This is a genomic window from Ruegeria sp. CF1, assembly GCF_056537445.1.
In genome coordinates this window covers 1-57,109 of record NZ_JBQFRN010000012.1, presented here as the reverse complement: position 1 = coordinate 57,109, position 57,109 = coordinate 1, and the positions used below count along the sequence as shown (strand labels likewise).

General features: G+C 56.5%; 52 protein-coding genes, 1 pseudogene and 2 riboswitches (1 of these 55 cut by a window edge). Of the genes and pseudogenes, 28 read left to right on the top strand and 25 right to left on the bottom strand.

Translation table 11 applies throughout. The features are described 5' to 3' along the window. A protein-coding gene (locus ACRZ96_RS17820; RefSeq protein ID WP_304621969.1) for an amino acid ABC transporter ATP-binding protein crosses the window boundary here: on the bottom strand, positions 1–676 show its 5' portion. It extends 71 nt beyond the left edge of the window; the window shows 676 of its 747 coding nt (coding positions 1–676); its start codon is at positions 674–676; its stop codon lies off the left edge, out of view. A gap of 269 nt (positions 677–945) precedes the next feature. On the opposite strand from ACRZ96_RS17820, the gene ACRZ96_RS17815 reads away from it, so the two are divergent. From ACRZ96_RS17815 to ACRZ96_RS17805, 3 genes are read left to right on the top strand one after another with little or no spacing between them, the layout of a single operon-like run. Continuing rightward, positions 946–1,524 carry a carboxymuconolactone decarboxylase family protein gene (locus ACRZ96_RS17815; protein ID WP_170393839.1) on the top strand — a complete coding sequence of 193 codons (579 nt, stop codon included), beginning with the start codon at positions 946–948 and terminating at the stop codon, positions 1,522–1,524. Between the two features lie 11 nt (positions 1,525–1,535). After that, positions 1,536–2,123, top strand: a complete 588-nt coding sequence (locus tag ACRZ96_RS17810; RefSeq protein ID WP_480814893.1) for a helix-turn-helix domain-containing protein — start codon at positions 1,536–1,538, stop codon at positions 2,121–2,123. A gap of 12 nt (positions 2,124–2,135) precedes the next feature. Then, positions 2,136–3,524, top strand: coding sequence for an MATE family efflux transporter (locus ACRZ96_RS17805; RefSeq protein WP_170663373.1), 1,389 nt, complete (start codon positions 2,136–2,138; stop codon positions 3,522–3,524). Here the strand turns inward: ACRZ96_RS17805 and ACRZ96_RS17800 are convergent. The 4 genes from ACRZ96_RS17800 to ACRZ96_RS17785 are packed head-to-tail and all read right to left on the bottom strand — an operon-like array spanning position 3,499 to position 9,818. Next, positions 3,499–4,743, bottom strand: a complete 1,245-nt coding sequence (locus tag ACRZ96_RS17800) for an NAD(P)/FAD-dependent oxidoreductase (RefSeq protein ID WP_480705994.1) — start codon at positions 4,741–4,743, stop codon at positions 3,499–3,501. The two genes, ACRZ96_RS17805 and ACRZ96_RS17800, sit on opposite strands and share 26 nt — an antisense overlap. Before the next feature lie 11 nt (positions 4,744–4,754). Further along, positions 4,755–5,768 carry an Ldh family oxidoreductase gene (locus tag ACRZ96_RS17795; protein WP_170596667.1) on the bottom strand — a complete coding sequence of 338 codons (1,014 nt, stop codon included), beginning with the start codon at positions 5,766–5,768 and terminating at the stop codon, positions 4,755–4,757. Between the two features lie 60 nt (positions 5,769–5,828). Further along, a complete protein-coding gene (locus tag ACRZ96_RS17790) occupies positions 5,829–7,349 on the bottom strand; it encodes a trimethylamine methyltransferase family protein (RefSeq protein WP_480814892.1) in 1,521 nt (506 codons plus the stop codon). 15 nt (positions 7,350–7,364) lie between these two features. Beyond that, a complete protein-coding gene (locus ACRZ96_RS17785; RefSeq protein ID WP_480771741.1) occupies positions 7,365–9,818 on the bottom strand; it encodes a GcvT family protein in 2,454 nt (817 codons plus the stop codon). Between the two features lie 255 nt (positions 9,819–10,073). On the opposite strand from ACRZ96_RS17785, the gene ACRZ96_RS17780 reads away from it, so the two are divergent. Next, a complete protein-coding gene (locus ACRZ96_RS17780) occupies positions 10,074–10,967 on the top strand; it encodes a LysR substrate-binding domain-containing protein (RefSeq protein WP_480705989.1) in 894 nt (297 codons plus the stop codon). Between the two features lie 54 nt (positions 10,968–11,021). Here the strand turns inward: ACRZ96_RS17780 and ACRZ96_RS17775 are convergent, their stop codons facing one another. The 5 genes from ACRZ96_RS17775 to ACRZ96_RS17755 form a co-directional block, all read right to left on the bottom strand. Next, positions 11,022–12,035 carry an iron ABC transporter permease gene (locus tag ACRZ96_RS17775; RefSeq protein ID WP_170509083.1) on the bottom strand — a complete coding sequence of 338 codons (1,014 nt, stop codon included), beginning with the start codon at positions 12,033–12,035 and terminating at the stop codon, positions 11,022–11,024. A 1-nt stretch (position 12,036) separates the two neighbouring features. Further along, entirely contained in the window at positions 12,037–12,984 is a 948-nt protein-coding gene (locus tag ACRZ96_RS17770; RefSeq protein WP_480771740.1) for an ABC transporter substrate-binding protein, read from the bottom strand. 18 nt (positions 12,985–13,002) lie between these two features. After that, positions 13,003–13,788, bottom strand: coding sequence for an ABC transporter ATP-binding protein (locus tag ACRZ96_RS17765; RefSeq protein WP_170562123.1), 786 nt, complete (start codon positions 13,786–13,788; stop codon positions 13,003–13,005). Then, positions 13,785–14,141 carry a DUF1636 domain-containing protein gene (locus ACRZ96_RS17760; RefSeq protein WP_170562126.1) on the bottom strand — a complete coding sequence of 119 codons (357 nt, stop codon included), beginning with the start codon at positions 14,139–14,141 and terminating at the stop codon, positions 13,785–13,787. The genes ACRZ96_RS17765 and ACRZ96_RS17760 overlap by 4 nt, the downstream gene beginning before the upstream one ends. 102 nt (positions 14,142–14,243) lie before the next feature. Then, a riboswitch (cobalamin riboswitch) is annotated at positions 14,244–14,451 on the bottom strand. Continuing rightward, positions 14,435–14,590, bottom strand: a complete 156-nt coding sequence (locus ACRZ96_RS17755) for a hypothetical protein (protein WP_480814891.1) — start codon at positions 14,588–14,590, stop codon at positions 14,435–14,437. Its footprint overlaps the riboswitch before it by 17 nt. Before the next feature lie 119 nt (positions 14,591–14,709). On the opposite strand from ACRZ96_RS17755, the gene ACRZ96_RS17750 reads away from it, so the two are divergent. Both ACRZ96_RS17750 and ACRZ96_RS17745 read left to right on the top strand, forming a co-directional pair. Beyond that, positions 14,710–15,777 (top strand): catalase family protein, encoded by a 1,068-nt coding sequence (locus ACRZ96_RS17750; RefSeq protein WP_480735131.1) that lies wholly within the window; start codon positions 14,710–14,712, stop codon positions 15,775–15,777. A gap of 18 nt (positions 15,778–15,795) precedes the next feature. Continuing rightward, positions 15,796–17,457: a peroxidase family protein gene (locus ACRZ96_RS17745; RefSeq protein ID WP_480814890.1), complete on the top strand. Its 1,662-nt coding sequence runs from the start codon at positions 15,796–15,798 to the stop codon at positions 17,455–17,457. On the opposite strand, the gene ACRZ96_RS17740 is transcribed toward ACRZ96_RS17745, so the two are convergent. Continuing rightward, positions 17,454–20,456, bottom strand: coding sequence for an ATP-binding protein (locus ACRZ96_RS17740; protein WP_480705980.1), 3,003 nt, complete (start codon positions 20,454–20,456; stop codon positions 17,454–17,456). The genes ACRZ96_RS17745 and ACRZ96_RS17740 overlap by 4 nt on opposite strands. Before the next feature lie 581 nt (positions 20,457–21,037). Here ACRZ96_RS17740 and ACRZ96_RS17735 point away from each other — a divergent pair. Next, positions 21,038–22,354, top strand: coding sequence for a UDP-glucose dehydrogenase family protein (locus ACRZ96_RS17735; RefSeq protein ID WP_170801565.1), 1,317 nt, complete (start codon positions 21,038–21,040; stop codon positions 22,352–22,354). Positions 22,355–22,384: 30 nt separating this feature from the next. On the opposite strand, the gene ACRZ96_RS17730 is transcribed toward ACRZ96_RS17735, so the two are convergent. The 6 genes from ACRZ96_RS17730 to ACRZ96_RS17705 all read right to left on the bottom strand — a co-directional run bounded on the left by ACRZ96_RS17730 (position 22,385) and on the right by ACRZ96_RS17705 (position 28,653). Then, the gene (locus ACRZ96_RS17730; protein WP_480791142.1) at positions 22,385–23,197 is read right to left on the bottom strand and encodes a hypothetical protein; all 813 of its coding nucleotides are present in this window, start codon (positions 23,195–23,197) and stop codon (positions 22,385–22,387) included. Between the two features lie 126 nt (positions 23,198–23,323). After that, complete coding sequence (locus ACRZ96_RS17725) at positions 23,324–24,637, bottom strand: TRAP transporter large permease subunit (protein WP_170393803.1); 1,314 nt, start codon at positions 24,635–24,637, stop codon at positions 23,324–23,326. A gap of 4 nt (positions 24,638–24,641) precedes the next feature. Further along, complete coding sequence (locus ACRZ96_RS17720; protein ID WP_170736192.1) at positions 24,642–25,175, bottom strand: TRAP transporter small permease subunit; 534 nt, start codon at positions 25,173–25,175, stop codon at positions 24,642–24,644. Between the two features lie 70 nt (positions 25,176–25,245). Next, entirely contained in the window at positions 25,246–26,220 is a 975-nt protein-coding gene (locus tag ACRZ96_RS17715; RefSeq protein ID WP_010441591.1) for a TRAP transporter substrate-binding protein, read from the bottom strand. 52 nt (positions 26,221–26,272) lie between these two features. After that, positions 26,273–27,523, bottom strand: a complete 1,251-nt coding sequence (locus ACRZ96_RS17710) for an NAD(P)/FAD-dependent oxidoreductase (protein ID WP_480705975.1) — start codon at positions 27,521–27,523, stop codon at positions 26,273–26,275. After that, complete coding sequence (locus tag ACRZ96_RS17705) at positions 27,520–28,653, bottom strand: enolase C-terminal domain-like protein (RefSeq protein ID WP_480771735.1); 1,134 nt, start codon at positions 28,651–28,653, stop codon at positions 27,520–27,522. The genes ACRZ96_RS17710 and ACRZ96_RS17705 overlap by 4 nt, the downstream gene beginning before the upstream one ends. Positions 28,654–28,749: 96 nt before the next feature. Between ACRZ96_RS17705 and ACRZ96_RS17700 the strand changes: the two genes are divergently transcribed. Then, on the top strand, positions 28,750–29,670 hold the full coding sequence (locus tag ACRZ96_RS17700) for a LysR family transcriptional regulator (protein WP_480705971.1): 921 nt from the start codon (positions 28,750–28,752) through the stop codon (positions 29,668–29,670). Here ACRZ96_RS17700 and ACRZ96_RS17695 read toward each other — a convergent pair. Further along, positions 29,631–31,325 (bottom strand): thiamine pyrophosphate-binding protein, encoded by a 1,695-nt coding sequence (locus tag ACRZ96_RS17695; protein ID WP_480771734.1) that lies wholly within the window; start codon positions 31,323–31,325, stop codon positions 29,631–29,633. The genes ACRZ96_RS17700 and ACRZ96_RS17695 overlap by 40 nt on opposite strands. 111 nt (positions 31,326–31,436) lie before the next feature. Here ACRZ96_RS17695 and ACRZ96_RS17690 point away from each other — a divergent pair, with 111 nt between their 5' ends. The 7 genes from ACRZ96_RS17690 to ACRZ96_RS17660 all read left to right on the top strand — a co-directional run bounded on the left by ACRZ96_RS17690 (position 31,437) and on the right by ACRZ96_RS17660 (position 38,258). Then, positions 31,437–32,141 (top strand): GntR family transcriptional regulator, encoded by a 705-nt coding sequence (locus ACRZ96_RS17690; protein ID WP_480814889.1) that lies wholly within the window; start codon positions 31,437–31,439, stop codon positions 32,139–32,141. After that, on the top strand, positions 32,138–32,848 hold the full coding sequence (locus tag ACRZ96_RS17685; protein ID WP_170393787.1) for an aspartate/glutamate racemase family protein: 711 nt from the start codon (positions 32,138–32,140) through the stop codon (positions 32,846–32,848). The genes ACRZ96_RS17690 and ACRZ96_RS17685 overlap by 4 nt, the downstream gene beginning before the upstream one ends. Positions 32,849–33,042: 194 nt before the next feature. Beyond that, positions 33,043–34,050 carry a phosphate acetyltransferase gene (pta, locus tag ACRZ96_RS17680; protein WP_170393785.1) on the top strand — a complete coding sequence of 336 codons (1,008 nt, stop codon included), beginning with the start codon at positions 33,043–33,045 and terminating at the stop codon, positions 34,048–34,050. Between the two features lie 69 nt (positions 34,051–34,119). Next, positions 34,120–35,151, top strand: a complete 1,032-nt coding sequence (locus ACRZ96_RS17675; protein ID WP_170625725.1) for a putative sulfate exporter family transporter — start codon at positions 34,120–34,122, stop codon at positions 35,149–35,151. Positions 35,152–35,311: 160 nt separating this feature from the next. Then, a complete protein-coding gene (locus ACRZ96_RS17670) occupies positions 35,312–36,550 on the top strand; it encodes an AGE family epimerase/isomerase (protein WP_480791141.1) in 1,239 nt (412 codons plus the stop codon). 144 nt (positions 36,551–36,694) lie between these two features. Further along, the gene (locus ACRZ96_RS17665) at positions 36,695–36,937 is read left to right on the top strand and encodes a hypothetical protein (RefSeq protein ID WP_170509048.1); all 243 of its coding nucleotides are present in this window, start codon (positions 36,695–36,697) and stop codon (positions 36,935–36,937) included. Between the two features lie 46 nt (positions 36,938–36,983). After that, complete coding sequence (locus tag ACRZ96_RS17660) at positions 36,984–38,258, top strand: hypothetical protein (RefSeq protein ID WP_480791140.1); 1,275 nt, start codon at positions 36,984–36,986, stop codon at positions 38,256–38,258. Between the two features lie 310 nt (positions 38,259–38,568). Here the strand turns inward: ACRZ96_RS17660 and ACRZ96_RS17655 are convergent, their stop codons facing one another. After that, on the bottom strand, positions 38,569–40,050 hold the full coding sequence (locus tag ACRZ96_RS17655; RefSeq protein WP_170562173.1) for an aminotransferase-like domain-containing protein: 1,482 nt from the start codon (positions 40,048–40,050) through the stop codon (positions 38,569–38,571). Positions 40,051–40,666: 616 nt separating this feature from the next. Here ACRZ96_RS17655 and ACRZ96_RS17650 point away from each other — a divergent pair. The 4 genes from ACRZ96_RS17650 to ACRZ96_RS17635 all read left to right on the top strand — a co-directional run bounded on the left by ACRZ96_RS17650 (position 40,667) and on the right by ACRZ96_RS17635 (position 44,177). Continuing rightward, positions 40,667–41,167: a TRAP transporter small permease subunit gene (locus ACRZ96_RS17650; RefSeq protein ID WP_170393772.1), complete on the top strand. Its 501-nt coding sequence runs from the start codon at positions 40,667–40,669 to the stop codon at positions 41,165–41,167. A 119-nt stretch (positions 41,168–41,286) separates the two neighbouring features. After that, on the top strand, positions 41,287–42,285 hold the full coding sequence (locus tag ACRZ96_RS17645; RefSeq protein ID WP_170625728.1) for a TRAP transporter substrate-binding protein DctP: 999 nt from the start codon (positions 41,287–41,289) through the stop codon (positions 42,283–42,285). 160 nt (positions 42,286–42,445) lie between these two features. Beyond that, on the top strand, positions 42,446–43,753 hold the full coding sequence (locus ACRZ96_RS17640; RefSeq protein ID WP_170393768.1) for a TRAP transporter large permease: 1,308 nt from the start codon (positions 42,446–42,448) through the stop codon (positions 43,751–43,753). Between the two features lie 13 nt (positions 43,754–43,766). After that, a complete protein-coding gene (locus ACRZ96_RS17635; RefSeq protein WP_170422517.1) occupies positions 43,767–44,177 on the top strand; it encodes a universal stress protein in 411 nt (136 codons plus the stop codon). A 70-nt stretch (positions 44,178–44,247) separates the two neighbouring features. Here ACRZ96_RS17635 and ACRZ96_RS17630 read toward each other — a convergent pair whose 3' ends face one another. Together ACRZ96_RS17630 and ACRZ96_RS17625 are read right to left on the bottom strand one after the other, a co-directional pair. Beyond that, entirely contained in the window at positions 44,248–44,547 is a 300-nt protein-coding gene (locus ACRZ96_RS17630; protein WP_170422515.1) for a CcdB family protein, read from the bottom strand. Further along, on the bottom strand, positions 44,547–44,777 hold the full coding sequence (locus ACRZ96_RS17625; RefSeq protein WP_170422513.1) for a type II toxin-antitoxin system CcdA family antitoxin: 231 nt from the start codon (positions 44,775–44,777) through the stop codon (positions 44,547–44,549). Before ACRZ96_RS17625 ends, ACRZ96_RS17630 begins: the two co-directional genes overlap by 1 nt. A 179-nt stretch (positions 44,778–44,956) precedes the next feature. Next, positions 44,957–45,062: riboswitch (TPP riboswitch) on the top strand. 32 nt (positions 45,063–45,094) lie between these two features. Between ACRZ96_RS17625 and thiB the strand changes: the two genes are divergently transcribed. The 3 genes from thiB to ACRZ96_RS17610 are packed head-to-tail and all read left to right on the top strand — an operon-like array spanning position 45,095 to position 48,277. After that, positions 45,095–46,075, top strand: a complete 981-nt coding sequence (thiB, locus tag ACRZ96_RS17620; protein WP_223118453.1) for a thiamine ABC transporter substrate binding subunit — start codon at positions 45,095–45,097, stop codon at positions 46,073–46,075. Then, entirely contained in the window at positions 46,051–47,598 is a 1,548-nt protein-coding gene (locus ACRZ96_RS17615; protein WP_480814888.1) for a thiamine/thiamine pyrophosphate ABC transporter permease ThiP, read from the top strand. The genes thiB and ACRZ96_RS17615 overlap by 25 nt, the downstream gene beginning before the upstream one ends. Further along, positions 47,585–48,277: a thiamine ABC transporter ATP-binding protein gene (locus ACRZ96_RS17610; RefSeq protein WP_170393755.1), complete on the top strand. Its 693-nt coding sequence runs from the start codon at positions 47,585–47,587 to the stop codon at positions 48,275–48,277. Before ACRZ96_RS17615 ends, ACRZ96_RS17610 begins: the two co-directional genes overlap by 14 nt. Here the strand turns inward: ACRZ96_RS17610 and ACRZ96_RS17605 are convergent. The 4 genes from ACRZ96_RS17605 to ACRZ96_RS17590 all read right to left on the bottom strand — a co-directional run bounded on the left by ACRZ96_RS17605 (position 48,265) and on the right by ACRZ96_RS17590 (position 51,327). Then, positions 48,265–48,783: a putative molybdenum carrier protein gene (locus ACRZ96_RS17605; protein WP_170422505.1), complete on the bottom strand. Its 519-nt coding sequence runs from the start codon at positions 48,781–48,783 to the stop codon at positions 48,265–48,267. The genes ACRZ96_RS17610 and ACRZ96_RS17605 overlap by 13 nt on opposite strands. Next, entirely contained in the window at positions 48,780–49,712 is a 933-nt protein-coding gene (locus tag ACRZ96_RS17600; RefSeq protein WP_480771726.1) for a 4-hydroxyproline epimerase, read from the bottom strand. The genes ACRZ96_RS17605 and ACRZ96_RS17600 overlap by 4 nt, the downstream gene beginning before the upstream one ends. Then, entirely contained in the window at positions 49,703–50,662 is a 960-nt protein-coding gene (locus tag ACRZ96_RS17595) for a dihydrodipicolinate synthase family protein (protein WP_480771725.1), read from the bottom strand. Before ACRZ96_RS17595 ends, ACRZ96_RS17600 begins: the two co-directional genes overlap by 10 nt. 62 nt (positions 50,663–50,724) lie before the next feature. Next, positions 50,725–51,327 carry a helix-turn-helix domain-containing protein gene (locus ACRZ96_RS17590; RefSeq protein ID WP_170393747.1) on the bottom strand — a complete coding sequence of 201 codons (603 nt, stop codon included), beginning with the start codon at positions 51,325–51,327 and terminating at the stop codon, positions 50,725–50,727. Positions 51,328–51,474: 147 nt separating this feature from the next. Here ACRZ96_RS17590 and glyA point away from each other — a divergent pair, with 147 nt between their 5' ends. The 6 genes and pseudogenes from glyA to gcvT form a co-directional block, all read left to right on the top strand. Continuing rightward, a complete protein-coding gene (glyA, locus tag ACRZ96_RS17585) occupies positions 51,475–52,728 on the top strand; it encodes a serine hydroxymethyltransferase (protein WP_480705948.1) in 1,254 nt (417 codons plus the stop codon). An 11-nt stretch (positions 52,729–52,739) separates the two neighbouring features. After that, the gene (lpdA, locus tag ACRZ96_RS17580) at positions 52,740–54,119 is read left to right on the top strand and encodes a dihydrolipoyl dehydrogenase (protein WP_480705946.1); all 1,380 of its coding nucleotides are present in this window, start codon (positions 52,740–52,742) and stop codon (positions 54,117–54,119) included. 14 nt (positions 54,120–54,133) lie between these two features. Beyond that, a complete protein-coding gene (lipA, locus tag ACRZ96_RS17575) occupies positions 54,134–55,078 on the top strand; it encodes a lipoyl synthase (protein ID WP_480705944.1) in 945 nt (314 codons plus the stop codon). A 25-nt stretch (positions 55,079–55,103) separates the two neighbouring features. After that, positions 55,104–56,477, top strand: a complete 1,374-nt coding sequence (locus ACRZ96_RS17570; protein ID WP_480705942.1) for an alanine/glycine:cation symporter family protein — start codon at positions 55,104–55,106, stop codon at positions 56,475–56,477. A gap of 75 nt (positions 56,478–56,552) precedes the next feature. After that, positions 56,553–56,975 (top strand): universal stress protein, encoded by a 423-nt coding sequence (locus ACRZ96_RS17565; protein ID WP_170393736.1) that lies wholly within the window; start codon positions 56,553–56,555, stop codon positions 56,973–56,975. Between the two features lie 16 nt (positions 56,976–56,991). Further along, positions 56,992–57,109: pseudogene (gene gcvT, locus ACRZ96_RS17560) on the top strand (glycine cleavage system aminomethyltransferase GcvT); the annotation flags it as partial.

The following is a 57,109-nucleotide window of genomic DNA, read 5'->3' as shown; positions in this document are numbered from 1 at the left end:
GCGGCGAGATTTCAACGATCTGCCCCGCCTCCATAAAGACCATCGTGTCGGCGACCTTGCGCGCAAACCCCATCTCATGCGTGACAACCACCATGGTCATGCCCGTATCGGCCAGTTCAACCATCACATCCAGCACTTCATTGATCATTTCGGGATCAAGCGCGGATGTAGGTTCATCAAACAGCATGATCCGTGTTTCCATGCACAAGGACCGCGCGATAGCGACGCGCTGTTGCTGCCCCCCCGACAATTGCGCCGGGTACTTATCGGCCTGCTCAGGAATATGAACGCGGTCGAGATAATTGCGCGCGGTTTCCTCGGCCTGCGCCTTGGATAGCTTGCGCACCTTCATCGGTCCGATCATCAGGTTTTCAAGCACAGTCAGGTGCGGAAACAAGTTGAACTGCTGGAAGACCATGCCGACTTCCTGTCGCAGTTCACGGATTTCCTTGGCACCTTCATAGACTTCGATCCCATCGATCACGAGACGCCCGGAATTATGCCACTCTAAACCGTTGAAACAGCGGATCAGGGTGGACTTTCCCGATCCGGACGGGCCGCAGATTACCACCTTCTCGCCCTGATGAACGGTCAGATCGATGTTCTTGAGCGCATGGAAAGTCCCATAGAACTTATCCAGATTGGTCACTTCGATCATGGGGGAGAGCTGTGTCATGCCGAACCTGTCAAGATGCGGATCAGCTGGCGTCGCTGATCTATGACGCTGTGGTGGTGCGATCGCAACATGAGGTCATGCACGCATGGGCACGAGGTCATTCGAGGGGATTCAGGCAGTGTGGAGAGATCTGGCAAAGCTTCAGAATCCTCAAATTCGTTGCGCGCTGTTCAATATGGTTGCTTAATGTGCAATATTCGTCAATAAAAAACTCAGCCGAACGGCACACGCCGCGAAAATAGAAACAGAAAACACGAGAGGAAACGTGAATGTCCGCCTGGATTCGGATGATATCTGACGAAGATGCCGACGAGCACCTGAGAGCGACTCTGGATCTGGCGCGCACACCACACGGGACCGTGGACAACGTGATGCGCGTGCATTCACTGCGTCCCAACACCATGAAAGGTCACGTCATTCTGTATCGCGCGTGCCTGCATGATGAAGCCAATTCCATACCCATGTGGTTTCAGGAAGTCATCAGCTCTTACGTATCGACGTTGAACACCTGCCCCTATTCTTATGCCAACCATTGGGCAAACGCCCGACATCTGATCGGTGACGACGCACGCGCCGACGCAATCGAGGCCGCGTTAAAGGCCCATCGTCCGCAGGACGCATTTGAAGGTGCGCAGTTGGCCGCGCTGATCTATGCGCAAAAGCTGACCCTGTCGCCGGGTGCAATGGAGGAATCCGAAGTTCGCGCATTGAAAGATGCCGGCTGGGAAGACGGAGAGATTCTCGAGATCAACCAGATCGTCGGATATTTCAATTATGCCAACCGATTGCTGAATGGTCTGGGTGTCACAACGGAAGGGGACGTGGTGGGCTACTACGCCGAGGATTGACGGATTGAATCATGCACGATGACACGCCGGGAAGACAGATTGATCGCGCTATTGGTGCCTCGCTCAGGGAGCTGCGCCAAAGCCGCAAGCAATCCGCCCGTCGGTTGGCAGAACAGTCTAGTATCTCGGCTGCAATGGTCAGCCGTATCGAAAACGGGTTGGTCTCTCCGTCAATCGATACGCTGGCTGCACTTGCCGAGGCGTTGGAAGTACCAATCGTATCGCTGTTTCGCGAAGCGCGGACAGATCACACCGACTATACGCTGGTTCGCCATGGCGAAGGGCTAAAGTCTACGCGACTGGCGGGCGGCCATTCGCACGAATACGTCAACCTTGCGCTGCATTCCCGGAAGGACCTGCGCTTTCAGGCCCGTCGTGTCACGTTGTTGCGCGACGAGGGGCAGCCGCCCACTTATGTCGGCCATGGCGTCGTGTTTGTGCAGGTTCTCGAAGGGCAGGCCATCTATCGCTACGGCGAGGCCCGATTTACTCTTTCAGCAGGAGACAGCATCAGCGTCGATGCAGAGCTGAATCACGGCTTCGAAGAGGTACTGACCCCCGAGTTCGTCTTCCTGACCGTTCAGGCCGAACGTCCGTAGTGGCCAGTTGATATGGCCATCCCAACTGAAATTGATCTGACGCGCGGGCCAATCTCGACCCATTTCCGAACCCTGGCGATCCCGGGCGCAATCGGGATGTTGTTCAACACTCTCTACAACGTTGTCGACATGTTCTTCGCCGGCCTTCTCTCGACCAGCGCGCAGGCTGGATTGGCACTAGGGTTTCAGGCCTTTTTCATTGCCATTTCGGTCGGGGTCGGGTTGGGTGCCGCGATGAGCGCGCTGGTCGGCAACGCATTAGGCGCTGGAGACACTCGAGCAGCGCGGCGGTTTGCGGCACAGGGAATGATCTATGGCTTCATTGCAGCCTGTGTTCTGGCGGCGGCTGGTCTCTGGTACGGCCCTGCGCTGATAACTCTGGTTTCGGAACCGGGACCTTATCGCGATGCAGGTTTACGTTATTTCCACTGGCTCCTATTGGCCTTGCCCGGATTTCTACTGGCCTTCGGTTGCAATGGCATTCTCCAGGCACATGGTGACGCGGTATCGATGCAACGCGCCCTCATGGTGGCGTTTTTTGCCAATATCGGTCTGAACCCCCTCTTGATCTACGGCATTCCGGGCATGATCCCGGGCATCGGATTTGATGGCCTCGCTGTATCGACGGTGATCAGCCAGACCGGTGTGATGGTGTTTCTGATCCGTCAGGTCCTCAGACGCCGCAGGATGAGGCGCATGCGCCCCCGAAACTTCATTCCGCGCCTACAGAAGTTCAAGGAGATCTCGGTTCAGGTACTTCCCACAGCGACATCTTTCTTCGTGATGCTGCTGTCAGGTTTCGTCATGCAGTTCGCCCTGAAAATCTTTGGAGAGCACGCAATCGCTGGCTTTGGCATTGCCATTCGGCTTGAGCAGATTTTGCTTTTGCCGGTGCTGGGGGTCACGGGGGCACTGCTGCCCATCGCGTCCCAGAATTTCGGTGCCCGCGACTATGAAAGGGTACGCGAGGCACTGTTTTATTGCTGGAAAGTCGGGTTCATCATGACCGCCATCGCAGCCCCCATATTGTGGATATTTGGCCGCCTTATGATGGGCTTTTTCACCGACGATCCCGAAGTGATCCGCGTCGGACTTAGCTATCTACGTGTCGATAGTCTGATCCTCCCGATCTACATGATGCTATTTTCCATCAACTCGCTATTGCAAGCCTTGAAGCGACCGATCTGGACCGTGTGGATCAGCCTATATCGTCAGGGATTTGGCGTCGCCTTTTTTGTCTGGATTTTCGTCGGCCTGCTCGGCTTTAACGAAATTGGTGTCTGGTTCGGCACCGCAGGTGCCGTGGTGACTGGCTGGATGATCGCGTTGCTGATGACGTCCCATGTGGCTCAAAAAGAGCTGGGCGGGCTTTGGCTCAGGACGAGAACCGATCTGGGCTGAAGGCTTCTATATCGATGTCCGGTGATCTGCCAGCAATTACATCTGCGATTATACGCGCCGTCGTCGCGCCTAGTGTCAGGCCAAGCTGTCCGTGACCCGTCGCAAAGGCGACGTTAGCCAGTCGCCTGCTGCGGCCAATGATCGGACGTGTGTCCGGTGTAAACGGGCGGCGACCCATCCGGCGTTCCGCATTATCGGTCTTCAAACCCGGTAATACGCGGCATGCACGCCTGACCAGCACATCGGCTCGGTTCCAATTCGGCTGCGCGTTCAGGTCGGCAAATTCTGCGGTACCGGCCACTGCCAGCGCCTGCTGATACGGTGTAATGCCAAACCCGCCTTTGGCATAAAACACCGTATGGCGGAGCTCGACCCCGCTATCTTTCAACGCAGTCGAATATCCGATCACCCCTTCCATCCTCAATTGAACACCCAGCGTCTTGGCCAAATTCCTAGACGGCGTTCCCGCAGCGATGACGAAATCATCTGCGCTGATCGATCGCCCATCGCTCAGCTTCACGCTTTTCACATGTTGTCCGTCCTGCGTAAAACCGATTGCTCTTCCTGCCACGACTGCCCCGCCGCGGCTGCTAAAACTCTGCGTCAGCGTTTCAACCAATACCTTAGGGTCCGTCACAAAACTCCAGTCTCTAAGCAAAGCTGCATGTTTGAAATCAGATGCTATTGCAGGATCGATTTCATGCGCTTCCTGACCTGTAACTTGATCAATCGTGCAGCCCAACTCACGCGCCAACTCAAAAGCTGGGCGCATGGTCGCAAGGTCATTGTCGTCGTCAAACAACTTGATTACCGGCCGTTCGACCAAAAGCTCAGGATGGCCTACATCTAAAAGCTGAGCCTTGAAATCCGCTGTTGCAGCAAACGTAAGTCTTGCCAGATCGGAGGCGATTGCGCGCATTTTCGAGCGACGCGCATTGGCCGTAAACCGTGCAAACCACGGCAGCAATTTCACCGCTGAGGCCGGGCGCAATGTCAACGGGGCCTCGGCATCCAGCAACCAGCCCGGTACTTTCATCAGCATCCCCGGCTGCGACAACGGCACGATCTCACCCACTGCGATACACCCGCAGGAAGCCCAACTCGCGCCCTCACCAACCGGACCCGGTTCTACGACGGTGACCTCGTGGCCCTGCGACTGCAATGTCAGCGCACAGGATATTCCAACGATGCCGCCGCCAATTACAACCACCCGTGCCATTACTGGGACCCCTACAGAAGTTCGCGAAGTTGCTTCATCAAGTCCGCCGTGACGCGAACACCATCCGCTTCGGCGGCAGCACGGTTCTTCAAGCGGCCATCTCCGGGAACGCGGGCATCCCCGTTACCTTCAATCTCAGCGCAGATGCGTTGGACATAGCCTTCAAATGCGGCATTCCCGAAACGCGCCGGATCAATCGCGATCAACGTTGAACCGCCCTTGATATTCAAGGCACCGTGCGCTTCGCGGTTGGCATTGTCCACGGACAATGTTCCACCGGCCAGTGCCGCGCCAAGAACTTCGATCAGGAAGGCGATCGCCGCGCCTTTGTGCTCGCCAAACGGCAACAGACTGCGGGTCTCCAAAATCGCGTTGGGATCGCTGGTTGGCTGACCGTTCGGGTCAAGCCCCGCAGGGCGCGGCAATTCGTGCCCTTCGGCCGCGGCCATCCGGATGTCCATCAGCGCAACCATTGACGAGGCCTGATCCCAAACAACCGGCGCACGACCCGGTCGCGGGCAAGCAAAGGACATCGGATTGGTGCCGAAAACAGGGCGGATGCCGCCTTGCGGCACCACCATCGAGAGCGAGTTCACAACACCTAGCGCGACCAGCCCAGCGTCCGCCAGCGGACCTGTATCGAAACGTAGTGCCCCCAGATGGTGGCAATTGGCACAAGTAAACGCGGCAATACCATTCGCGCGCGCCATTTCAATAAGCTCGTCTCGCGCTTTGGCGGCCACGATCTGGTAATAGCCATTGTCACCATCTCCGCGCAGAACCCCCGGTGCGATCCGTTCGACACTCGGGTCGGCCTCGGGGTTGGCATATCCCGAAGAAAAGCTCTGCGCATAAACAGGTAACATCCTTAACCCATGGCTACGCGGGCCGTCGCGCTCGCTCATCCGCACAAGCCCGGCCAGAACCGTGCTGCCATGTTCATCCATGCCTGCTGCCACAAGGACAGATTTTGCCAATTCCTCTACTTCGTCGAGTGAGAGAGCGATCGTCGAGTTATCGGCCATGTGCCTAATCCTGTCGTTGGTTGAGGAAACGGGTACATAAGTACCCGCTTGCAGATCTGTTTAGGCGCTGTATTTCACCCGCTTCTTAGCGACGAATTCATCCAACGCCCCGCGCTGATCGTCCGGCATTGGTGGCTGGACGTAGGTGTTCAGCATACGCTGCGCCTCTTCCGTGCCAACGGTTTCTGCGGTTTTAGCACCTTCTGCTTCCCACTGTTCAAAACTGTCATTGTTTTGCAAGTGGTTCATATGCATTGGGTTTTCGCGCGTATGGTCAGTACCAAGGAAGTGCCCACCCGGTCCGATTTTGTCAATGTCGCCCAGCAACGTGTCCAGATTTTCCTCTTGCAGGCCGCTGAAGAAACGGTGGAAGTTCTCCAACTGCAACGCGTCCTGCACCCATTTTGAGTAGCTGACCCCAAGCGCGCCTTCTAGGAAGCCTGCTGAGTGTACGATGTAGTTTGCGCCACCCAGCAGCACCGGCCACATGGTGTTTGCGGTGTCGAACGCAGCCTGCATATCCGGGGATTTCGATCCGGTCCACATGGTACAGGTCCGCCATGGCAAACCATAAAACCGTGCCATCTGCCCCACCAGAAGGTTCATTAGCCCGGGTTCCGGAGAGCCCATCATCGGTGCACCTGTCTTCATCGAAACGCCCATGATTGCCACCCCCAGCACCATCGGGGCTCCGCGCCGGATGATCTGGCTGTAGGCCATACCGGCCAGAGATTCTGCAATCAGCAGCGCGACACCACCCTGCGGGCTTGCAGGTGTGCTCGCCCCGGCAAGAACAAAGGGCGACAGCAGGCAGGGCTGGTTGGCGGCGGCATAGACGCGTAGGCTCTGCAACATGGTCTCATCCCAGACCAACGGTGTGTTGCAGTTCAGCAGGGCTGCCATCACCACATTGTTGTCAACAAACTCCTCACCAAACACGATGCGAGTCATCTCTACCGAGTCCAACGCTGCCTGTTCGGATAGAACTGAACCCTTGATAGGTTTGTCGGTCAGCGTCAGTGCGGCATGAACCAGCTCCAGGTGGCGTTGCGGGACGGGTACGTCCTGCGGCTCGACCGGCAAAATACCCGGCACCATCATCGACTGACTCATCTGACTGAGTTTGAAGAAGTTATGCGCATCCTCCAGCATCGAAGGGCGGCGCACACCATCCAGACCATAGACAAATGGCGCGCCATACGCATTGGCAAAGACCGAATGCCGATTGCCCACCCGCAGCGAGCGTTCCGGGTTGCGCGCGGCATAGCCCCATTCCGAGGGAACGGCCGAGATCAGGTCCATCAGCATCTCGCGCCCGATGCGCACTCGCTCACCCTGCACATCCGCACCGTACTTCTTCCAATCAGCTAAGGCCACCGGATCGCGGAACTCAATCCCTGTGGTTTCAAGTATAGTCATGGCCGCGTTGTGGATTTTCTCAACGCCTTCGGGACCAAGCAGATCAATCGGACCAACTTTGCGGTTCAGCGTCGACAAGTAGACAGGGGGCGGGTTGGTGCGAGCCTTGACCCGCGCGGCACGTCCACCGCCACGGCCCGAGCGTGCTTTGACTTCTGCCATCTCAAATCCTCCTGATCAGGCGCGCGCGCGGGCGCTGGCGGGATCAACGGCGCAGGTATCGATCACTTCTGCCTCGCGCATTTCATTGTGGATGAGCACCTGCATTTTGGTGCCGGGTACCGTCATCTCGTATGGAACCAGCGCCATCGCAAGGTCGTGGTTGCAGTAATACGAGAACCCGCCCGAAGTGACGCGTCCGATCAGCTTGCCATCGGCATAGACACCTTCGTCAAACATCACCGAGGTGTCGCAGAACGGCAGCTTCAGTGTGACCAGTGTGTTGTATCCACCCTGCAGCTGCTGCTTTTGCAGCGCGGCTTTGCCGACGAAATCACGTTCCGCCACCTGCCCGCCGATCTTCTCGGTCATTGCAACGAAACGGCCCAAATCGGCCTCATATGGGGTCAGGTCCTTGCAGATTTCGCGGTTGATCGCGCGATAGGATTTCTCAAGCCGCATCGACTCCAACGCTTCAAGCCCGAAGGGTTTCACACCCGATTTCAGCAGCAAATCAACGAGGTGGCGATTGTACCCGACCGGGTGGTGCAATTCCCATCCCAACTCACCGGTGTAGGAGACGCGCAACAAGTGCACGCCTTTGGCATAGCCCACCTCGCCCATCTGTGCCGACAGCCATGGGAATGCTTCGTTCGACAAATCATTATCGGTCAATGGTTGCAGGATGTCCCGTGCCTTGGGCCCGGCCAGTGCGATCACGCCCAGCTGTTCTGAGATATCCTCGATCACCACCGAGCCATCACCTGGCAGCACGCGCTGTAACTGATCCCAATTGTAGGCTCGCCAGTTCGGCGTCGATATCAGGTAGAAATCGTCGTCGGCATAGCGCACGATTGTGTACTCCGCATCCATGCCGCCCTTATCGTTCAACATCAGCGACAAGGTCATGCGGCCCACCTTGGGCAGCTTGTTGGCCATCAGGCTATCCAGCCATTTGGCTGCACCCGGTCCACGCACTGTGAACTTGGTCATCGGCGACATTTCGATGAAGCCAGCCTCTTCACGGGTGGTGCGCACCTCTTCCTGAACACGCTCCATATGGTTGGTGCGGCGGAAACTGTGTTCGGGGATCGCCTCTTCGGGCGATTTGGCAAACCAGCGAGGAAATTCGTAGCCGTTAAAGCTGGTCCAAACCGCGCCCTGAGCAGTCAAAAGATCATATGACCCCATGGTCTTCATCGGGCGCGCATCCGGGAAGTCCTCACCCGGAACATGCGCATCCATATGGGTGCCCCATGTCTCGCGCACCTTATCCATGGTCCAACGTTTTGAGGCGTAGTCCGAGAATCGACGCGGGTCGAGCTCCGACATATCCATGCCCGGATCGCCATCGACGATCCATTTGGCCAAACGGTTACCAACGGTGCCGCCCCAGAGGATGCCACCAGGCATGCCTTCGGCCAGCCAAAGGTTCTCATGCCCCGGTGCGGGTCCGGCCAGAGGCAGCTCGTCCGGGGTCATCTGGAACGGGCCACGGGTGTTGGCCTTGATCCCAACTTCACCCAAGGTCGGCACACGTTCGATGGCGCGTTCCCATTGGGTTTCCACGGCATCAAAATCCTCGGGCAACAGATCGGCCCCGAACTCGGGCGGGACACGATCCTCGGCGAATAGTTTGAGGTCTTTGGTGAATTCATACGGCCCGAACTGGATCCCGCCCACATCTTCGCGCAGATAAGCGCCGTAGTCCTCATCCCGCAGGATTGGGAATTCGGGCAAGCCTTGCGCCCGGCGCTCTTTCAACAGCGGCACCGTCTCGGTCGTCCAATACTGGTGAACGATCGGGATACATGGCAGGTCCAGCCCCACGCGGCGCGCATTTTCGCGGGCGTAGTTGCCGGTGGCAAAGATCAGATGCTCGCAGGTGATCTCACCCTGATTGGTGGTCACTTTCCAGTGGCCATTGTCCAGCTTCTCATAAGCCTGCGCTTCGGTGTTCTGGTATACCTTGGCGCCGGCATCCCGCGCGAGCTTGGCCAATGCCATAGTAATGTCGGCGGGATTCACATAGCCGTCTTCCGTGTGCAGGATACCACCCCGAATATCCGGGCTTTGGTTCAGCAAGGGATGAACCTCGGCAATCTCCTCTGGCGTCAGCAGCTTACAAGGCACGCCGGCGGCTTCGGCGATCGAGATATAGGACTGGAACTCATCCCAGCGCTTTTCGGTATTAGCCACCCGCAGCTGTCCTACCTTACGCAGTCCGACCGAACTGCCCATCTTCTCTTCCACCTCGGTGTAGATGCGGATGGTTTCCATCGTCATCTTCGACACGTTGTGCGACCGCACAAAGGTCACTAGCAAACCAGCCGCATGCCACGTCGAACCCGAGGTCAGTGTGGTGCGCTCCAGCATAACGGCATCAGAGCATCCATGTTCGGTCAGCCCATATAGAATTGACGCCCCGACGCATCCGCCACCGACAACCACGACTTTTGCATGTGACTGCATACTGCAACTCCTTCAAATTGTGCACGACCAACCGGGGATCGAATTGCATGAGGAAAGATCGATATGATGTCCAAGGGGCTTGAGGACCCTTGGCACATCCCTTGATCATGTCTCAAACGGTTGTGGCGAATTTTCACATTGAACTGCTGGCGGGCAATTGCAAAAAGATTCACTCTGCATAAGATGAACTAAGCCAAATCGCTGCTGATTGCGTTCTTATTATCGGGTTTTCAACTTGTCACAGGTCAAAACATCTTGCCCAACCGCCCATATGATCTTCCGCCCCTAAGCTCTCTGATCAGCTTTGAAACCGCAGCGCGGCATGTGAGTTTCAAAACTGCTGCTGAAGAGCTGAATGTTACGCCCGCAGCGATCAGCCATCAGGTCAAAGCGCTTGAGAACGAGCTGCAATGCGCGCTGTTTCTGCGCCATCATCGCGGCGTCGAACTTACCGAAAGCGGAGCCTATTTGCTGGTCGCCCTTCAACGTGGCCTTGAAGGGATCAGCGAGGCCCTTGGGCAGTTGCGCCGACAGTATGACCACAAAGGCGTGACGATCCGTTCCTCTACGGCGGTCAGCTCGCTTTGGCTTACACCACGGCTTGCCCAGTTTTGGAAAACGCATGGCCATGTTTCTGTGACACAAGTTGTGACCGATCTCGGGGTCGATACCTCAAAATGTGATCTAAGCATTCACTACGGTGATACACGCCGCGATTCAGGGATTATCAAGACCTTGTTTCACGACAACATCATGGCCTTATGCAGCCCTCGGTTTGCGAAACAGAACCCAATCGAGCATGTCGGCGAGATCGCCAAAGTGCCGCTCATCCATCTTGATGCACCAGATACCGGTTGGACCGATTGGCGGGCCTGGACCCGTAAACTGGGCTATGAAGGCCCGCTGAATTCCGCGCATCGGGTCAACAATTACACGATTGCGCTTCAGGCCGCTCAGGACGATATGGGCGCAGTGCTGGGATGGGAGGGACTGACCTCGGAGCTGACCGCATCCGGAAAACTGGTCAGACTGTTGCCGCAAACCATCTCATCGCAACTGGATTTCTACGTGAAACTACACAACACCTCATCCGACCGAGCCAAGCTTGTGTTCAAGTGGCTCGGCCAAGCGGTTGACGGAAAGGTTTAAACTCGGCTCAGACCTGATCAGGACGAAATATCTTGGGAGCGAAGATCGAGGGCCTTACCGTTGATTTCTCGCTGTCCTGAATAAAAGCAAGAACACAAACACCGATCCGATTGAAGTTGTGACGATCCCCACCGGCAATTCCTGCGGAGCCAGCAGAAGCCTGCTGAGAATGTCAGAGCCGGTCAACAAGGCAGCACCAACCATAGCGGCGGTAGGTAGAAGGTTTTTGTGCAGGGGACCTGCGATCCCGCGTGCAATATGCGGCACCATCAGACCGACAAAACCAATCACACCGGCTACGGAAACAAACACGGCCGTTGCCAAAGCTGCGGTGAAAAACATGCTGAACCGCAGACCCCGAACCGGCACACCCAGAGTAGCGGCAGTCAAATCCCCGGTCAGCAGCGCATCCAACCAGCGGCTGCGATAAAGCGAATAGCTCAGGATCAGCAGCAGACCGATGCACACCAGCGGGAACGTCTCCCAACGGGCCAGGCCCAGCCCCCCCAGCATCCAGAAGATGACAGAATGGGCGGCGCGGCTATCACCGGCGAAGATCAGATAGTTGGTGATGGCCGAAAACAAAAACGACACAGCCAGACCCGCAAGGATCAGCTTCTCCGGTGCGCTGGTGCGAAGCCCATGAACCAGCGCCAGCACGATGCCCGACGCCACAAGACCGCCGCAAAAGGCAGCCAGAGGCAGAGTCCAGAAACCCAGAATATCTCCGGTCACGGTAATTACAAACACCGCCCCCGCTGCCGCGCCCGAGGACAGGCCGAACAGAAATGGATCGGCAAGGTCATTACGTGTGGTCGTTTGCAGCACCACGCCAACGATGCCCAGCCCGGCACCGATCACGGCTGCAAACAACGCGCGGGGCAATCGCAGGTCGAATACGATCCTATGCAGCGGCGACATCTCTCCGTCCTGCAACCCCGTACCGCGCAATATCGCGGTGAAGGTGTCGGACAAAGGAATCGAGGTTGTGCCGTAGATCGTGGAAATCAGCAAAAGGGCGGTCAGAACGACCGCCCCCAGCAACAACGTCAGGCCCAATCGGCCCATATCAGCTCTGACCCGGATGCATCGCGCGCGCCATCTTCGAGATCGCTTCGATATTTGCCGGTCCCGGCGTTAGCTCTTCGTAGCGCAATCCGATCCAGCGTTCGTTCTTGACGGCATCAGTCTGCGACATGACGGGATGTTCCTGCAGGAACTTGAAGGTGTCCTCGGCGCCATTGCCGGTCTGATAATCCAACAAAACCAGTAATTCCGGGTTCGATGCGGCAACGGCTTCCCACGAGGTGCGGCCCCAGCTCGTGTCCATGTCATGAGTGACGTTTTCACCACCGGCGGCTGTGATCATCGCATCGGGAATCGCGAATTTACCGGCGGTAAACGGAGCATCTGCAGGACCATCCAGAAGAAAGACGCGGGGCTTGGGCAGTTCAGCAGTCTTGGCTTCGATCGCTGCCAGCTGCTCTTTCCAGCCCGAGACCAGAGCCTCGGCCTTGTCTTCGACTTGCATCACCTTGCCCAAGCGCAACACATCGCCAAACAGAAGATCCATGCTGGCTTCGGGGCGATCCTTGTCCAGATGGACACAGCTTTCCGTTAGAACCAAGGTCTTGATTCCGAACGGTTCCAATGTATCTGGGGTCACATCACCACCCGGCTTCATGCCATAGTACCAACCTGCAAAGAACAGGTCGGGTTCAACCGCCACCAGGTTTTCGACGGTCGGATATTTCGGCGCAAGCTCGGGGATGTCGCCGCGCAGGGCATCAAAATCAGGGCTGGTCTTGTACCAGCCGGTGATGCCGGTCAGGCCGACGATCTTGTCCTGCAGACCCAATGCAAAGGCCATATCGGTCATGTTCATGTCATGCACAACCAGGCGCTCGGGCGCGGTATCAAAAACCAGCGGTTCGCCGCAGTTGTCTACGGTGACTTCTTGCGCAGCAGCACCGCTTGCCATGGCGGTGGCCAACGCCACGGGCCAGATGTATTTCATCTCAGTGTGTTCCTTCGACTAAGTTGAGACTGTGGTTCTTCGAATATCAAGCGCCGGGATCACGCGGCCTTCGTGGAGAAAGCAGAGGAAATCAACGCCAAAAGTTTCGCGGACTCTTTCGGGTGTCAGCACCTTGTCCACCGACCCAAACTCGATCATGCGGGTCGATTTCATCAGCGCCACGTGTGTGGCGAATTCGGGGATCATGACCAGATCGTGTACGATCATGACCACGGTGATCCCAAGCTCGGCGACCAAAGACAGCATCCGCCCTTTTGCATCAGGATCCAGATGGTTGGTCGGTTCGTCCAGAAACAGCAACGAAGGGTTCTGCGCCAAAGCACGCGCGATATGGGCACGCTGACGTTCGCCTCCGGACAGTTGGGCCATGCGCTTGTCCGCGAGATTGGCGAGACCGGTCAGGTCTAAAATCCGGTCCAGCTCTTGCGCGTGGCCTTCGGCAGAGCGGTCCGCACGGATGGGTATTTGCCCCAGCGCAACATAATCGCGCAACGCCAAGCGTCCATCGGGCAGTTCCTGCTGACCTACCACTGCAATCATGCGCGCACGCTCTTTGGCGGAGAGCTGTTTCAGACTGCGTCCTTTGATCCGAACATCGCCAAGTGCCAGCGGCTCAGCGCCGCACAACAGATTGAGAAGCGTCGTTTTCCCCGCCCCGTTCGGGCCGGCGATGGCTAGAATGGAACCCTCGTCCAACTCGAACGAGACGCCCTGCAACAGGACATCTCCGTTAAGGGCATAATACTCAAGGTTTTCGGCAATCAGAAAGGGTGGCAACGTCATTGCGATGCCCCCTGTTCGATCCGCGGCATGCGCGAGAGGGTTTTATTGAACAACGCCTGCGGGCGATCAGTGGCATTTGTCCAGCCATCCGGGCTTTCACGATACTGCGCTGCAAACTCAGCCAGCGCCTGCACCTCATCCGCGGTCTGAATGCCACCAAAAAGGTATTGCGCCTTTCCTACGGCCTGGAACCCAACCGTTCTGGGACTATCGCAGCCTGCCATGCAAGATGACGCGCGGATCGCAAAGCCGCGAGGTAATTTCCCAGTCAACGCATCGCAAATTTCATCAAGGCGCAGCCCTTCAGTGCAGCTTTCGCAGACTAGAATGAAATGATCAGGCGTATCTGGCATGGTCCACTCCACTTGTTTCCAAGCGCACGCGGAAGCTGCCGACAATGTAAACACGCGATTGACGCGCCATCAAAGCCTCCTTCCAGGACGCCCCGCCCCGGGTTGGTTAAACATCTGATGGCAGGTCTCCTGACTTGCGGGTCCGCGCTCGGCCAACCTTCCCGATCCTGTGGACCAGTGGCTGTTTGGCCTTGCTCACCGCTTACAGTTGCGGGGGCAGTTACGGAATTGGCACCTTTTGGCAAGCCTCACCGTATTCCCTTTTCATCCCGCGGCAACACCACCGGGAACCATCAATCGATTGAGTGCCCGAGAACACCGGACACGTCAATGATAAAGTCGAAGGCACCCAACTCTGGTCGAGGATCGAGCTCCGCCAACCACGTGTCCGAAGCACCAACCGAATAGCTTGGGCTGCGCGCCGAATTTGTCTGGCCACGGCTGTCCATAGTTGGTGTGTTTGGAAATTAGACAATCTGAGGTAAGCTGAACAAATTTAGAGGTTTAGCTTTGTCAGCACCTTACCCCTGTTTGATCATTGCCTGGGTTTATCCAAGGAGACGGTTCTTTGACACATGTTTCGCAAAACGCATTGCCGCCGGATATTGTTGATGATGTCATTGACCACAATCTCGAGGCCGTTGCACGGTGGAAAGGCCATCGCTTAAGGGCTCAGCATGGGCGCAGTCACGGGTGCGTGGCTGCAATATTCACCGTCAGAAACGATCTACCAGAACAGTTCCGTCACGGCCTGTTTGAACAGCCCGCAGCCTATTCAGCCGCACTTCGCTTTTCCAACGGCGCGCATCTGGATGACCGGAAATCGGATGCCCACGGGATGGCGATCAAGCTTTTTGACGTGCCAGGCCCCAAGCTGATCGACGCCGAGGCACTTGCGCATCTGGGGACCACACAACTCAGCGACGAGTTCGATTTCGTATTGGTCGATCAGGATGTGTTTCCCAGCTACGTCCCCGATGAATATGAGCGATTGGGCAGGCTTGTCGCCACATTACAAGCGGTCCAGCACGCGATCAAAGGGCGACGAAAATGGAGCCTTAGGTTGATCACCAAAGGGCTGCGCGCAGGATTTCGCGCCTTCCTCACTCGTGAAGGCAAGCGTCAGTTTCGCGTCGCGAGTGATTTTGCCTCGAACTATATGCACTCGCCTTTTGAGGTCCATTTCTGGTCGACAACACCGTATCGGCTGGGCCCCGATCTAACAGTCCGATACCTGGCCCGCAGCGCTAAACCAAAAATTCCGGCACATCCGGTAGACGACCCAGATGGGATCGGGCAGTGTTTGCGGCAAGACGTGGCCGATGGAGATAATCACTTCGAGCTGTGTGTGATTGAGCCCCCGCGCCCGGCCGACGAATTCGATGTGCTAGACAATCGCATCCGGTGGGCATGCGATCCGCAACCAGATGCACCTCTTGATCCGTACCATCATACCGTCACGCCCGTGGCGGATATCACGATTCCCAAAGGTGCAGAATTTGATCCGCAGAATGGCGACGCGATGAGCTTCTCGCCCTGGCGTGTCACGGCAGATCACGAACCTTTAGGACCGATTAATGCGATCCGGCTCAGAACCTATCTGAGCCTGGCCCGCGCCCGGTTCCCGAATCGATGACCAAACGGAGATGTATTGATGCTGGACGTTGATGATCTGATCAAACTCGGATTCAAGATCTCCCCACCCGTTACGAGTTATTTGGCCGCGATCAGGCTTGCAAACGCCGCGAAGATCCACCGACCGCGGCCCTATACGATGGGCGCAGACTACACGACATGGCCCGGCGTGTTTTCCCATCGCTGGATCGGTCGGCATACAACGCCAGAAGACCTCTCACCCGTCCTGCCGTCGGAAAGCGAAGTTGCTGATCTCTTTCACCGACGGACACAAGTGGATGGCAGCCCGCTTACCTTGATGTGCCCGCAAGGATCGACACTATTGTTTATCTCGGCCGCACAATGGTTTACCGACAGTTTCCTTCGCACCTTTGGGGCGAAAGGACCGGTTGATCAGACGGATTCGAACCACGAAGTCGATCTGTGCCAAATCTACGGGCTGAACGATTTTCAGACCGACATGCTGCGCGAACGCGATCCCGATACCAATGAACTAACCCACCGGCTGGCCTTTCGTCTGGATACACAGGGCGAGATGTGGGCTCCGAAGCTGTTTCAAAAAAACCAATCCGGTGGTGTTAAGCTAGCACCCCCTTTTGATGGCAGTCTCGCCACTGGCGAGAATTGCGGAAAGCCGTTGCACGATCCCTGCAAGCTGTGGAATGCGGTGAAACGGGCGCATCCGGGTCTCAGCGATCACGCAATCGACCAGCTACTGCTCGATTTTCATGCAACCGGGCTCGATAATGGCAATGGTACGATAGGCTATATCACGATCAATACACTGATGTTGCGCGCCCATAACACCTTTGCCGATCTGTTGTGGCGCGAAAAGCGCGGCATATCAGGCTGGGATAAAGAGCGTGTGTTCCAGACTACACGCTGCACCTTGATCGCATTGCTGATCAAGCTTGTGCTTGAGGACTACATCGCCCACATCGCCAATATGCCTTTCAAACTACCCGTTGGCGTCAATCGCTGGCAACCGTGGCATCATTCCAACCAGATCGCGATTGAGTTCAATTTGCTCTACCGCTGGCATTCGATGATCCCCGAGCGATTCATAATCGACGGCGCACAGGTTGGCCCGGAGGGGTTCAGATTCAATCCACGACTGGTCGAACAAACAGGCTTGGCGGAAATGATCCGATCATTGTCGCGCCAACCTGCGGCCCGCATGTCGCTGCGCAACACGCCCGATTTCCTGTTCCAAAGGCCTGCGCCCGGTGCTCCTGCCCCTGTCGAAGCTACAATTGCCCTGACGCGTAAGGCGCGTCTTCCGTCGCTGAACACTTATCGTCATCATTTCTGCCGCAAACCGCATTCAAGCTTTACTGAGATGATTGGTGATCAGCCGTTTGCGGAAGAATTGATTGCCGACCTGAGCCGGCTCTATTGCGACGTCAATAGGGTCGAGTTGTTCCCTGGTCTCTTTGCGGAACAGCACAAGGGCGATGTGATCATGGGCGATCTGATGACATCGATGGTGGCGTATGACGCGATCACGCAGCTTATGAACAACCCGATGGTATCCAAAAATTTGTACTCGGCTGAGACTTTTTCAGAGAAAGGTTTTCAGTTGCTGAAGAAAACTTCGTCATTCTCGCAGGTGGCGCGTTTTGTTGGCTTGGACCTGCAACCCGAAGACTGCACTTTAGGTCGACGTCCCGGCGGGACCTAAGGCGCGACCGCGCTCTCTTCCAGCTCAGTAATCCGCGCGGCAATTTCCGTATCGGCTGGCCGGATGCAGGCAAGATCACTCAGCGCGCGCAATTCATACAGCGCCGCGCCCTGATCATTTGCCACGGCTATAGCTTCACGCAAAGCCGCCTCAGCCGCGCCGAACGGACTACCTTGTTCCAGTAGAAGAGCCGCCTTTATCCGGTGGATTTCAGCCTCATAGTTCCGCTCGTCAGTGTTTTCTGCACATGTCAGACCAGCCTCCACCGCATCCAACCCTTTCTGAATCTCACCCAGAGCAAGATAGCCCCGTGCGAGCTCGGCGTTGACGAGCACGCCAGCCGCCTCGGCACCCGTTGCGTGCATCCTTCCCCAAGCGGCCTGCAGCATGGCCACGCCCTCTGTGGCCTCGCCGGTTCTGATGGCAGCCCCGGCAAGATGGGCCGTCGCAACAGCTTGGTAATAAGGGCCGCCCTTGTCCTGAACAGCCGCGCTCAGCGCCTTGGCCATGCGCGCATAATCCGGGTGGTCCATCTGCATGTGGATTTCGGTCAACCAATGCATTGCATTTGCAATGATCAAGGGCTGGCCCGACGCCATCGCGGCGTCAACTGCCCGCTTGGCTTTGGCGAGTGCCACCTCAGTTTTGCCCTGAAAGCTGTCGACCAGCGCGCTCATACTCTCGATTTGTATCACGGCTGCAATATCGGGGCTGTTTCCAGCTTCGGCGCAATGCGCATCCGCATGAGACGCCGCTTGTTCCAGAGCTGCTGCCGCATCCTGAAACCGACCGCGCGGGGATAGCGCGGCCCCACAGATGTAGTTTCCAACCATTCGGGTGTGGTGATCGTCATACGCATCGATGATCGCTTGCCCCCATTGCTCGGCGTTCTGGTAATCACCTTTGACCATTGCAGCGGTAAACAGACCCCTGCCCGCGCGCACAAGAGTACGCCTGTCGCCCAGCTTTTCAGCCAGTTCAAAACTGCGCCCAAAGGCATCGATTGCGGGCTTGGCACCATAACCGACATGCACGCGCTCGGCAGCGGCCAGAAGGAATTGCAAGTTCAATTCAGCTTTATCGCGTTGGTCTGCGGGCAACTCGTCCAACAGCCGCAATCCGTTTCGGGCATGCTGAGCCCCTTCGCGATTTGCGTGCCGCCTCAGGTTCAGCCGCGCGGCCTCCGACCAGGCGGCCACCGCCTTCGTTGTTTCACCGGCCAGTTCCCAGTGCCGCGCTATTTGTTCAGGCTGTCGGGCGGCTTCCGGTTGGGCGGCAAGGGCTTCTGCCGTGCGTCGATGCAAATGAATGCGACGGTCCCGCACAAGGCTTTGATATGCCGCCTCACGCACCAATTCATGGCGGAACCGCCAGATCATTTCTGCGTCGTCATTCGCGCCGGGCAGATGTTGCAAAATACCCGTGGCGGCGAGCCCAAAGATCGCGTCTTCGGACTCGTCTTCAGTCAGTTCACTGATCTGAGCCAGCAAAGGCGCCCCAAAGGCACCACCAATAACAGCGGCCTCGATCGCGGCACGTCGGAGTTCTCCGACCTCGTCAACCTGTTGCGCCAGGAGGTCATGCAAGGTGGCGGGAATGTTGTCCACGATACGTTCAGGCGACGCAGCGATGGCGGCAGAGCACTCCTTGATGAAAAGGGGCACGCCATTGCCCCGCGCCAAAATCTGCGCCGTGGTGCGGTCGTCAAGGCGCTCACCCGAGGCCGCCTTGGCCAGTTCTGACGATGTCGCATCATCGAGCGGTGGAAGCGACAATTGCTCAAGAGACGGTATGCTCTCTTTGATCGCTGATGGCGCCGGCATCCGCGAAACCATCAACATCAGGACGGGAAGTGATGTCAGATGCTCGGCCACGTCGCGCAGCACCGAAAGGGTCGATGGGTCGACCCATTGCATATCCTCAACCACGACAAGCACCGGCCCCTCTCGGCTGAGTTTTTGGTAGACGCGGATGAATATGTCACTCAGTTGCGCGCGCAGTTCGTCCTCACTGGTCGTCCCGCTGTCGCCAGGGCCCGGGGCAAGAATGAAATACAGCGTGCGAAGTTGCGCGTCGTCCAGAATATCGCTCAGATGTTCTGACAACCGGTTGCGACGCGCGGCAATATCGTCCTGATTGTGGATGCCGCACCACCGTTCGACCTGTGATATGAAGGGAAAGAACGGTGTGCTGACATGGAACGGGCTGCAGTGATAGGTCACCCATGCCTGCGGCCCGACCGATGAACGCAGATCACGGATCAGGTGCGATTTGCCAATCCCTGCCTCACCCAATATGTGAATCACCCGCCCTCTTCCGGCTTCCACATCTTTCCACGCGCGGCGGAGTTGTCCGCGTTCGGCTTTGCGGCCAAGCAACGGGGTGCGGTTATGGCGGCGTGCCTGATCCTTGCCTTCACCGGTCAATCGATAAACTGGAACAGGCCGGTCGAACCCCGCGAGGTTCTGAACGCCTTGCGGCTCGAACTCCATTTGTTCGGCCCCAAGCGCTCGTGTTGCCGCAGAAACCATTGTTCCACCGGGGGTCGCCAACGACTGAAGACGTGCGGCAAGATTTAGCGTCGATCCAAAAATCGCGTCCGGCTGAATATTGGTCCCAAGCGCGATGTCCCCGACAAGAACTACGCCGGATGCGATCCCAATCCGGCACCTGAGATCGAGCGGACCCGCCATTGCGGGCAGATCAGTATGGATGCGCAGCGCCGCGCGTAGAGCGCGCTCGGCATTATTTTCAGACGCAGCAGGCCAACCAAAGGCGACGAGGATACCGTCGCCCACGATCTGCAGCACCCTGCCCCCGAACTCATCGGCAATTTGTTCGACCAGTTTATGATAACGTAATGTCGTAGACAGCAAGTCTTCGGGCTCAAGCATTTGAGCCAATACCGTGGACTCGACAAGATCCACCATCATGACAGTCAGATGGCGGTGCTCCATCGCGCCAAGATCAGTTTCCGGGCCGGTGGGGTGCAGCACCATCAGCGCGCTCCGCGACCGGCGCTCATGCGGCGTGGAGATGCAGGGCCAACGCCTTTCCCGGAACCCAAAAACGAGAACATGCCCCCCATCGCGAAGCCTTAAAATAATTAACAGATTGCACGCGCCGCCGCTCGACACCACGAAAACTGATTGTGAGACTATATGAAGCTTCGCATTCTGGCTATGCCCAACGCCTGCTGAAGCGAAGAAGTGCCTGATATTACATGTAGGATTGAGAATGCGCGCCAGCGGTCGAACGAATGCCATCGTAGGAAATCCGATCTGGCAACGAATCTTGATCGCAACACGCCGTTCTTCGCCGAGACCAGATAGCCAGTTCAACGCAAGCCACGAACAGCACTTGAACAATTCACCACAACAAGCATATTCGGTCGCCAAGAGACAGTCTGATGATTTTGCCCTATCGCCCGCAACACCTCAGAAGTGCCGAGCTGTTGTCGAAAGCAAGCCGGCAATGCCTAGGCGGTTGTAATTATCGAGCCCCAAAAGCTCTTAGTTCAGCGGTTGAAAGAGACCAGGAAATGCGCCATTGGCGAAACCCAAAAGAAGGAATTCGATAAATGCGCATTGCGATGATTGGCACCGGATATGTTGGTTTGGTGTCCGGGGTTTGCTTTTCGGACTTTGGCCATGATGTAATTTGCGTCGATAAATCCGATCGCAAGATCAAGATGCTTCAGGATGGAGAGGTGCCGATTTACGAGCCGGGCCTTGATGTGCTCATGGCCAAGAACGTGGCAGCTGGCCGCCTGACCTTTACCACCGACCTGGCCGCTGCGGTCGACGGCGCGGACGCGGTGTTCATCGCGGTAGGCACACCTACGAGACGCGGGGATGGGCACGCTGATCTGACTTATGTGATGGCCGCCGCCGAAGAAATCGCTCAGGCCATCACCGGCTATACGGTTATCGTAACCAAATCGACTGTCCCGGTTGGCACCAACCGCAAGGTTCATGAAGTTGTCTCGGGTGCAAATCCGAAGGCGGAATTCGACGTCGCATCGAACCCCGAATTCCTGCGCGAAGGCGCCGCAATTGATGATTTTATGCGCCCAGACCGTGTTGTCGTAGGGATCGAAAACGAACGAGCGGCGGATGTCATGGCCGAGATTTACCGCCCGCTTTATCTGCGTGACTTTCCGATCCTGACCACTGATCTAGAAAGCGCCGAGATGATCAAATACGCGGCGAACGCATTCCTGGCGACCAAAATCACGTTCATCAATGAAATCGCCGGTCTTTGCGAGCGGGCAGGCGGCGATGTCAAAGAGGTGGCGCGCGGTATTGGTCTGGATGGGCGGATCGGCAACAAGTTTCTGCACGCAGGCCCTGGCTATGGCGGCTCGTGTTTTCCGAAAGACACCGCTGCACTTGCCCGGATCGGACAGGATTTTGCCCACCCGATGCAGATCACCGAAACCGTCATTCGTGTAAACGATGAGGTCAAGAAGCGGATGATCGAGAAGATCCGGGATGCCTGCGATGACAGCTTCAATGGCAAGACCGTGGCGGTTCTGGGTGTGACTTTCAAGCCCAACACCGATGATATGCGCGACGCACCTTCCCTGACTATCGTTCCCGCCCTGATCGGTGGCGGTGCCCAGGTCCGCGTTGTCGATCCGCAAGGCCGTGCCGAGGGGGAGGCGCTGCTTCCTGGCGTCAAGTGGATGGATGATCCCTACGCCGCGGCCAAAGATGCGGACGTTGTTGTCTTGCTGACAGAATGGAACGAGTTCCGCGCCCTGAACCTGAGCGAGCTGGCAGAGACTATGAGATCCCCCCGCATGGTCGACTTGCGTAATATCTACTCGTCCACGATGGTTCTGGGATCGGGATTTGAGACCTATGTCGGCGTCGGGGTTGGGGATCAGCGTTAGGGCTGGCACCGCCAATGCCTCTCGCCCAAATCAACTGGTTGTGGCAGCCGTCTGATACAGTCGGCGCATGATCAGCGGCGTCAGGTACATCGGTATCTGATAGGCCCCGATGAACACCATGATCGGCGCGGTCACTTCAGGTGGCAGTGCCACGAAGAATATCGCGATGTTCCGGTTTCCGGCGATCAGAGACACAGCCGTAGCCTCGGCACCGGGCATTCGAGTTCGTGTGAATTGGAATGAGACAACCTGAGCCCCAAAGTTGATCAGACAGGCAAACGCGATCCAGAACAGCGCGACACGCGGGTCCACAAGTGCGGTTGCGCTCAATGATGGCATCAGGCCAACAACGAAAACGGACAGAGTAATCGTTGCCGCACCTTCTACGTTCAAAAGCGTAGACTTTGAAGGTTGGCGCAGCACCGTGCGGCGCAATATGACAGCCGCGAGAATCGCTATTGTGATGGTAAAAAAGAGCCGAAGCGCGGTCATCAGGACCGCCCTGAGATCACCCAGTTCCGGCATCAGCCAAAAGATCGGCAACGCGGTCAGCGGCAAAACAGCCGTTCCAACCACGACCAGTCGCATCGCCGGTTCCGCAGAATAGCCCATCATCAGACACATATTGGGGCTGCCGGATATTGATGGGGCTGCAGCCATGACAAGCAATGCCAAAAAAACTGGCGAACCGGTCCATCCGCAGGCAATTCCAATCCCAACGACAGACAACGGCAAAACCAATTGAAAGGCGGCAATCGTTCCCGCAACTTTTCGCAGGTCAACCAGCGAACCCACAATGGCCCCCGGCTGCATTCGCAGCAGCGTCAAAAACAGCAGGAGCATGACCAAGGGCGGTAAGAGAGGCCGCATCGGTGCGGCCAGCCCCGGCAGCAGAAGGCCTGCGGCAAGGCCCGATACTAACACATATGGGCCGTGACGCGCCGCGAGGTGAAGCGGGTTCAACGGCGTCTACCCACCGGGGCTTTGACGCAGGTTTTCGGGCAGCCACGTCGCCAACTCGGGGAACCAGATCAGAACGAACACCATCAGCACCATGATCAGGAACATCGGGATCGCAGCGCGGGCGATATAGCTCATTTCATGATTGGTCATGCCCTGCATCACGAACAGGTTGAAACCGATGGGCGGTGTGATCTGCGCCATCTCGACAACGACCACGATGAAGATCCCGAACCAGATCAGATCGATCCCGGCGTCCCGGATCATAGGCTCGACAACAGCCATAGTCAGCACAACCGAAGAAATCCCATCAAGGAAGCAGCCCAGAATGACGTAGAAAACCAGCAGAACCATGAGCAGTTCGAACCGGGTCAGTTCCCACCCCGCGATCAAATCCGCAAGCCCCCTCGGCAGGCCGGTAAAGCCCATCGATAGTGACAGGAACGCAGCGCCTGCAAGGATCAGGGCAATCATGGCGCTGGTGCGGGTCGCGCCCATCAAACTTTCAGTGAAGGTCTTCCAGTTCAACGATCCCTGCCCTGCTGCCAGTAGCAGTCCGCCAATCACACCGAAAGCCGCCGCCTCGGTCGCCGTAGCATAACCCAGATACATCGATCCGATTACCACCATGATCAGCAGGATCACTGGCAACAGAAAGCGAGAGTTCTTAACCTTTTCGGAAAAGGTCAACTTGCTCTCGTCGTTGGGGTTCCAGTCTTTGCCAACTTTGGAATAGATGGCGACATAGCCCATGAACATGGCAGCCAGCACAAGACCGGGTAGGATGCCTGCAAAGAACAGCTTGGTGATGGACTCGTTGATCGTAACGCCGTACACGATCAACGTTAGCGACGGTGGGATCATTAGTCCAAGTGTTGCCGCGCCGGTCAGCGTGCCGATGACCATGCGTTCGGGATAGTTGCGCTTTCGCAGTTCCGGGATCGACATCTTGCCAACCGTGGTCAACGTCGCGGCAGATGACCCCGATACCGCGGCAAACACCGTACAGCCTACGATATTCGTGTGGACCAGCCCGCCGGGCAAAGGTGCCATCCACGGCGACAGGCCTTTGAACATGTCTTCGGACAATCGCGTTCGGTAGAGGATCTCGCCCATCCAAATGAACATCGGCAAGGCGGTCAGCGTCCAGGATGACGAAGCCGACCAGATCGTCGTGATCATCACATCACCCACCGGGCGCGTCGTGAACAGCTCCATCCCGACCCAGGCGACGCCCATCAGGGCCAGCCCGACCCAGACACCGGTGCCCAGCAAGGTGAAAAGGACAAAGAGGAAGAGGATAATAACGGATATATTTTCCATGCTCTTACTCTCCGTGGCTCTGATCGGCCAGATCACGGGTGATGCGGTGATCACCCTTGAACAGGACATGGAACAGGTGATCGGTCAGCGCGATGGCCAGAATGACCGCTCCGATCAGCATGGTAGATTGCGGTATCCAAAGGGAGGTTTTATCTTGCCCCTGGCTGATATCGTTGAACTTCCAGCTCCAGTACACAAAGCGATAGGCATACCAGCAGAAATACCACATGACCGCCGAACCAATCGCAAAGCACCAGATTTCCAGAATTCTGCGAAAGCCATCGGGAACCGCATTCAGGAGAATGGAGACTCTAATATGGCTGCCTCGGTTCAGGGCGTTGGCGAAGGCCAGAAAAGACGCAGCGGCCATCGCGTATCCAGCATAGTCCGGCGCGCCGGGAAAAACTTCGCCGGTCCAACGGGCCAGCATTTGCACCACAATGAGCACCAGAATGGCAATCAGGCTGAGCGCCGCCAGAACCCCTGCTGCCAGATAAATGAAATCCAGTACGGACCTGAGCCCTCGCATTGCCGCCATGCTGTCCCCGCTGTGCTTTTTGTGGATTGGGAGCAGGCGGCAGGATGAACTGCCGCCCGCATTCGAACGATTATTGAGAGTTAAACGCGTCGACGATGGCTTTGCCTTCGTCACCGGCGGCCTCAAGCCATTCGTTGGTCATGGTGACACCGATTTCTTTAAGCTCATTCGTCATCTGTTCGGATGCAGGACCAACTGTCATGCCGCCATCGCGCAGACCCTGAAGCGTAAAGCCGGTATATTCCTTGGCACGCCAGTTACCTGCATACTCGGCCAGTTCCGCACAGCCTTTGATGACGTTCTTGTTCGCATCCGAGACACCGGCCCAGACGTCTGAGTTGACCATCACGTAGTTGCGCGGCAGCCAGGCATCCACTTCATAGAAGTAGTTCAGACTTTCCCAGACCTTCCGGTCATAGCCGGTCGACCCGGACGACACCATGGAATCCGCTACTCCGGTGGCAAAGGCCTGGCTGATCTCAGCCGCCTCGATGGTGACGGGCAGCATACCAGTCAGTTCGGCCAGGCGTGAGGTGGCGTTGTTATAGGAGCGGAACTTGATCCCCTCCATATCCGCAACCGAGTTCACTTCGTTCTTGAAATAAAGCCCTTGCGGAGGCCACGGCACTGCATAAAGCAGGGTCAGGTTCTGTTCAGCCAACAGCTTTTCAATCGAAGGTTTGGCGGCATCCCAAAGCTTGGCGCTATCATCGAATGACGTGGCCAGGAACGGGATGGAATCAAAGCCGAACAGCGCGTTTTCGTTCTGGTGCCCAGACAGCAGACGCTCACCAATCGGGGCTTGCCCGGTCTGGATCGCACGCTTGATGTCGGCACCTTTGAACAGCGAGCCGGAAGGGTGCGTGACAATCTCAATCTCACCACCGGTTCCTGTGGTGACACATTTGGCGAACTCCGCGCCCGTGGCCGAGTGGAAGTTTGATGCCGAATAGGCCATCGGCATGTCCCATTTCTCAGCCATTGCAGGTGCGGCCGCGGCGGCTGTCAGAGCGGTTGCCGCCAGAAGGCTTGTCAGTTTTTTCATCATGTTTCTCCCTGTTGAGTTTTGAGACGCCGGCGTTCTTCGCCAGTCATTTCTATGTTGCGAAACGTGAGGGCGCGTAGACGCTCATGTCAGTGTTCGGTGTTCTGCCCGCAATCATCTGGGCCAGAAGTCGCCCCGTTTTCGGCCCGCCTGTCAGGCCAATGTGATGGTGCCCAAAGCCCATATACGCACCGCTGATCCCCGGAGCCTCACCGATAATCGGGATCGAGTCGGTTGGTGCTGGGCGGTGCCCCATCCATTCCACTTCCTCCTTCCATGTCAAACCCGGGAAGGCCACCCGGGCATTCTTGCGCATCAATTCAAACGGCGCGCGTGAGGGTGGCGCATCAAGTCCGCCAAACTCCACAATGCCCGCCAAACGAATGCGGCCATCCATCGGTGTGGCGACAAATTTGCCAGAAACCACCATGACCGGACTGCGCGGCATGGCAGAAGGCTCCACCAATTCAAGATGATAGCCGCGTTCGGTTTCAAGGGGAACAGAAATGCCCAAAAGCTTAGCCAAAGGCCCCGACCAAACGCCCGCAGTTACAATTGCCGTATCACACGCGATGGTTTCGCCTGCCGCCCGTATACCGGTTACGCGACCATTTTCCTGAACCACGTCATCGACCGCTGCACGTAGGATTGTGCCCCCATGTGCCTCGACATACGCCGCCAGATCTTTGACGTACCGACCTGGATCCGTGATATGGCCATGATCCGAAAGTTTCGCCGCAAAACCGATATCTTCACTATAGACCGGGTCGTAGGCGTGAAAGCCCGGGCCTTCCAATTCGTCCCATGTGAATCCGTTTCTGCGCCGAATGTCCCAGCCAAACGCATCATCATTGAAATGCGCGCGGTCCTTGTACAGGAACAGATAGTCAGACGGCACGATCCACTTTTCAGCGCCTGTGCCCTCGGCCAACGCTTTGTGGTCGTTCAGGCTATCGCCAACAATTGGCGTCAAAGCTGACGCGATGCGTTCCACATCTGATGCATTCGCATGACTCAGATAGCGGGTTAGCCAAGGGATCAGCTTTGGAAGATACCCCCATCTCAGGAACAACGGCTGAGACGGGCTTAGCAGCATTTTGGGCGCCTTCCGGAGCAGCCCTGGAACAGTCACCGGAACAATCGAGCAGGACGCCAGCACGCCCCCATTGCCATGTGAGGTGCCCTCTCCCGGTCCGGCCTTGTCGATCAGGATTACCTCGTGACCATCCCGCTGCAGCCATACCGCAGCAGACACGCCAACGATCCCGGCGCCGATGATCGCTATGGTCTTCTTCTCGCTCATGCCCCCACCGCCTTGGCCACTGCATAATGCTCAAGCTTGGTTACATCAGGCCTGTTGCCGAGCCCGGGTGCGTCAGGAACTACAACTTCGCCGCTGCTTACTTGGAAGGGGCTTTCAAGAATGTCTTCTTTCAGGAAGTAGGAGGCTTGATAGAACTCGCAGCCCAACGTTATCTCAGGTGTTGCAGCAATCATATGTGTGCCTGCCAGATGCGCCAATCCGGCCTCGAACATATCACCGCCATAGGCTGTCAAACCATGTGCAGCAGCGATACGGGCCACAGTCTGGCCTCGCGTCGGGCCACCTGATTTCATGATTTTCACTGAAACCCCGTCACAGATACCGTCACGCGCTGCCCGTTCCATGTCTTCGGGGCCAAAGACGCTCTCATCAGCCAGAAGTGGGACGTCAATCATCTGTCGCAACTTGCCCATCATGCTGAATTGATGAGCGCGGACAGGTTGCTCAATGAAATCCGGAGCGAATTGCGCAACATCGCGAACCTGTGCCGGTGCATCCTCGATACTGAGTCCCTGATTGTAATCAACACGAACCCTGAAATCCGGATGGTTCTGCGCGAGATACTCCAACCGCATGATATCGAAGGCGTGATCTTTGAACCCGGTCTTGAGCTTTACAATCCGAACGCCATCGGCCTGCAATTGTGACAGCAGCACAACATCCTGAGCAAAATCCGGGTTCGCAATTGAGCAACTGAGTGGAATGGTTGCCCGGCACTTCCCGCCCAGCAGAGACCAAACAGGAACCCCGCTGATTCTGCCCGCAAGATCCAGCAAAGCGGTTTCCAATGCAGCTTTCGCCTCGGTGCAATGAGCCACGGCATAAGCTGCCTGTGCCATGATCGCTGAACGATCACCCACTCTGGCTCCAACCACAAGAGGGCGCAAATAGCGATCAAGGGCTGCATAAGTGGCCTCTGGGGTGCCCGTGAAGACAGACCAGGGAGAGGCCTCTCCAAATCCTTCATTGCCGTCCTCGGATCTCAGCCGTAGGACGACTACTTCGCATATTCCTTCGACGGACCCGATGCCATGATCACGGCGAGACGTCACGGGCAACTCAAGATGCCAGAGATCATAGCCGATTATTTTCTGTGTCAGATCGCCCATTGCACCCTCTGCCAATGGCCAAAGCCTGCCTTGACGGGGATATCATTTCAAATACTATATTATCTAGAGGTCATCAGGAAAAATGATACTATAGCGATGTCCCTGCGATTTCGTCAGCTACAGGCTTTTCACGCCATCATGGAAACCGGCACTGTCACGGGTGCGGCCTCGGTGCTTGGGATTTCACAGCCCGGGATCAGCAATCTGTTGGCACAGCTAGAGCGCGAAGCGCGTTTGCCGCTGTTTGAACGCAACAAAGGCCGGTTGCTGCCTACGCCAGAAGCTGAACTTCTATACCGCGAGGTTGATACGGTTGTTCGGGGGCTGGATCACGTGGCGCAGGCGGTCACGGATCTGCAGAACAAGCATCCGGGTCAATTGCAGATCGCCGCACCACATCTGCTATCCTTCGGCTTCATGCCGCGTGAGATCGCTCGCTTCGCAGAAAGCCGCCCGAACCTGTCGGTAAGCTTTCAGTCGCAGTATTCCTCGAAGATTCAAGAATGGGTAATCTCTGGCCTGTTTGAGATCGGCATTGTCGAGATGCCCATTCTGCATGACACACTGAACTATCAGGTCTTTGAGTTCGAAACGCTGGCGACCTTTCCGGAAACCAGCCCTTTGGCAGATTATGATGTGCTCACACCCGAAATCCTTGAAAACGAACCATTCATCGTGATGGGGCCAGAGCATCAAACCCACCGACGAACTCGGGACACCTTCCAATCAGCGGGGCGCAACTGGCGGACCCAGATTCACACCCATCTGTCAGAAAACCTGCTAAGTTTCGTCAAGCAGGGCATGGGGGTCGCGATGATCGATCCCTTCACTGTCACCTTTGACGACGAGAGCGGGTATCAAACCCGCCCCTTCCGACCGGCTGTGATGCTTGATCTGGCCATTATCACCGCGAAAGGGCGACCCCTATCAACGATTGCACAGGATTTTCTGGCTCAGCTAACCCCTTCGATCGCCTCTTATGCCACCCATTCCGAAACCGGTGCAGCGGCCTCGTGAAGCGGTTGTGAGTAAATGTCGACCAATGTCGGGCCATCATGCTCGATAGCCTGTTTCAGAACTTTGGACAGGTCTTCGGGATCTTTGACAGTCCATGATTTCACACCAAAGGCGCTCGCAACAGCGGCGTGGTCGGTGCGGTTGAAATCAACATTGTAGTATCTCTGCCCAAACCCTGCTTCCTGTCCGGCCTTGATCCAGCCAAAGACCGAGTTCGAGAATACAATTGAGGTGATCGGCATGTTGTGCCGCACCATGGTTTCGAACTCACCACAGGCAAAGCCGAATGAGCCGTCACCCATCACCGACAAGGTTTTGACCGAAGGCCGCCCAAAATGCGCACCCATTGCAGCACCCAATGAATACCCCAACGCCCCATGCGCCCGGTTAGTGATGAAATGCCGCCCCGGTGTCCGCCAGCGGTAATGCGCGCTGAAATATGGGCATGGCGTGCCGGGATCAGCGACAACAATCGCATCATCATCCAGGATATCCATTAGCGAATCCATGACAGCCTCGGGCCGGATCGGCGTTTCTCGGCTGGCTGCAAGCGGGGCGAACGCAGCCAGTTTGGCCGCCCATGCCGCGTTTGATTTGGCCGCCCCGCCCAGCCTGGGCAGGTCTTGGCGTGCCGCCAATGCGTCCGCCAATGCTTCCAGCGCGAGACGCGCGTCGGCACAAATAGCGACTTCGGTCGGATAGTTGGCTCCGATCACCATCGGGTCACTGTCGATATGAATGATGGTGGCATCGCGCGCAGGGCTTCTCCAGCGCTCGGTCGTGACGGATCCTGCGCGACATCCGATGAACAGAACGACATCCGCCGCATCTACCACAGCGCGGGTGGCAGGCACCCCGCCATTCGATCCGACAACACCAAGCGCGAGCGGGTCTGTCTCGGCAATCGAGCCCTGCCCCGACACGGTCGTGGCGACAGGCATATCCAACAGTCCCGCAACCCGGCGCAGTGCGTCGCTTGCCCCTGATAGAACGGGTCCACCGCCACAAACGGCTACAGCGGATTTAGACTTTGAAAGTAACTCAGCTGCCGCCTGGACCGCATCCATATCGGGGCCTGCACGTTCCGCGGGATAGCTGCGATGTCTTGCATCCGCCCATATCTCTGCCTCGTCCACCGGCGCTTTCTGAGTGTCGAAGGGCAAGGCAAGATGTGTGGCCCCAGGTGTACCGGTGGTCATTGCACGGAATGCCGCCCGAACCATGGCCGGCAATCGTGTGGCGTCATCCAGCGACGCATTCCACTTGGCCAGCGGCTTGAACAGCGCGGGTTGGTCCAATTCAGTCAGCGGGTACTTTCCCCGGCTGGTTGTCGCCACATCCGAGGTGATCGCAAGAATAGGAACCGAGCTTTCGTTGGCTTCGACCACGCCAGGTAGAATATAGGTCGCCCCGCCCCCAGACGGGCCTTCGCAGACACCCGGCTTACCTGTCACCCTTGCATAACCATCCGCCATGTAGGCCGCATGACGTTCATCCCGCGTCAGAATGTGCTGAATACCGTGATCCATCCGAGATAGCGCATCATAGAATGGCAAGGTTGTATCACCACATAGGCCGAACATGTGCTTCACGCCATGTGCCTCAAGCATACGGACCATTGCCTCGGCTCCGGTCAGGTAATTCGTTCCTGTCATGGTCTGCGACTCCCTTAATCTAATCTGCACACAGACCTGTATACAGTTTTGTATATTGATTTCAAGACTGGCCTGTGGCACCTGTGGGGCAACGACCAAAAGGCAGTACCAATGGCAGGTCCACGCGTTGATGATATCTACGATCAGATGAAGGCCATGGCGGTTTCATTCCGCCTGCGTCCCGGCGATCGTTTGAACGAGGTCGCCCTGTCGAAAGAGCTGGGCGTCAGCCGCACCCCTTTGCGCGAAGCACTGAACCGGCTGGTCGCCGAAAGTTTGTTCGACTTCCGCCCGGGACAGGGTTTCTTTTGCCGCCCATTGGATGCCCAAAGCATTTTTGACCTGTTCGAGCTGCGCCAAATCATCGAAACCGCCGCCGTCCGCGCAGCGTGCACCAAGGCCACCACAGAACAACTGCAGGCGCTTCACGACGAACTTTATGCGACGGGTATCGATATCACCGGGCTTACGGTTGAAGAGGCCGTCACGCGAGATGAAGCGTTTCATCTGGGCATCGCCCGGCTGTCTGGGAACATGGAATTGCTGCAAAACCTGATGCGGATTAATGAGCGCATTCGCTATATCCGATGGATTTCCATGAGTCTGGACCGGGTCCAACGCTCAAAAGACGAACATAAGCGCGTCATGCAGGCCTTGATGAACCGCGACGCTGATGAGGCCGCGCAGGCTTTGGGCACCCATATCAACAAACGGATGGATCAGGTGCAGGACGCGGTGCGCCATGGGATATCAAGCATCTATATGGAAGGGTCGGACGATATCTCGACCCGCATCATTCAGGAGGCGCAGTCATGATCGCGCAGGGCGGAAAATCCATATACGGCGCATCTGTCGGCATCCTGATGTTGGACGCACAGTTTCCACGTATTCCCGGTGATATGGGCAACGCTCGGACATGGCCGTTTCCCGTGCTCTATCGCATCGTGCGCAACGCCTCGCCTGATCTTGTGGTCCGACAAGGTGCTGAAGGAATGCTTGGAGCGTTCATCGATGCCGCACGGGAACTTGTCAAAGACGGGGTAGACGGGATCACCACCAATTGCGGCTTTCTTTCGCTGTTTCAGGATGAACTGGCCGAGGCGGTTCCTGTTCCGGTCGCGACGTCGTCGATGATGCAGGTCGATATGGTGAACCGTATCCTTCCTGCAGGAAAGCGCGCCGGCATTCTAACCATCTCCGCCTCAACACTTACGGATGAGCACCTGCGAAAGGCACAGGTCCCCGACGGAACTCCAATTGGCACCACCGAAGGCGGCAGCGAATTCACAACCGCTATTCTCGAAAACGCATTGACGCTGGATGTGGACAAAGCCCGCGACGACAATGTCGAAGCAGCGCTTGCGCTGCAAGCGGGCAATCCCGACCTTGGTGCAATTGTACTGGAATGTACAAACATGTGCCCTTACGCGGCGGACATACAGCAAGCGACCGGTTTGCCCGTGTTTTCTATCGTCACTTTCATCAACTGGTTTCAGGCCGGGCTGACACCGCCAAGGTTCTGATCGAGTGACTCCGTAAGTCCAGAGTAGCCGCCTCCTATAGCCAGATGGCGATTCTGGACCTATCGGCAACAGCTTGACGGTGAACCAGAACCAAGCAATCAAGAAACGAAATCGGAACAGCGCCAAAACGACCATCGTTAACCTCAAGGCACCTGTTCTGACGCCGATTAACAACAGTTCAGGAACCGAGAAGCATGACGAAAACACCGATCGAGTTGTTGGCGGCCAGTGCCTCGGAAACCCGCCCAGTTGTAGCGCTGAGCGAAGGCACCGATCCCCGCATTGTTGCCGGAGGATTGGCCGCCCATAAGGCTGGTCTGGCCAATATTATTCTCGTTGGACCTGAGGCTGACGTTAAAGCGGCGCTCGCGGCAGAAGGTGGCTCTGCCGGGGATGGTATTGCCATCCATGATCCTGCGCATTCGGAACTGACTGACGCTTTTGCGGCCGAGTATCATTCTCTGCGCAAACACAAAGGTGTCGATGAAGCCAAGGCACGCAAGGCCGCAGAAACTCCGCTGGTCTATGCAGCGATGCTGGTACGGCTGGGCCACGCAACCGGGACCGTGGGCGGCGCAGTCCATACCACGGGCGATGTCGTCAGAACTGCCATCCAAGTCATCGGGATGAAGCCCGATGCTGGAATGGTATCCTCGTTCTTCCTGATGTACCCACCCGAGGCCGCCGCTGAGGGCGCTCGCGCCATGCTCTATTCAGATTGTGGCTTGGTGATCGATCCGACATCCGAAGAACTGGCAAACATTGCGGCCGCTTCAGCGGTTTCCGCGCGGGCATTGCTGCAGGAAGAGCCAAAGATCGCGATGTTGAGTTTCTCAACAAAAGGCAGCGCCCAACACCCAGCGGTGGACAAAGTCGTCAACGCGACAGAAATTCTGCGGGCGAAACACCCAGAGTTGAATGTGGATGGAGAGCTGCAATTCGATGCCGCCTTCGTGCCGTCGATTGGTGAGCGAAAGTCCCCCGGATCCTCGGTCGCGGGTCAGTCGAACGTCAAGATTTTCCCAAATCTGGATGCCGGAAATATCGGGTACAAGATGACTCAACGGCTGGGCGGTTATCTGGCGATCGGTCCGGTTTTGCAGGGGCTCGCCAAACCGGCTAATGATCTATCGCGCGGATGCAGCGCGGAAGATGTGACGCAGATCATCGCGGTGACCATCCTGCAGGCGCGCGAACCCTAAACTCGGCAGCCCGCCTGCTTTATCGCGCAGGCCCGCGACCCATTCATTACAAACAAAGGACCATCCGTTATGGCGTCCGCCGATCCCTCAGACCTATCCCTCACCGAGCGGAGCAAGGAGCGTGTTCGCACGCTCTTTCCCGGCGTCATGATTGCCGTAACCGTTGCCGTCGCCGCCAAGTTCCTGTCCGAGCATTACGCGACCCCGGCCATGCTGCTTGCCCTTCTTCTAGGGATTGCGGTCAGCTTTCTGGGCGAAGAAGGAAAAACCGTTGAGGGGATCGGATTCGCCGCACGCACACTTCTGCGCCTTGGCGTGGCCTTGTTGGGTGTGCGCGTGTCGATGACCCTGATGCTGGGTCTGGGCTGGGACCTGATTGCCCTTGTGATCGTCGGAGTGCTGTTGACCATAGGTTTTGGCCTGTCCGTAGCTCGTTTTTTTGGCCACAAATGGCGCTTTGCCTTTCTGACCGCCGGTTCGGTCGCAATTTGCGGTGCATCGGCGGCAATGGCGATCAGTGCAATCCTGCCCAAGGACGAACGCTCGGAAGAGCGTCTGATTTTCACGGTCATGGGCGTGACCGTTTTGTCCACCATCGCCATGATCGCCTATCCGATCCTCGTTCGCTCATTAGGGATGAACGATATTGCGGGCGGTGTGTTTCTGGGTGGCACCATCCATGATGTGGCTCAGGTTGTCGGCGCGGGATTTTCGATCTCGGAACAAACCGGAGATACAGCGACGCTGGTCAAATTGTTCCGCGTGGCGATGCTGGCACCGGTGGTTTTGGTCGCTTCACTGATTATTCGTGGCTTTGCTGAAATGGACGCAGACGGGAAACGCCCACCGCTGTTGCCGGGATTCGTGTTAGGATTTCTGGTTCTCGCTGCGGCATCCTCATTCGGATTGATCCCGCCAGCGATTTCAGAATTTCTAAGCCAATGCTCTCGATGGTTGTTGCTTGTTGCGATCGCAGCTGTTGGGATGAAGACAAACCTTAAACAGATCCTGTCGGTCGGTGCAGCCGCAATCGCCCTCATCATAGTGGAGACGTTGTTCATCGCCGTGGTAATTCTGGCCGGGATTAACCTATTAACCTGAAGCAGTTACCAAGAGTTTCCGCCGACTGCGACGGCTGAACGGCAACCCCTGACATTCCGGTGCGGGTTTGCCGATTGCCTTCGTGCGCGGTGTTTGGTTCATTGGCGACTGGCGCTTTGCAGCGCTTTTTCGTTCGATTCCGAATGGTCCCTCAAGCGAGATGAAGAATATGGACAACACCTTGCCTCTGCCACCCGGCCCGCATTCCGAACCGGGCTTTTGGCTTGATACATCTGAACACCGCACGTGGTTGAAAGATCAGGCTATGCGACAGTTGGCGTTTTTCAGCGCAAGTTGTCGGACCGAGCCAGGATTTTTCATCCTCGACCATGATGGCAGCCCGCTGCCAAACACATTGCAGGAACTGCACACGACTACACGCCTAGTGCATTCTTACGCTCTGGGGCATCTGATTGAATTTCAAGGCGCAGAGCGGATCATTGATCACGGTATGGCCTACCTCAACAGCCACCACAAAGACCGGGATCACGCCGGTTACCTTTGGGCTTTGGATGGTGACAACATCAAGGATGATCGCAAACTTGCCTACGGGCATGTCTTTGTTCTGCTCGCTGCCTCAAGCGCAAAACAGATAGGGCACCCGGAAGCTGACAAACTGCTGACCGAAGTCCGAGATGTTTTGGACACCCATTTCTGGGATGATGAGGCCGGGTTGTACTGTGACGAGTGGAACCGCGATTGGACTCCGTTTTCCACATATCGCGGAATGAACGCGAATATGCACGGAGTTGAGGCACTGCTTGCAGCTTTTGAGGCGACAGGCGACGAAATCTATCTTACCCGCGCCGGTCGTATTCTGGATTTCTTTATCGGCCGGATCGCACCTGCTGAAAACTGGCGCTTGCCCGAGCATTTCACCTCAGATTGGCAGATTGACCGGGGCTATGCCGGTGACCCGATGTTCCGTCCCGCAGGCACGACCCCGGGCCATTCGTTCGAGCTTGGGCGACTTCAGCTGCAGCATTGGGATTTATCAGGCCGACCAAACTCGGGCGCGCCCGAGTCATCGCGACGATTGATTGAGCAGGCCCTCAAGGATGCGTGGCTGCCCGGCGGCGGCATGGCATATACGCTGGATTTTGGGGGTCGGGTCGCAAATGCGTCGCGGTTCTGGTGGCCCGTAGCTGAAGCCATTGGTGCGGTTGGAGCCCTGATCGCACTGGATAAAAGGCAAGAGGATGAAATTTGGTACAGAAAACTCTGGACCTTTGCGAATGAAACGTTCGTGGATCACCAACATGGCGGCTGGTTCCCGGCGGTGGATGAATCCGGTGACATCGTGACATCCATCTTTGACGGCAAACCGGATATCTATCATTCATTGCAGGCTTGCCTGTTCCCGCTATCGGGGCGCTTATCGCGGATGGTGCCGCTTTAGCGCGCGGATTCAAGCAGAGCGAGACCCGCATCGAGCCGGCTCAATTGAAGAGTCGGGGCAAATCTGCTATGTTTAATGCATTCAACACCATCCGACGACCTGCGAGTTCGGATGCGTTTCTTGACGAACGGATAGGAGAGTTGAATGGCAAATCAAGCACGTGGAAAGCGAACGACCCGAAAGGGCACACTTGAGGTGAGACCACAACCATCGGCCCATTCCGCCCTGAGCGAACGGGCCAGTGCGTCAGGCCTCATGACCCCGCAAATGCTGAGCGAACGCGATGAGCGCGTCTCAAAAACTCGCAAAAAGGGCGGGCCTGCTTTGGAAGAAGATAATTCGGATCAATCCGGCAATGACGCTGATCCGACGGAACTGGATTACTAATCAATTACGCACATTTTTTTGACATGAGTAGATTACGGAGGCTGCTATGCCCTCGACCCATCAGCCAAGGATTTTCAACACAATAAACCTTACAGATTTCGATACTAACGGCCAAACCTCTACTGTGGGCGAGCCGACAGTTTCCAGCAACGGAGGTCAGATTCTGGCCACTGGCAACTGGTATGCAAGTCGGTCACTGGACGGCGGCCAAAGCTGGTCTCACATGAGCCCTTTCACGTTGTTCCCACCTGTTGACGGGGGGTTTTGCTGCGACCAGACCACGATTTACGACCCAAGCAGGGATCTGCTTATCTGGCTGCTTCAATATATCGAACAGGGGGGCACCAACACACTGCGGGTTGCGGTCAAACAAGGGCGCACCTTGGGGAACGACACATGGAACATTTGGGATTTCACCCCCGCCGGGCTTGATCCCGCGTGGAACAATGAGTGGTTCGACTATAACCACGTTTCGTTGTCCGAAAACTATATGTATGCGGGCACCAATGTGTTCTCGGCCGGGGCTAACCAGTTTACCCGCTCGGTCATTCTGCGGATTTCACTGGACGAACTGGCGACCGCGGCAACGCTATCATTCGACATATTCGAAACAGAAGACAACTTTTCTCTGCGCTGCGTACAAGGCGCACGCGGCGCGATGTACTTTGCCAGCCACAACACGAACTCGCAGATCCGCGTATTCAGATGGGCCGAGAACGCCTCGGACATAGATGAATTCGACATCGATGTCACGCCTTGGTCCGCAGGCAATTATTCCGCGCAGACCACCGGTGGCGACTGGATGTCGCGCACTGATCCACGCATTATGGCTGGTTGGCTGGGACGCGGCGTTCTGGGCTTTATGTGGACAGCTAATCGTCAGACCAACAGGCCACTCCCTTACGTCAGGACCGTCCGCATTGACGAAGCAACCATGTCATTGATTGACGAACCGGATATCTGGAACAGTCAGATCGCGTTCGCCTACCCCTCAACAGCTGTAAACCGGGTTGGTGATGTAGGGCTTTCGGTCTTTGCGGGTGGTGGGAATTTGCATCCGAGCCATGTTGTTGGCTCATACGACGATATCGATCTGACTTGGCGGCTGGCCCTCGCTCGACGGGGCACAGACACTCCGGGTCTGGGAAAATGGGGCGACTACACCAACTGTGCCGAGGTTGCCGATGATGGCTTCACCTGGCTGGCAGCCGGGTACACGCTGCAGGGCGGGAACACCCAAACTGACATCGAACCAACCATGACCTGGTTCGCACAGCAGCGCTATGACGCACCACGTCGCCATCCGCCCGTTATCGTCTAAAACATTATAACCATTTATAATTCAGGGATCTACATCATGCACAGAGCGATTAAATCACAAGGCGTAAAGTCATTCTTGCGGCAGGAAGCCCCCTGGCTACTTATCGCCTTTGTTATTGCTGACCTATTCTACAAATGGGGATCATTCGCCCTGGAATGCGTCGGCTTTCTGTTGACTTGGTACGTCCTGAGCCTTCTAGCCAGCCTGGTGTCACGTATGCTGTGGAGGGAAAACTCAGCTGTCGGAGATTGAACCATCGATCAATCTTTTTAAGCTTGCGGACTATTGGTTTGCCTCCTGCCCTGGTACATTACGAGTTTGTTGCGCGAAGGTCTGAAATCACTTCGGACAACAGCTCAATCCCTTTTCGGATAGAACCGGGTTGGATTGACGAGACGCCAAGACGAAAGTGGTATCTCCCTGCGGTTTTATTTGAAAAACAGGGCCCGATCGGCTCCACAATAACACCGCGTTTTAGGGCGGCTTGACATATCGTCATGGCATCCAACCGGGCCTCGGGATCAGAAAGCACAAAAACCGTTCCGCCAAATTCGCCCGTTTTCAGAAAATGGGGTAGCTTTTCACGGATCGTCGTATCAGCCAGATGCCAGCGCAGCTCATAATTCTGACGAACCCTGCGCAACAAGCCATCATAGTACCCCAAGTTGATGAACGCGGCAGCAGTGTGCTGCAGGATCATCGGGGGATGGCGCATCATCATGCCCCGGCAATCGCGCGCGGCGTCAATAAATTCTGGCGCAGCCGCCAGGTACCCCAGGCGCAAACCTGGTGAAAGACCTTTGGAAAGGCTGCCCAAATAGATCAGTCGATCCGTGTCATCCAGACTGCGCAGCGGCAGCAAAGTAGAATGCCGGTAATCCACATCGCATTCGTAATCGTCTTCGACTATGTAAAAATCATACTCTTCAGCGGCCTGCAGCAAGGCCTTGCGGCGGCGCTCGGACATCGTAACGGTGGTTGGGTGCTGGCGATTGGGGGTTACGAATACCAGGTCAGCCTCGCGCAGACGTTCATCGACGATCAAACCCTCGCTATCAATGGGTTGAAACCTTACATTCCCAAAATTTGCCTGAAGGATCTTGCGTGCATCCGGATATCCCGGATCCTCCATAACCGCAGTTTTATCGCGCCCGCCGAACAACAGGCTGGTGATAAATAACCCGTTTTGCGAACCCAATGTGATCAGGATTGAATCGCTGGGTTCAAAAATACCGCGACGGGGCAGGATGCGCTGCCGGACCTGCTCGATAAGCTCAAAGCAATCCTCGTACAGCCCGTCCGCAGACCAGATTTTCAGGTGCTTTCGATTCATGGCCAACCGAGTGCATTCGCGCCAATCCGCAACTGGGAATGCGCCATCATCGATTTGGTTGCACACAAACGGATAGTCGTACTTGTACCAGTCATTCGGGCGCTGGATGGTTTCGATCTCTTCGGTGCGGCGCAGTTTGTTCAGTTTCTGGCCAATCGATGTGCGCTGTCGGGTGTTGGTTCGCCCAATCGCATCACCGTCCGTGCGAATCCCCACGTCAGAGCAGACATAATAACCCGAGCGGGGCCGGGCCTCGATCAGTTGCTCTTCTTCAAGCTTTCGATAAGCCGCGACGACCGTATTGATCGAAACATCGAGATCCCGCGCCAACCCCCGACATGAGGCAAGCTTTAGTCCAGACGGCATCAAACCTTCAAAAATGAGTCGTGAAATCTGCGAGACGATCTGATCTCGCAAACCGCTGGACTGAGATTTGTCGATGCTCAACCGTTGTGTCATGTCCTGTCAGGCTCTAGTCGCAAATTCTGCGACGCGATTTGCAAACTGTATCCATGTTTTCAAGTGCTCCATGCAAAGTGGAAACGACGCCAAATTCCCAAATTCTGTGCTGGCAATGCTGAAAGCAATAGCGCTCTTACTAAAAGCGGGTTGATGATAACTCAAAAAAGAGGCTTCAGCCAACGCTATGTTTTTAAAGTACTTATACCGACCTGAGATATGCTTAAGCAACCTGCGCTGCCATTGTTGAACTTGTAACATCTTAACGCTCGGGACTGAATCGCGGCATCGAACAGTCACTTGGCGCGATGAAATCTGTACCCATTATTACAAACAACTGTATCTTTCTCAGTCGAACTCCTTCGCGTTTGCTGTAGCGATCCGGGAAGTTCCATGTCGAAATTAGGGATCACCCGGGCCGTTCGATGCGACTAGGGAGGGAGACCGTTCGCATGGTTTTGCAGGAGTGGGATATGCGTCGACTCTGTGAACAGCGATTCAGCAAACGTTTCTCTGATGTCCGTCCGGACCCCGACGCGAAGGGTCAAGTACATCAATTCAGCGCACAGATTTCTTGAGGGAGAACCAGATCCATGAAAAACACAACGAGGTTGGCATGCTGATGCGCGGTCTGGAAAAGCTGACAAGCGCAATCTCAGAAGTCATGGGCCGCATAGGCTGGTTTCTCATCTTGTATTGCATGGCGTTTGGCGTGTCGGACGTATTCATGCGCTATGTACTGAACGCGCCCTCCCAGTGGATCGGCACCACATTGCAAGCTGCGATGGTGTTGTTGGCCTGCACCGGCGGCGTCTATGCGTTGCAGCATGACAGTTTCGTCAAACTCGACCTGTTTTATGCAAACGCCAGCAAGCGGTCAAAAGCGATTTTGGATGTCCTGACGGCACCGATTGCAATCCTGTTTCTGGTCGCATTGATCTGGAAGGGTTACGAAGCCGCATCGCTGTCCTTGATGCTTAATCAGAAGACCCCGACATCCATTCCGATCCCGATTTATCCGATCAAATTTGCGATCCCACTCAGCGGTGCAATGGTTCTCTTGGTGGTCCTGAAACACTTGCTCCGCGATCTGCAAACGATCTTCGGGCGCAGTTAGGCACGCTGTTCTGGGCGCCTGTAAATACAAACGAAAACAGACTGATCCACTAACGAGGAGGAATTAACATGAAACCAAACAGGTTTGTGCACACAACCATGTGGGCAGGCGCCATAGCCGTGACCGCAAGCATTGCCGTCGCACAAGATGGGCCGCCGGATGAAGTAACCGAGTGGACCTTCCAGCCCGCATTTGACCAGACCGATGCCGGCTGGGACAATGGCCTGATCCCTTGGGTTGAAGCAGTTGAAAAAGCGACTGAAGGCACGGTCAAAATCCGTGTTGAGCCCGCAGGGGCGCTGGTCAGTGGTGCAGAGGCCTTTGGCGCAGCGGCGGCTGGTCTGACCGATGGTTACGCGGGCTGGGGTTCAGTCTATGGCGGCGACATGCCCGAAGGCATGCTGGCGTTTGGCATGGCCATGGGCGCCGACAACACCGAAGAAGCGTGGGAAGTGATGTGGGGCAACCCCGACTACCGCGTTGGTGACATCGTGCAAGAGGCCGCCAATGCGCGGAACCTGCAGTGGGCAGGCTGGACCAACCAGGGACCGAACGCAATGTTCACCAAGTTCCGGGTCGAAAAACTGGAAGATCTGGAAGGCCGCAAGATGCGCGCCGGTGGACCCCAGGCCATCTTTCACTCGACCATGGGCGGCGCGCCGGTCTCGATGAACGGTGGTGAGATTTACACCGCAATCAAACTGGGCACCATCGAAGGCACCTACTGGGATACAGGCGGCATCGATGACATGTCGTTCCAGGAAGTAATCGACTATGCGATCATGCCCGGCTGGAACCCTGCTCAGCACCAGGAGATCTTCATCAACCTGCAGAGCTGGAACGCACTGACCGACTGGCAGCGCGAAAAGATCAACGGAGTTTTCGAAGAAACCTATTTCGAAACCAGCCGCATGCATGCGGAAGGTGTCGAAGAAGCGCTTCAAATCCTGCGCGATGCCGGTGGTGAAGTAATCGAGCTGAGCGATGAAGAAGTTGCTCGTATGCGCGAGAAATCCATTGCCGAGGTTTGGCCGCAGGTTGCGGCCGCATCCGAGGGCAACGCCAAAGGCGTGGAAATCTTCAAGAGGTTCCTGGAAGACAAGGCGAACGCGCAATAATCCCGCGCAATGTCATCTTTCCAATATAGCTAAAACTCTTTCGCTGGCCCGATCGTCGGGCCAGCGGACCAGACGGGCGCATGTCAGTGTTAAAAGCACTGCTGACACGCAACCCGGCAAAGACCGCGCGAACGGCCACTAGGTAGGGAAACTAAAGATCATGAGCCTCGAACTAATTACAGCGCTGTATTTCTTAATACTGTTTGGGATCCTTTTCATGGGGCTGCCGGTTGCGTTCGGCTTGGGCGGAACAGCGGTTCTATTTGCCCTGGTTTTCGAACCTCGCGCGCTGTTGTCCGTGCCCAGTGCATTCTATTCAACGCCTTGGAATTCGGTACTGGTCACAGTGCCTTTGTTCCTGTTCATGGGCTCACTCATAAGATTTTCGGGGATAGCCGAAACGGCCTATGATGCCGTTTACAAGCTGATCGGCCACATTCATGGTGGTCTCGCGATGGGTACAGTTCAGGTCTGTACTGTTTTTGCTGCAATCACCGGCATCACGCCACCGGCGACCACCACGATGGGTCAGATCGCCTATCCTTCGATGATGCGCTACAAATATGATCGCCGTATCGCGATCGGTTGTATCGCGGCAGGCGGTGCGTTGGGTGCGCTGATCCCACCAAGCGTTCCGTTCATCTTCTATGGATTGCTCGCCAAGGTTTCGATCGGTGACCTGTTCATGGCGGGGTTGCTGCCCGGCCTGATGCTGGCCACGTTCTACACGATCTACATCGGCGTACGTTGTAAAATCCAGCCCGAGCTGGGCCCCGCCCTGCCCGCTGATCAGAAATTCACCCGCACCGAAAAACTGACCGCCGTTCTCAGCATCTGGCCGTTTGCCTTACTCATCATCATCGTTCTGGGCGTCATCTGGGGCGGTATCGCAACACCGGCGGAAGCTGCCGCATTTGGTGCCGCAGGCGCCTTTGTCATCAACCTGATCTACGGCAAACTGACCTGGGAGGTGCTGAGGGAATCGTTGGTGTCCACCTTGAAGCTCAGCGGTATGGGGCTTTGGATTCTGATTGGTGCCACAGTCTATCTTAATGTGTTCAACACGCTTGGCAGCCAGGACCTGCTGACCAATCTGGTTCTTTCCATGCCCGGCGGTGCAACCGGCATCCTGCTGATGATGATGCTGATCATCCTCGTCCTGGGTATGGTGATGGATGATTGGGCCATCATCATGCTTTGCACACCACTGTTCATCCCGATTATCGACGAATTGGGGATCGACAAGCTGTGGTTTGGCGCGCTGTTCATCGTGAACATCCAAATCGCTTACCTGACACCTCCGTTCGGTTTTGTGCTGTTCTGGATCAAAGGGGTTCTGCCCAAGGATGTCAGCATGGGGGATGTCTACAATTCGGTTGGCCCGTTTGTGGCACTCCAGTTCGTTGGCCTGACACTGATCTTCATCTTCCCGCAGATCGCCACCTGGTTGCCCAACATCCTGAAATAATCCGGAGGTACAGATGTATAACCATATCCTCGTTCCAGTCGCCCCTGATCACATCAACGACTGTGCCAAATCTCTGGATGCAGCAAGCCGCTTGCTGACGGATGGCGGGACAGTATCGGTGCTGTCCGTTCTCGAAGAACTACCTTCGTATATCGGGTCGTACTTTCCACCCGAGCAGGTTCAGAAAAGCGTTTCTGATTTTGAGGACAAACTGAACGCATCGATGGAGTCTCCGAAGATCGGCACTCATGTTGTTACAGGTCATCCAACAAATTCCATTCTGGATTGGGCCGAAGAACACAAAGTGGACTGCATAGTGGTGGCGTCACACCAACCGGGCCTTTCGGACTATCTGATCGGTTCAACGGCTGCACGTGTTGTCCGCCATGCACATTGCAGTGTCGTGGTACTGCGCGACAAGTAGAGCAGAAGCATAACACCTGACAGGTGTTATGCGTGCAAGATGGCTGGCCAATGAGGCCAGCCATTGTCGTTCAGAACCCTTGCATCAGCATGTCTACGGCCACGGTGATCTGCTCGAAATCATCTTTCAGATGACCCACTGGTGATTTGAGGAGCCCCACAGGAACAGCAGCCATGAACTGGGTCACCATTACAACCTGCTCACCATCTATCAGGAACTCAGGGTTGAGGCGGGTCGCTGGTTTCGGCGCATGTGCTTTTGGTAAAAGCGGCACCACCATGCGGGTATTCAGATCGCTCAGAAGATCGGTTTGCACATCCAGAAGATAGCCATCGCCGGATGGGTTGTGGAATACATCGTATTTCGGCATCAGAACTGACGAAAGCCATCCAAGGGCAACCCGTGCCGTTCAACATACGAGTTTGAGCTTAGCAGTGCCTCCGCGTTTTCGGCCCTCCACTGTGCTGCCTTCGCAGCGGCAACGGCGGCACGCAATCCTTCTTCGGCGGCACGCGACAGGTTCACGTTCAGCGCTCTGGCCTCGGTGAGCAATGCGCTATCAAGTGATAGATTGGTCGGTTTGCGTGGTTGAGTGTTCATTCTTTCTTGGCCTCCATGTGCCTGAGAATATCAATATACTATATGCGCGTCAAATATGCGCATATCTCCTAAAGGACTTCTCTGGCTTCGTGGCTCGTTCTTATGGTATTTCATTCAATGCTTATTGAACGAGAACCTAACGATTTCGGTTGAAATCAGCCTCTCATCCCCCTAATCACGACCCTACCTCGGGGTGCGCTAAAGACCGCGCTGAGATGCCAATTGGCAAACCCGTTGAACCTGAACCGGCTAGAACCGGCGGAGGGAAAGGTACAGGTTTCATCCATCCTTACCCTCTCGCCGCATTGGAGGATGATATGAAACATCTGGCAATTGCTGCGGGAATACTGACTGCGACTTCGGCTGTGGCAGCCGATAAGCCCACGTTGACCGTATATACTTACGACAGCTTCGTTTCGGACTGGGGCCCCGGCCCGAAGGTCGAAGAGGCGTTTGAAGCGCAATGCGAATGCGACCTGAACCTTGTCGGCGTCGAAGATGGCGCGGCACTGCTGTCACGCATTCGGCTGGAAGGCGAAAACAGCGACGCCGATATTGTATTGGGTTTGGATACCAACTTGATATCGGCAGCTAAAGAAACCGGCCTGTTTGCACCTCATTCAGTCACTGCCGAGTATGCTCTGCCCATCGAGTGGACCGACACAGTTTTTGCCCCCTACGACTGGGGTTACTTTGCATTTGTTCACAATGCAGATTTTGCCGCTCCTAACAGCTTCCGCGAGTTGGCAGATAGTGACATCAAGATCATCATTCAGGATCCGCGTTCATCGACGCCGGGGCTGGGTCTTCTGCTGTGGGTCAAGGCCGCGTATGGCGATGAAGCCCAAGAAATCTGGGCTGACCTTGCTGACAATATCGTGACGGTTACCAAGGGCTGGTCCGAGTCATATGGCTTGTTCCTTGAAGGTGAGGCCGACATGGTTCTAAGCTATACGACCTCGCCAGCCTATCACCTGATTGCCGAGGAAGATGCCAGCAAAGCAGCAGCAGCCTTTGACGAAGGCCATTATATGCAGATCGAGGTTGCGGCCAAGCTAGCCAATTCCGATCAGCCCGAGCTGGCAGATCAGTTTCTGAACTTCATGGTGTCTGACGCGTTTCAGACGATCATTCCAACGACCAACTGGATGTACCCTGCCGTAACTCCATCTTCCGGTCTGCCCGAAGGTTTTGAAACTCTAACGATCCCTCAGAAGTCTCTGCTGTTTGATCAGGACCAAGCCGCCATTGCGCGGGAACAGGCGCTTTCGGAATGGTTGGGCGCACTCAGCCAGTAAACCCACTCCCCGGTGTCAGTGCGGCGGCCATCGTTGCCGCACTGATATTGGGCACGTTGTTCATGGCGGCGGTGCGGGCAGATGCAGGCGGCGGGTTTGGTCCCGCCGACTGGGCTGCCTTACGCTTTACCCTGCTCCAGGCGACGCTCTCTGCAATGTTCAGCGCCGGTCTGGCTATTCCGGTCGCCCGCGCACTGGCGCGCCGCCGGTTCACCGGCAGGCGAGTCCTGATCACGCTGTTGGGTGCACCTTTCATCCTACCGGTCATCGTCGCCATTCTGGGATTGCTTCAGGTCTTTGGCCGGGCAGGATGGATCTCGGACGCGTTGGGCTATTTCGGTCTGCCGCCCATTCGAATCTATGGGCTGCACGGCGTCGTTCTGGCCCACGTATTTTTTAATCTACCTCTGGCAACACGCCTGATCTTGCAGGGTTGGCAGGAGATCCCTGCCGAGCGTTTCCGGCTAGCGGCCCAACTTGGGTGCGAAGGAATGGCAATGTTCCGTTTGATCGAACTGCCAATGCTTCGCCGCATTCTGCCCGGAGTGTTGGCCGTGATCTTCGCCATTTGCCTGACCAGTTTTGCGGTTGCCCTGACGCTGGGTGGAGGGCCGCGCGCCACCACGATTGAACTCGCGATCTATCAGGCCTTTACATATGATTTTGACTTAGGGCGCGCCGCCTTATTATCCGCTTTGCAACTTGTCCTGACCGCAGCGGCTGCTTTGGCAGCCTTAAAGTTCTCGCGCGGCGACGGGTTCGGTACCGGCCTGAATCGTGAGATCCGGCGCTGGGATGGCCGAGGACCACTGCTGGATGCGTTTTGGATTATCATCGCCGCCGCGTTCCTGCTGCTACCTCTGGCATCCGTCACGATTTCGGGTATCGCTGGGCTGTTTGAGATGCCGGTTTTGGTGTTCCGTGCCGCTATAATTTCAATCTGTGTTGCCGCCGCCAGTACCATGCTCCTATTACTGCTGGCACTGCCCATGGCGACAGCCGTCGCGACAGGCCGGTTCGGCATCGTCGAACTTGGCGGACTTCTTGGCCTCGCCGCCTCGCCCTTGGTCATTGGTACGGGTCTCTTTATTCTGATCCGCCCGCTGGCCAATCCGACAACTCTTGCGTTGCCGGTAACCGCGCTTGTGAACGCGGTCATGGCCTTGCCCTTCGCCCTTCGAATTTTGGTTCCCGCAGCGCGTGATGTATTGGAACGGCACGGGCGGTTGGCACTGGCCCTGAACATGAACAACTGGTCCTTTTTCTTGCGTGTCATGCTTCCACGCCTGCGCCCCCAGGTCGGTTTTGCCGCGGGCCTGACGGCGGCACTGTCCATGGGTGATCTGGGTGTGATCGCCCTGTTTGCAGATGCGCAGATCGCAACGCTGCCCCTGCAAATCTACCGCCTGATGGGCGCCTACCAGATGCAGGCCGCAGCAGGAGGCGCGCTGCTGCTGCTTATACTATCGATGGGTGTTTTCTGGGTTCTGGATCGAGGGGGTCGCTGGCATGCTGAAGCTTGACAATTGCATCATCGCAAATGGCGATTTCCAATTAAGCGCTGACTTTGAGGTCAAGGCCGGATCCAGCGTTGCGATCATCGGTCCGTCGGGGGCAGGAAAATCAACACTTCTTGAAACTATCGCCGGTTTTCGAGACCTGAGAAGTGGGCACATCCACTGGAAGGATCATGACCTATCGACATTACCACCAGGCAGTCGACCGATGGCAATGCTGTTTCAGGACGGAAACCTGTTTCCTCACCTGAGCGCCGAACAGAATGTCGCCCTGGGCCTAAGGCCCAATGGAGGTTTGACTGCAGACGACCAACACCACATTCAATCGGCCCTCGGCCGCGTTGGCCTGCAGGGAATGGCGGCCAGAAAGCCCGCTGAATTATCAGGTGGTCAGCAAAGCCGCGTGGCGCTGGCCAGAATCCTCGTGCAAAAGCGTCAGGTGTTATTGCTCGACGAACCTTTCGCCGCCCTTGGCCCTGCCCTGAAAACAGAGATGCTCGATCTGGTCGCTGAATTAGTCGCCGAGACCAAAACCACCCTGCTTATGGTCAGCCACGACCCACGGGATGCGCTTCGGATAACCGACCAAACCGTATTGGTTGCGGATCAAATCGCACATCCACCTGCTGAGACCGAGACACTCTTCAACAATCCTCCGCCAGCGCTGCGCGATTATTTGGGCTGAATGAACTGATCCAGACAAGCGTCCAGCACCTCGTGCACACGCGGACCAATCTCGGGGGCCTCCGAAGCGCGCGGGCCTGCAATGTTCAGAACAGTCACAGGGTTGGCGCTCAGCCAAGCACGTATCTGTTGCGCGCAATCGGCCTTTCCTTTTCTGATATCCACCACCAGATGCGGTTTTTCAGCATCAACTGCAAACTCAACCGTTTTCCGCGTGCCGGGACTGTCTGACCCGTCGATAAAAACAAGCGTGGCGTCACTGGCAAAGACGTTGAGCCTTGTCCGTTCAGCGACATCTTCAGACTTCGTTTCAACAAGCCCGCTGAGATGAGCCGGGATCAGCCCATCCTCATTTGTTCGACCCTTCGGCACCCAGCCGCCGTAAGGGATGCCGTTTGCGCGGGCAAACTCCAATGCGGCAGTGTCTACGCCGGTTTGTCCACCTGATACGATTTTCTGAACACGACGCCCGAATGGGATTCCGTCTTGCTCGTCTCCCTGCGTCAACGCGCAATACCAAATTGAAACGGATCATTCTGCGCAAAGAAGAGCTTACCCTCTGCCATCACATGCGCCTGGCCAGTTAGCTGGGGAACAATGCCTCCGCCCTGCCCCGGCTGATAGGACAGCCTGTACGAACTTCCGATGATGCTTTCCTGAACGATTTCTTCCCCAGCGGACAAGCGCCGACTGGCCGCGAGGCAGGCCAGCCGGGCCGAGCTGCCGGTGCCGCAAGGCGAGCGGTCATAGTCATCGTCGGGGCACAGAACAAAGTTTCTGCTATGAATACCTGCATTCGGTGAGGTGCCCTGAAAGATCACGTGATCAACCAGCTCGCCATTTTCGCCACCAACTTCTTGCGCAATGCAGGCTTCGCGAATTGCGATAGCCATGTCGGTCAGCGGGCGAATGTTCTCAGGCGCAACCGGGATCGGGCTTGGTTCGACAATGAAGAACCAATTGCCGCCATAAGCGACATCGCCGGTGACGGGGCCATACTCTGCAGTCTCGACCGTCACGGACTGATGTACGCGGCGGCTTTCAATGTTGGTGACCTGCACGGTGTTGGCGTCCAGCAGATCAATCTTAACCTCACCTACTGGAGTTTCGATTCGGTGCGCGCCAACCTCGATCTGTCCAAGATGCGCCAATGTTACGCCCAACCCGATCGTCCCATGGCCGCACATGCCCAGTACCGCATCTGCGTCAAAGTAGATCACGCCCGCTTTGCATTCAGCACTGACCGGTTCGACAAGGAGCGCCCCGACCATGCCGGGCTGGCCGCGTGGCTCCAGTAGAACAGACTTGTAGAACCGCTCATGTTCCGTTGCCAGTCGCTTGGCGCGTTCAGCCAGTGATCCTGAACCCAAATCAGGCCCCCCGTCCAGAATGACCCGTGTGGGCATTCCACCGGTATGGCTGTCAATCACATGCATTCCGCAATGACCCCACCCTGACGAACCCAATCGGTAAACCACGACTTAAACAAATTGTACTGTTGCTCGCAGTAAGTTCGCTGGGCGTCAGATAACACGTCGGTTTCATTGAAATGCAGGCGGTATTCTTCTTCGCCGTTCAGCACCAGAAGATGCTTGTAGTAAAGAACAAGATCCGTGCCTTCGTCAAAACTTGCCAGAACGCCAAATGCCTCGTCCAACTCCCGCGCGCGCAACCGTGCTTCGGCATGTCCCTCTGCTGCCTTTTTCGAAAGCGCCGCAAGCAACAATGCCTCTTTGGGCAGCGCCGTTCCTATCCCGGTGATCGATCCGGTGGCGCCGCAATTCACAAACCCATGGTAGACTTCAGTATCGACGCCTACCATCAAAGTGACCTGATCGTCCTGCGATGTAATATGTTCGGCGGCATAGCGCATGTCGCTCTTGCCCCCGAACTCCTTAAAGCCAACCAAATTCGGATGCTCGGCCCGCAGTGCAAAAAACAATTCCGCACGGGTGGCAAACCCATAGACAGGGCTGTTGTAGATGATCGCAGGCACGTCCGGTGCCGCAGAAAGAATAGCCTTGAAGTGGTTCTTTTGCGCGGCAACCGATGAGCCTCGTGACAGAACCCGAGGGATAACCATCAACCCTGCCGCGCCGACCTTCTGTGCATGTGCTGCGTGCGCCACAGCGGAATTCGAGTTGATGGCACCCGTCCCCACGACAACCGGCAAGCCAGCGTCGACCAGTCGTTCCACGCCCTCCATCCGTTGGGCATCCGTCAGAAGCGGCCAATCCCCCATCGAGCCACAATAGACGACAGCGGACATGCCGGCCGCGATCATCTCTTTGCCCTTTTTGACCAGCGCGTCAAAGTCAGGTGTCCTGTCGGCCTTACACGGCGTCATAAGGGCAGGCATAGTTCCAGTGAAAATAGTCCGGTCCATGAGATATCCGTTTGCTCAGGTTGGTATTGGTATTCTGCGCGAAAGCGCCGTGGCCTAACGTGTCATTCCAGCGAAACCCACAGGACCCTGGCGTCTTCCTTACTCGTAGAAATACAGCCATGCCCCATACCGCTATCGTAGTACAGAGAATCTCCGGGTTTCATCGGTAAGGGGCGGTAATGCTCGGATACGAATATCAACTCGCCACTGATAACGTACATAAATTCTTCGCCTGTGTGCCTGATCCAGTTCTCATATTCTGATATGTCACGCGCTTTTATCGTCGCGATATAAGGAAGCATTCGCTTACTGGTCAGGTCCGAGCACAGCAATTCATGCATGTAGGTCGGCGTATTTCTTATCTCGCCTTGCCCTTTCGGCGTAAAATCACGTCGCCCCGAAATTCCCGATTGGGCGGACTGCAAGAACAGCTGTGGCGTATTCATGTCCAAGGCCTGTGTCAGCCGCCGCACGATCTCGAAACTTGGACGTGTCTGGTTGTTTTCGATCTTTGAAAGTGTTGATCGACCGATTCCCGCTTCGCGCCCGGCCTCCTCCAATGTCCAGCCTTTTGCGCGGCGTGCATCCCGGATCGACCGACCCAAAGCCGCCCCCTCGTCCTGTTCTTCCGGTCCGGCACCATCTTTCAGGTTGTCCTCAGACATGGGAATCTCCTTGTTTTATCAAAGCTTACTCATTTCCCCCGAGCCAAACAACTTTACTGTGATGAAATTTTTGTTGCCTTACGTACACTAATTCCACTATAGGAAACAAAATTTCGTACACTGGAAACGAGATTACAGGAGGAGATCATGTTCACAAAACCGCTCACCGAGGCTGATCCCGTCATCGCAGTATCGATCGCACGCGAGGGCATACGCCAGGCTGAACAGATCGAACTGATCGCTTCCGAAAACATCGTCTCTCAGGCAGTGATCGATGCGCAGGGTTCCGTACTTACAAACAAATACGCCGAGGGCTATCCGGGTCGCCGCTATTATGGCGGGTGTGAATATGTGGATGAGGTTGAGGCAGAAGCCATTGATCGCTTGAAGAAGCTGTTTGGCTGTGAATATGCAAACGTTCAGCCGCACTCAGGCGCGCAAGCCAACGGAGCGGTTAAGCTGGCACTACTCAGCCCAGATGACACGATTCTTGGTATGTCGCTGGATGCTGGGGGTCACCTGACCCATGGCGCAAAACCTGCCCAGTCCGGCAAGTGGTTCCGTCCGGTTCAATATGGCCTGACCCAGGCCGGGCTGATTGACTATGATCAGGTTGAAGAATTGGCGAAAGCCGAAAAGCCCAAACTGATCATTGCAGGCGCATCGGCCTATTCGCAAAAGATCGATTTCGCACGCTTCCGCGCCATTGCCGATGAAGTTGGCGCGTGGCTTCTGGCAGACATGGCCCACATCGCGGGCTTGGTTGCGACCGGCCTGCACCCCTCGCCCATCGGGCACGCACACATTGTTACGTCGACTACGCACAAGACGCTGCGCGGTCCGCGCGGTGGGATTATTCTTACAAACGATGAAGCGCTGGCAAAAAAGATCAACTCGGCTGTTTTCCCGGGTCTGCAGGGCGGCCCCCTGATGCATGTGATCGCAGGCAAGGCAGTCGCATTTGGTGAAGCGCTGCAGCCTGAATTCAAAGAATATATGCAGCGCGTTGTCGACAGTGCCTCGGCACTGGCCAACGTGATGATGGCGCGCGGGTGCGACATCGTTTCGGGCGGCACTGAAAACCACCTTATGCTGGTTGATCTGCGCCCAGTCGGCGTAACCGGCAAAGACGCCGAAGCCGCGCTGGAGCGTGCAGGATTCACCTGCAACAAAAACAGCGTTCCGGGTGATCCCGAAAAGCCCACTGTCACCAGCGGCATCCGTCTTGGTACGGCCGCAGGCTGCAGCCGTGGGTTTGGACCAGAAGAGTTCAAACAGATTGGCCACATGATCGGTGATGTGTTGGACGCGCTGGCACGATCGTCTGACGGTGACGAGACCGTCGAAAAGGAAACCCGTGAAAAGGTCCGCGCGCTCTGCGCAAGCCACCCGATCTACTGAAAGAAGACCAAATGACTTACGATCTTATTGTCATCGGGGGCGGTCCGGGCGGCTATGTCGCCGCGATCCGCGCGGCACAGCTGGGCCTGAAAGTCGCTTGCGTTGAAGGCCGCAGTGCGCTTGGCGGGACCTGTTTGAATGTGGGGTGCATACCCTCCAAAGCGTTGCTGACCTCCTCGGCCAAATATGCCGAACTTGCACATCTCTCCTCCCACGGTATTGCGGTCGAGGGGGCCAGCATCGATGTACCCGCAATGATGGGACGCAAGGACAAGATCGTAGGCGACCTGACCAAGGGCATTGCGTTTTTGTTCAAGAAAAACGGCGTTGATCTGATCGAAGGGTGGGCCAGTATTCCGGCCGCTGGTCAGGTCAAGGTGGGTGACGAAGTCCATGAGGCCAAGAACATCCTCATTGCCTCTGGTTCTGAACCTACCCCGTTGCCAGGGATTGAGATTGACGAGCAAGATATCCTCAGTTCGACGGGCGCGATTGCGCTGGAGAGTGTGCCCGAGCATCTGGTGGTGATCGGTGCCGGTGTCATCGGACTGGAACTTGGGCAAGTTTGGGCGCGTCTCGGAGCCAAAGTTACGGTCGTCGAATATCTAGACCGCGTGCTGCCCGGCATGGATGGTGAAATTGCCAAACTGGCGCAACGCGCGCTGTCAAAACGTGGCCTGAAATTCCAGCTGGGCCGGGCACTGAAATCCGTCGACAAAACGGATACTGGCCTGACACTAACTGTGGACCGCGTCGGCAAGGACAAAGAAGAAGTGATCGAGGCCGACAAGGTGTTGATCGCCGTGGGTCGCCGCCCAGTCACACGTGGCCTTGGCTTGGAAGAGCTGGGCGTGGCCGTGAACCAACGCGGTTTCATTGAAGTTGACGGCGCATTTCAGACATCTGTCCCGGGCATCTACGCCATCGGTGATTGCGTTCCCGGACCTATGCTGGCGCACAAGGCCGAAGAAGATGGTGTCGCCTGTATAGAAATGCTGGCAGGCGAAGCTGGCCACGTCGATTACAACACTGTTCCCGGCGTGGTGTACACCGACCCCGAAGTCGCCTCGGTTGGTTTGACCGAAGAAGCACTGAAAGAATCCGGTGCCGAGTATTCGGTCGGCAAATTCGCCTTCATGGCGAACTCGCGCGCGCGTTCGACCGGTGAAACAGACGGTGCAGTGAAGGTTCTGGCAGACCCGAACGGCCAGATCCTGGGTGCGCATATTTGCGGAGCCCATGGCGGCGATCTGATCGCTGAACTGGTTCTGGCGATGACAAAGGGCGCAACGGTGTCCGAAGTCGCTGCAACCTGCCATGCGCACCCGGCCATGGGCGAGGCCGTCAAAGAAGCCTGCCTCGACGCCCTGGGCCGCGCGATCCACGCATAAGGGAGACCAGCCAGATGACCATCCAGCTTCGTCCTCGCCACCCGGAAAAAGCCAAAAAGGCCGACAGTGTCATCCCGCGCAAGCCCAGGTGGATTCGCAAGAAAAAGGGCGACAGCGCTGAATACTATGAAACACGACGCCTCATGCGCGAGCATGATCTGGCGACGGTCTGCGAAGAAGCCGCCTGCCCCAATATCGGCGAATGCTGGTCCAAGCGCCACGCCACCATGATGATCATGGGTGAGGTTTGCACGCGGGGTTGTTCGTTCTGCAATGTCTCAACGGGTCGCCCGGATGCTCTGGATGTGTTTGAACCCGGGCGAGTCGCCGCCGCCGTCAAGAAGCTGGGCCTGCGTCATGTGGTGATCACCTCGGTCGATCGCGATGATCTGGCAGATGGTGGGGCCGAGCATATCGCTCAGACCATCCGTGCCGTGCGCCATCAGAACCCCGGAACGACTGTCGAGGTTCTGACACCCGATTTTCTTGGAAAAGGCACTGCGTCAGAGATCGTATTTGAAGCGGCGCCGGACGTTTTCAACCACAATCTGGAAACTGTGCCGCACCTTTATCCAACTGTGCGACCGGGTGCACGCTATTACACCTCGCTGCGTCTGCTGGATGATGCCAAACGCGCGAACCCGGAGCTTTTTACCAAATCTGGCCTGATGGTCGGGATTGGCGAAAGTCTGGACGATGTCCGTCAGGTCATGGACGACCTGCGCGCGGCCAATGTCGATTTCCTGACCGTCGGCCAATATCTGCAACCGACCCCTAAACACCATCCGATTAACCGGTTCTGGACACCGGAAGAATTTGCCCAACTGGAACAGATCGCGCGTTCCAAGGGCTTTTTGCACGTGTCGGCAACTCCGCTGACCCGATCATCGTTCCACGCGGACGAAGACTTTGCCGCCCTCAAGCAGGCCCGCCAGCGGGCTTTGGCGAACAGGGCATAAACCTAACGCAAATGGGAGGGAAACCATGGAAGCGTTAAATTCAATCGTAGGGGCCATCAATGGCGTCGTGTGGGGGCCGCTGATGCTGGTTCTCATTCTCGGCGTTGGCTTCTTCCTGCAGGTCGGCCTGAAGTTCATGCCGATCCTGCGCATTGGCACGGGCTTCAGCCTGCTGTTCAAAGGCCGCGAAGGTCAGGGCGAGGGCCAGATCAGCCCGTTCAACGCGCTGATGACCTCGCTATCTGCGACTATCGGTACGGGCAACATCGCTGGTGTGGCCACTGCTGTCTTCCTGGGCGGTCCGGGTGCCTTGTTCTGGATGTGGATGACCGCCCTGGTGGGCATGGCCACCAAATATGCCGAAGCTGTCTGCGCGGTGAAATACCGCGAAAAAGACGAGCTTGGTAACTATGTCGGCGGCCCGATGTACTACATCAAAAATGGCCTCGGCGCGAAATGGGCCTGGCTGGGTGTTGCATTTGCTCTGTTCGGCGCAATCGCGGCGTTCGGCATCGGCAACGGCGTACAGGCCAATGGTGTTGCACAGGTTCTGGAGTCGAACTTCGGCCTGAACACTTCGGTTACCGGCGCTGTCCTGATGGTTCTGACCGCGGCCGTGATCCTGGGCGGCATCACCCGCATCGGTGCGGTTGCAGGTAAACTGGTTCCGTTCATGGCGATTGCCTACATCGTCGCAGGCCTGCTGGTTCTACTGATCAACATCGGTAACATCGGCTCCGCTCTGTCGCTTGTTTTCACCTACGCCTTCACCCCGTCGGCCGCCGAAGGTGGTTTCGCGGGTGCTGCCGTTTGGGCCGCGATCCGCTTTGGTGTGGCACGTGGTGTTTTCTCGAACGAAGCCGGTCTGGGTTCCGCTCCGATCGCACACGCCGCAGCCGAGACCAAAGGTCCGGTCAACCAGGGCCTGATCGCGATGCTGGGTACGTTCATCGACACAATCATCGTCTGCACCATCACCGGTCTGGCGATCATCTCGTCGGGTGCGTGGACATCGGGTGAATCCGGTGCAGCACTAACCAGTCACGCGTTCGAACTGTCGCTGCCGGGTATCGGTGGGTATCTCATCGCCATCGCTCTGTCGATCTTTGCCTTTACCACCATTCTGGGCTGGTCCTTCTATGGCGAGAAATGTGTTGAGTTTCTGCTAGGCGTGAAATCCCTGATGCCCTACCGCGTCCTGTGGATCGTCATGATCTATTTTGGCGCAACAGCGGATCTGGGCTTCATCTGGCTGCTGGCCGATACGCTGAACGCGATGATGGCCATTCCGAACCTGATCGCCCTGGCGCTGCTGAGCCCGATCGTCTTCAAACTGACGAAAGAGTTCTTCGCTTCGGGCGGCAAGTCCGAAGAGCCAGGCGGCACACCCGCCGAATAATCTCGGATGAAAATACGGGGGGCCATCCCGGCCCCCCGGCTTCAAACAGAATTCCATTTCTCGAGGAGAGACGTGATGGCCACGAAAATCCTGCTGCCGATTGATCACACCGACGACCGTTCGTGGAAGAACGCCCTGCCGCTCGCACAAGAACAAGCAAAGTTCTACGGTGCCGAATTGCACGCGATTGCCGTCATTCCTGAGATCATCCAGTTGCCGAACCTGCCCGCCAACTATGGCGCAGGCGCAAAAGACCACGTGCGCAATGCGGTGCAGGCCATACTGGATCACAACGGTGCATCTGATGTGGCGATCCATATCGAAGAAGGCAGCGTCTATCGTGAGATACTGAAGCTCGCCTACAAAGAGGGCTTTGATCTGATCGTCATGGCTTCGACCAAAGGCGATTTTCCGAACTACGAGATTGGCCCGAACCTGGCCCGCGTCGTGCGCAACGCGCATTGCACCGTCACGGTTGTTCGCGACCAGTCCCGCTGATTGAAAGGTTAGTCTGATGACCGAACTAAAACGCACGCCTCTTCACGCTTTGCATGTTGAGTTGGGGGGTAAGTTGGTTGATTTTGCGGGATGGGAGATGCCTGTTCAGTATCCTTTGGGGATTATGGGGGAGC

Excerpts from the sequence above, each read along its gene's own strand:
- ACRZ96_RS17815 (WP_170393839.1), top strand. The coding sequence starts at position 946 with ATGTCCGCCTGGATTCGGATGATATCTGACGAAGATGCCGACGAGCAC.
- ACRZ96_RS17810 (WP_480814893.1), top strand. The coding sequence starts at position 1,536 with ATGCACGATGACACGCCGGGAAGACAGATTGATCGCGCTATTGGTGCC.
- ACRZ96_RS17805 (WP_170663373.1), top strand. The coding sequence starts at position 2,136 with ATGGCCATCCCAACTGAAATTGATCTGACGCGCGGGCCAATCTCGACC.
- ACRZ96_RS17800 (WP_480705994.1), bottom strand. The coding sequence starts at position 4,743 with ATGGCACGGGTGGTTGTAATTGGCGGCGGCATCGTTGGAATATCCTGT.
- ACRZ96_RS17795 (WP_170596667.1), bottom strand. The coding sequence starts at position 5,768 with ATGGCCGATAACTCGACGATCGCTCTCTCACTCGACGAAGTAGAGGAA.
- ACRZ96_RS17790 (WP_480814892.1), bottom strand. The coding sequence starts at position 7,349 with ATGGCAGAAGTCAAAGCACGCTCGGGCCGTGGCGGTGGACGTGCCGCG.
- ACRZ96_RS17785 (WP_480771741.1), bottom strand. The coding sequence starts at position 9,818 with ATGCAGTCACATGCAAAAGTCGTGGTTGTCGGTGGCGGATGCGTCGGG.
- ACRZ96_RS17775 (WP_170509083.1), bottom strand. The coding sequence starts at position 12,035 with ATGGGCCGATTGGGCCTGACGTTGTTGCTGGGGGCGGTCGTTCTGACC.
- ACRZ96_RS17770 (WP_480771740.1), bottom strand. The coding sequence starts at position 12,984 with ATGAAATACATCTGGCCCGTGGCGTTGGCCACCGCCATGGCAAGCGGT.
- ACRZ96_RS17765 (WP_170562123.1), bottom strand. The coding sequence starts at position 13,788 with ATGACGTTGCCACCCTTTCTGATTGCCGAAAACCTTGAGTATTATGCC.
- ACRZ96_RS17760 (WP_170562126.1), bottom strand. The coding sequence starts at position 14,141 with ATGCCAGATACGCCTGATCATTTCATTCTAGTCTGCGAAAGCTGCACT.
- ACRZ96_RS17755 (WP_480814891.1), bottom strand. The coding sequence starts at position 14,590 with ATGGACAGCCGTGGCCAGACAAATTCGGCGCGCAGCCCAAGCTATTCG.
- ACRZ96_RS17745 (WP_480814890.1), top strand. The coding sequence starts at position 15,796 with ATGCTGGACGTTGATGATCTGATCAAACTCGGATTCAAGATCTCCCCA.
- ACRZ96_RS17740 (WP_480705980.1), bottom strand. The coding sequence starts at position 20,456 with ATGGTGCTGCACCCCACCGGCCCGGAAACTGATCTTGGCGCGATGGAG.
- ACRZ96_RS17735 (WP_170801565.1), top strand. The coding sequence starts at position 21,038 with ATGCGCATTGCGATGATTGGCACCGGATATGTTGGTTTGGTGTCCGGG.
- ACRZ96_RS17730 (WP_480791142.1), bottom strand. The coding sequence starts at position 23,197 with ATGCTCCTGCTGTTTTTGACGCTGCTGCGAATGCAGCCGGGGGCCATT.
- ACRZ96_RS17725 (WP_170393803.1), bottom strand. The coding sequence starts at position 24,637 with ATGGAAAATATATCCGTTATTATCCTCTTCCTCTTTGTCCTTTTCACC.
- ACRZ96_RS17720 (WP_170736192.1), bottom strand. The coding sequence starts at position 25,175 with ATGGCGGCAATGCGAGGGCTCAGGTCCGTACTGGATTTCATTTATCTG.
- ACRZ96_RS17715 (WP_010441591.1), bottom strand. The coding sequence starts at position 26,220 with ATGAAAAAACTGACAAGCCTTCTGGCGGCAACCGCTCTGACAGCCGCC.
- ACRZ96_RS17710 (WP_480705975.1), bottom strand. The coding sequence starts at position 27,523 with ATGAGCGAGAAGAAGACCATAGCGATCATCGGCGCCGGGATCGTTGGC.
- ACRZ96_RS17705 (WP_480771735.1), bottom strand. The coding sequence starts at position 28,653 with ATGGGCGATCTGACACAGAAAATAATCGGCTATGATCTCTGGCATCTT.
- ACRZ96_RS17700 (WP_480705971.1), top strand. The coding sequence starts at position 28,750 with ATGTCCCTGCGATTTCGTCAGCTACAGGCTTTTCACGCCATCATGGAA.
- ACRZ96_RS17695 (WP_480771734.1), bottom strand. The coding sequence starts at position 31,325 with ATGACAGGAACGAATTACCTGACCGGAGCCGAGGCAATGGTCCGTATG.
- ACRZ96_RS17690 (WP_480814889.1), top strand. The coding sequence starts at position 31,437 with ATGGCAGGTCCACGCGTTGATGATATCTACGATCAGATGAAGGCCATG.
- ACRZ96_RS17685 (WP_170393787.1), top strand. The coding sequence starts at position 32,138 with ATGATCGCGCAGGGCGGAAAATCCATATACGGCGCATCTGTCGGCATC.
- pta (WP_170393785.1), top strand. The coding sequence starts at position 33,043 with ATGACGAAAACACCGATCGAGTTGTTGGCGGCCAGTGCCTCGGAAACC.
- ACRZ96_RS17675 (WP_170625725.1), top strand. The coding sequence starts at position 34,120 with ATGGCGTCCGCCGATCCCTCAGACCTATCCCTCACCGAGCGGAGCAAG.
- ACRZ96_RS17670 (WP_480791141.1), top strand. The coding sequence starts at position 35,312 with ATGAAGAATATGGACAACACCTTGCCTCTGCCACCCGGCCCGCATTCC.
- ACRZ96_RS17665 (WP_170509048.1), top strand. The coding sequence starts at position 36,695 with ATGGCAAATCAAGCACGTGGAAAGCGAACGACCCGAAAGGGCACACTT.
- ACRZ96_RS17660 (WP_480791140.1), top strand. The coding sequence starts at position 36,984 with ATGCCCTCGACCCATCAGCCAAGGATTTTCAACACAATAAACCTTACA.
- ACRZ96_RS17655 (WP_170562173.1), bottom strand. The coding sequence starts at position 40,050 with ATGACACAACGGTTGAGCATCGACAAATCTCAGTCCAGCGGTTTGCGA.
- ACRZ96_RS17650 (WP_170393772.1), top strand. The coding sequence starts at position 40,667 with ATGCTGATGCGCGGTCTGGAAAAGCTGACAAGCGCAATCTCAGAAGTC.
- ACRZ96_RS17640 (WP_170393768.1), top strand. The coding sequence starts at position 42,446 with ATGAGCCTCGAACTAATTACAGCGCTGTATTTCTTAATACTGTTTGGG.
- ACRZ96_RS17635 (WP_170422517.1), top strand. The coding sequence starts at position 43,767 with ATGTATAACCATATCCTCGTTCCAGTCGCCCCTGATCACATCAACGAC.
- ACRZ96_RS17630 (WP_170422515.1), bottom strand. The coding sequence starts at position 44,547 with ATGCCGAAATACGATGTATTCCACAACCCATCCGGCGATGGCTATCTT.
- ACRZ96_RS17625 (WP_170422513.1), bottom strand. The coding sequence starts at position 44,777 with ATGAACACTCAACCACGCAAACCGACCAATCTATCACTTGATAGCGCA.
- thiB (WP_223118453.1), top strand. The coding sequence starts at position 45,095 with ATGAAACATCTGGCAATTGCTGCGGGAATACTGACTGCGACTTCGGCT.
- ACRZ96_RS17615 (WP_480814888.1), top strand. The coding sequence starts at position 46,051 with ATGGTTGGGCGCACTCAGCCAGTAAACCCACTCCCCGGTGTCAGTGCG.
- ACRZ96_RS17610 (WP_170393755.1), top strand. The coding sequence starts at position 47,585 with ATGCTGAAGCTTGACAATTGCATCATCGCAAATGGCGATTTCCAATTA.
- ACRZ96_RS17600 (WP_480771726.1), bottom strand. The coding sequence starts at position 49,712 with ATGCATGTGATTGACAGCCATACCGGTGGAATGCCCACACGGGTCATT.
- ACRZ96_RS17595 (WP_480771725.1), bottom strand. The coding sequence starts at position 50,662 with ATGGACCGGACTATTTTCACTGGAACTATGCCTGCCCTTATGACGCCG.
- ACRZ96_RS17590 (WP_170393747.1), bottom strand. The coding sequence starts at position 51,327 with ATGTCTGAGGACAACCTGAAAGATGGTGCCGGACCGGAAGAACAGGAC.
- glyA (WP_480705948.1), top strand. The coding sequence starts at position 51,475 with ATGTTCACAAAACCGCTCACCGAGGCTGATCCCGTCATCGCAGTATCG.
- lpdA (WP_480705946.1), top strand. The coding sequence starts at position 52,740 with ATGACTTACGATCTTATTGTCATCGGGGGCGGTCCGGGCGGCTATGTC.
- lipA (WP_480705944.1), top strand. The coding sequence starts at position 54,134 with ATGACCATCCAGCTTCGTCCTCGCCACCCGGAAAAAGCCAAAAAGGCC.
- ACRZ96_RS17570 (WP_480705942.1), top strand. The coding sequence starts at position 55,104 with ATGGAAGCGTTAAATTCAATCGTAGGGGCCATCAATGGCGTCGTGTGG.
- ACRZ96_RS17565 (WP_170393736.1), top strand. The coding sequence starts at position 56,553 with ATGGCCACGAAAATCCTGCTGCCGATTGATCACACCGACGACCGTTCG.